This window comes from Anaerobium acetethylicum (genome assembly GCF_900096945.1).
Classification (GTDB): domain Bacteria; phylum Bacillota; class Clostridia; order Lachnospirales; family Lachnospiraceae; genus Anaerobium; species Anaerobium acetethylicum.
In genome coordinates this window covers 1-52862 of record NZ_FMKA01000026.1, presented here as the reverse complement: position 1 = coordinate 52862, position 52862 = coordinate 1, and the positions used below count along the sequence as shown (strand labels likewise).

General features: G+C 45.7%; 40 protein-coding genes, 1 pseudogene and 1 riboswitch. Of the genes and pseudogenes, 11 read left to right on the top strand and 30 right to left on the bottom strand.

The genetic code is table 11. The annotated features are described in order from the left end of the window. Positions 1–206 precede the first annotated feature (206 nt). Positions 207–1532, top strand: coding sequence for a uracil-xanthine permease family protein (locus tag BJR36_RS15375; RefSeq protein ID WP_091235991.1), 1326 nt, complete (start codon positions 207–209; stop codon positions 1530–1532). Positions 1533–1666: 134 nt separating this feature from the next. Here the strand turns inward: BJR36_RS15375 and BJR36_RS15370 are convergent, their stop codons facing one another. The 14 genes from BJR36_RS15370 to BJR36_RS15305 all read right to left on the bottom strand — a co-directional run bounded on the left by BJR36_RS15370 (position 1667) and on the right by BJR36_RS15305 (position 22082). After that, a complete protein-coding gene (locus tag BJR36_RS15370) occupies positions 1667–2686 on the bottom strand; it encodes a LacI family DNA-binding transcriptional regulator (protein ID WP_091235990.1) in 1020 nt (339 codons plus the stop codon). 169 nt (positions 2687–2855) lie between these two features. Continuing rightward, the gene (locus tag BJR36_RS15365) at positions 2856–4523 is read right to left on the bottom strand and encodes a glycoside hydrolase family 13 protein (RefSeq protein ID WP_091235989.1); all 1668 of its coding nucleotides are present in this window, start codon (positions 4521–4523) and stop codon (positions 2856–2858) included. 104 nt (positions 4524–4627) lie between these two features. Then, the gene (locus BJR36_RS15360) at positions 4628–6301 is read right to left on the bottom strand and encodes a glycoside hydrolase family 13 protein (protein ID WP_091236002.1); all 1674 of its coding nucleotides are present in this window, start codon (positions 6299–6301) and stop codon (positions 4628–4630) included. A gap of 61 nt (positions 6302–6362) precedes the next feature. Then, a complete protein-coding gene (locus BJR36_RS15355) occupies positions 6363–7220 on the bottom strand; it encodes a carbohydrate ABC transporter permease (protein WP_091235988.1) in 858 nt (285 codons plus the stop codon). Beyond that, positions 7220–8254: a carbohydrate ABC transporter permease gene (locus tag BJR36_RS15350; RefSeq protein WP_408605726.1), complete on the bottom strand. Its 1035-nt coding sequence runs from the start codon at positions 8252–8254 to the stop codon at positions 7220–7222. Before BJR36_RS15350 ends, BJR36_RS15355 begins: the two co-directional genes overlap by 1 nt. A gap of 216 nt (positions 8255–8470) precedes the next feature. After that, a complete protein-coding gene (locus BJR36_RS15345; protein WP_091235985.1) occupies positions 8471–9781 on the bottom strand; it encodes an ABC transporter substrate-binding protein in 1311 nt (436 codons plus the stop codon). Between the two features lie 231 nt (positions 9782–10012). Next, positions 10013–11719 (bottom strand): methyl-accepting chemotaxis protein, encoded by a 1707-nt coding sequence (locus BJR36_RS15340; protein ID WP_091235983.1) that lies wholly within the window; start codon positions 11717–11719, stop codon positions 10013–10015. A 284-nt stretch (positions 11720–12003) separates the two neighbouring features. Further along, the gene (locus BJR36_RS15335; protein WP_091235981.1) at positions 12004–12600 is read right to left on the bottom strand and encodes a maltose acetyltransferase domain-containing protein; all 597 of its coding nucleotides are present in this window, start codon (positions 12598–12600) and stop codon (positions 12004–12006) included. 2 nt (positions 12601–12602) lie between these two features. Continuing rightward, positions 12603–14639: a beta-galactosidase gene (locus BJR36_RS15330; RefSeq protein ID WP_091235978.1), complete on the bottom strand. Its 2037-nt coding sequence runs from the start codon at positions 14637–14639 to the stop codon at positions 12603–12605. Between the two features lie 34 nt (positions 14640–14673). Beyond that, complete coding sequence (locus BJR36_RS15325) at positions 14674–17703, bottom strand: beta-galactosidase, LacZ type (RefSeq protein WP_091235976.1); 3030 nt, start codon at positions 17701–17703, stop codon at positions 14674–14676. Positions 17704–17756: 53 nt separating this feature from the next. Continuing rightward, positions 17757–18563 carry a carbohydrate ABC transporter permease gene (locus BJR36_RS15320; RefSeq protein ID WP_242875606.1) on the bottom strand — a complete coding sequence of 269 codons (807 nt, stop codon included), beginning with the start codon at positions 18561–18563 and terminating at the stop codon, positions 17757–17759. Next, the gene (locus BJR36_RS15315) at positions 18556–19449 is read right to left on the bottom strand and encodes a carbohydrate ABC transporter permease (RefSeq protein ID WP_242875604.1); all 894 of its coding nucleotides are present in this window, start codon (positions 19447–19449) and stop codon (positions 18556–18558) included. The genes BJR36_RS15320 and BJR36_RS15315 overlap by 8 nt, the downstream gene beginning before the upstream one ends. Before the next feature lie 83 nt (positions 19450–19532). Continuing rightward, positions 19533–20858: an ABC transporter substrate-binding protein gene (locus BJR36_RS15310; RefSeq protein WP_091235974.1), complete on the bottom strand. Its 1326-nt coding sequence runs from the start codon at positions 20856–20858 to the stop codon at positions 19533–19535. Between the two features lie 297 nt (positions 20859–21155). Beyond that, a complete protein-coding gene (locus BJR36_RS15305; RefSeq protein ID WP_169823730.1) occupies positions 21156–22082 on the bottom strand; it encodes an AraC family transcriptional regulator in 927 nt (308 codons plus the stop codon). 220 nt (positions 22083–22302) lie between these two features. On the opposite strand from BJR36_RS15305, the gene BJR36_RS15300 reads away from it, so the two are divergent. After that, positions 22303–24099, top strand: a complete 1797-nt coding sequence (locus BJR36_RS15300; RefSeq protein WP_091235970.1) for a PrpR N-terminal domain-containing protein — start codon at positions 22303–22305, stop codon at positions 24097–24099. A 146-nt stretch (positions 24100–24245) separates the two neighbouring features. Here BJR36_RS15300 and BJR36_RS20095 read toward each other — a convergent pair whose 3' ends face one another. Both BJR36_RS20095 and BJR36_RS15295 read right to left on the bottom strand, forming a co-directional pair. Further along, positions 24246–24416, bottom strand: coding sequence for a DUF4177 domain-containing protein (locus BJR36_RS20095; protein ID WP_139133565.1), 171 nt, complete (start codon positions 24414–24416; stop codon positions 24246–24248). 242 nt (positions 24417–24658) lie between these two features. Then, the gene (locus BJR36_RS15295) at positions 24659–25177 is read right to left on the bottom strand and encodes a VanZ family protein (RefSeq protein WP_242875603.1); all 519 of its coding nucleotides are present in this window, start codon (positions 25175–25177) and stop codon (positions 24659–24661) included. A 477-nt stretch (positions 25178–25654) separates the two neighbouring features. On the opposite strand from BJR36_RS15295, the gene BJR36_RS15290 reads away from it, so the two are divergent. Then, the gene (locus tag BJR36_RS15290; protein WP_242875602.1) at positions 25655–26779 is read left to right on the top strand and encodes an aldo/keto reductase; all 1125 of its coding nucleotides are present in this window, start codon (positions 25655–25657) and stop codon (positions 26777–26779) included. A gap of 74 nt (positions 26780–26853) precedes the next feature. Continuing rightward, a riboswitch (cyclic di-GMP riboswitch) is annotated at positions 26854–26929 on the top strand. A gap of 171 nt (positions 26930–27100) precedes the next feature. Further along, complete coding sequence (locus BJR36_RS15285; protein ID WP_091235967.1) at positions 27101–27385, top strand: hypothetical protein; 285 nt, start codon at positions 27101–27103, stop codon at positions 27383–27385. Positions 27386–27578: 193 nt separating this feature from the next. Here BJR36_RS15285 and BJR36_RS15280 read toward each other — a convergent pair whose 3' ends face one another. The 7 genes from BJR36_RS15280 to BJR36_RS15250 form a co-directional block, all read right to left on the bottom strand. After that, positions 27579–28193, bottom strand: a complete 615-nt coding sequence (locus BJR36_RS15280; RefSeq protein WP_091235965.1) for an NUDIX hydrolase — start codon at positions 28191–28193, stop codon at positions 27579–27581. Between the two features lie 10 nt (positions 28194–28203). Then, the gene (glmM, locus tag BJR36_RS15275) at positions 28204–29544 is read right to left on the bottom strand and encodes a phosphoglucosamine mutase (protein WP_091235963.1); all 1341 of its coding nucleotides are present in this window, start codon (positions 29542–29544) and stop codon (positions 28204–28206) included. Positions 29545–29606: 62 nt separating this feature from the next. Next, positions 29607–29996: a DUF1284 domain-containing protein gene (locus BJR36_RS15270; RefSeq protein WP_091235961.1), complete on the bottom strand. Its 390-nt coding sequence runs from the start codon at positions 29994–29996 to the stop codon at positions 29607–29609. 95 nt (positions 29997–30091) lie between these two features. Beyond that, complete coding sequence (locus BJR36_RS15265) at positions 30092–30532, bottom strand: GNAT family N-acetyltransferase (RefSeq protein ID WP_091235959.1); 441 nt, start codon at positions 30530–30532, stop codon at positions 30092–30094. A 154-nt stretch (positions 30533–30686) separates the two neighbouring features. Further along, complete coding sequence (locus BJR36_RS15260; RefSeq protein ID WP_091235957.1) at positions 30687–31802, bottom strand: phosphotransferase enzyme family protein; 1116 nt, start codon at positions 31800–31802, stop codon at positions 30687–30689. A 33-nt stretch (positions 31803–31835) separates the two neighbouring features. Then, on the bottom strand, positions 31836–32762 hold the full coding sequence (locus BJR36_RS15255) for a nucleotidyltransferase family protein (RefSeq protein WP_091235956.1): 927 nt from the start codon (positions 32760–32762) through the stop codon (positions 31836–31838). Positions 32763–33065: 303 nt separating this feature from the next. Beyond that, positions 33066–34220 carry a GGDEF domain-containing protein gene (locus BJR36_RS15250; protein WP_091235954.1) on the bottom strand — a complete coding sequence of 385 codons (1155 nt, stop codon included), beginning with the start codon at positions 34218–34220 and terminating at the stop codon, positions 33066–33068. A gap of 492 nt (positions 34221–34712) precedes the next feature. Between BJR36_RS15250 and BJR36_RS15245 the strand changes: the two genes are divergently transcribed. From BJR36_RS15245 to BJR36_RS15235, 3 genes are all read left to right on the top strand, one after another. Continuing rightward, on the top strand, positions 34713–35825 hold the full coding sequence (locus BJR36_RS15245; protein WP_091235952.1) for a LysM peptidoglycan-binding domain-containing protein: 1113 nt from the start codon (positions 34713–34715) through the stop codon (positions 35823–35825). Positions 35826–36147: 322 nt separating this feature from the next. After that, positions 36148–37527, top strand: a complete 1380-nt coding sequence (locus tag BJR36_RS15240) for an amidohydrolase (RefSeq protein ID WP_091235950.1) — start codon at positions 36148–36150, stop codon at positions 37525–37527. Between the two features lie 207 nt (positions 37528–37734). Beyond that, positions 37735–38343 carry a trimeric intracellular cation channel family protein gene (locus BJR36_RS15235; RefSeq protein WP_091235948.1) on the top strand — a complete coding sequence of 203 codons (609 nt, stop codon included), beginning with the start codon at positions 37735–37737 and terminating at the stop codon, positions 38341–38343. Between the two features lie 145 nt (positions 38344–38488). Here BJR36_RS15235 and BJR36_RS15230 read toward each other — a convergent pair whose 3' ends face one another. The 7 genes and pseudogenes from BJR36_RS15230 to BJR36_RS15205 all read right to left on the bottom strand — a co-directional run. After that, positions 38489–39610, bottom strand: coding sequence for a DUF362 domain-containing protein (locus BJR36_RS15230; protein ID WP_091235946.1), 1122 nt, complete (start codon positions 39608–39610; stop codon positions 38489–38491). A 904-nt stretch (positions 39611–40514) separates the two neighbouring features. Continuing rightward, positions 40515–42854 carry a type I phosphomannose isomerase catalytic subunit gene (locus BJR36_RS15225; protein ID WP_091235943.1) on the bottom strand — a complete coding sequence of 780 codons (2340 nt, stop codon included), beginning with the start codon at positions 42852–42854 and terminating at the stop codon, positions 40515–40517. Between the two features lie 72 nt (positions 42855–42926). Further along, positions 42927–43502 (bottom strand): hypothetical protein, encoded by a 576-nt coding sequence (locus BJR36_RS15220; RefSeq protein ID WP_091235941.1) that lies wholly within the window; start codon positions 43500–43502, stop codon positions 42927–42929. A 34-nt stretch (positions 43503–43536) separates the two neighbouring features. Then, positions 43537–43911 (bottom strand): SdpI family protein, encoded by a 375-nt coding sequence (locus BJR36_RS15215; RefSeq protein WP_091235938.1) that lies wholly within the window; start codon positions 43909–43911, stop codon positions 43537–43539. A 209-nt stretch (positions 43912–44120) separates the two neighbouring features. Beyond that, positions 44121–44741 (bottom strand): hypothetical protein, encoded by a 621-nt coding sequence (locus BJR36_RS15210; protein ID WP_091235935.1) that lies wholly within the window; start codon positions 44739–44741, stop codon positions 44121–44123. Positions 44742–44956: 215 nt separating this feature from the next. Next, entirely contained in the window at positions 44957–45115 is a 159-nt protein-coding gene (locus BJR36_RS20370; RefSeq protein WP_169823729.1) for a PHP domain-containing protein, read from the bottom strand. A 158-nt stretch (positions 45116–45273) separates the two neighbouring features. Further along, positions 45274–46500 (bottom strand): annotated as a pseudogene (locus BJR36_RS15205) (RtcB family protein); the annotation flags it as partial. 145 nt (positions 46501–46645) lie between these two features. On the opposite strand from BJR36_RS15205, the gene BJR36_RS15200 reads away from it, so the two are divergent. Genes BJR36_RS15200 through BJR36_RS15185 form a run of 4 tightly spaced genes read left to right on the top strand, consistent with a single transcriptional unit; the run spans position 46646 to position 52676 of the window. Continuing rightward, positions 46646–48076, top strand: a complete 1431-nt coding sequence (locus tag BJR36_RS15200; RefSeq protein ID WP_091235930.1) for a tyrosine-type recombinase/integrase — start codon at positions 46646–46648, stop codon at positions 48074–48076. Next, entirely contained in the window at positions 48069–50357 is a 2289-nt protein-coding gene (locus BJR36_RS15195; RefSeq protein ID WP_169823727.1) for a site-specific integrase, read from the top strand. Before BJR36_RS15200 ends, BJR36_RS15195 begins: the two co-directional genes overlap by 8 nt. Next, entirely contained in the window at positions 50350–52167 is a 1818-nt protein-coding gene (locus BJR36_RS15190) for a site-specific integrase (protein ID WP_091235925.1), read from the top strand. The genes BJR36_RS15195 and BJR36_RS15190 overlap by 8 nt, the downstream gene beginning before the upstream one ends. After that, positions 52146–52676, top strand: a complete 531-nt coding sequence (locus BJR36_RS15185) for a hypothetical protein (RefSeq protein WP_091235922.1) — start codon at positions 52146–52148, stop codon at positions 52674–52676. The genes BJR36_RS15190 and BJR36_RS15185 overlap by 22 nt, the downstream gene beginning before the upstream one ends. Positions 52677–52862: the final 186 nt, after the last annotated feature.

Sequence of the window (52862 nt, the reverse complement as noted above, 5' to 3'; positions counted from 1 at the left end):
GTAGTAAAAAAGCAAATATTTTTTTCTATCATCAAAACAACAGTCTATCAGTAGAATTTACTTTTTCAAAGTGGAATTTACTTTTTCATTTCACCCAAAGATTTCATTTTGCATAATTACGCATTTTGTATTAGAATGAACAAGAACAGTAACGATTCAGGACTACTGAACAGTTACCAAGAACAAACATATTACGGAGGATCTAAATGAATAAAGATAAAACGAAACATTATGCGTCATTATTTGAACCGGACGGGAATCCAGGATTAAAAAAGGCTCTCCCAATGGCTCTCCAGCATGTGCTGGCCATGATTGTCGGATGCGTCACGCCGGCCATCATCATTGCAGGGGTCGGGGGACTGGATGCCGGAGACAAGGTCATTCTGGTTCAGGCAGCGCTTTTCATAGCTGCTGTTTCGACACTGATCCAGCTTTTCCCGATCGGTAAGCACATCGGTTCCGGCCTTCCCATGATTCTGGGCGTCGGGTTTGCTTACCTTCCGACAATCCAGGCGATTGCAGACAGCTACGATATCGCGACCATATTGGGCTCCCAGCTGATCGCAGGTGTATGTGCGGTTATTGTAGGTCTGTTTATCAAGAAGCTCAGGATCTTCTTTCCGCCGATGATAACAGGAATCGTCATATTCACGATCGGGCTTTCCCTGTATCCGACAGCAATCAATTATATGGCCGGCGGAGTAGCCAGCAAGACCTACGGCTCCTGGCAGAACTGGCTCGTAGCGCTGATTACACTTTCTGTCGTCATATTCTGCAACCACTATGCAAAGGGGACACTGAAGATTGCTTCGATTCTGGCAGGAATCATTGTCGGCTATATCATCTCGCTGTTTTTCGGCATGGTCAATTTCGATGCAGTTGGATCCGCCAGCGCACTCCAGCTTCCGAAGCCAATGTATTTCGGGATGAAATTCGAGCCGTCGGCAATCATATCCCTTTCCGTACTGTTTGTAATCAATTCCATCCAGGCAGTCGGAGATTTTACCGCAACGACGGTAGGCGGCATGGACCGGGAGCCTTCCGACAGGGAGCTCCAGGGAGGAATTGTGGCATACGGGCTTTCAAATATATTGGGATCGTTTGTCGGAGGCCTTCCGACTGCAACCTATAGCCAGAATGTGGGAATCGTAAGCATCACAAAAGTGGTCAACAGGATGGTTTTCGCACTTGCCGCCATCATCATTCTGATAGGAGGATTCGTGCCGAAGTTTTCAGCATTGCTTACCACGATTCCCCAGTGTGTTCTCGGAGGTGCGACGATTTCTGTTTTTGCGACGATCGCCATGACAGGGCTTAAGCTTATCTTCAAGGCACCAATGAATTTCCGCAACACTTCTGTTGTCGGACTGTCGGTTGCCATCGGAATGGGCATCACGCAGGCATCTGCGTCCCTTGCTCAGTTCCCACAATGGGTAACGGTCATCTTCGGAAAATCGCCGGTAGTCCTTGCCACAATCTCGGCAATTCTGCTCAACCATATTCTTCCTGATCCCGACCGGAACAAGAAGTAGCCAGAGGTAACTTAACAGGCACCCGGGGCCAGGAACTATGTTCCTGGCCCCGGGTGCCTGTTTTTCTATTCATGCAGCTGTCCAGGATGAAGTCCTTCCCGGTTCTGAATCGTTAGTGAATCGTTATTGTTTCTTTACTGATTCATCTTCTTTACGCTGTCTCTGACAACAAGTTTTACAGGAAGGATCATGTTCTCCTCTTCCAGTTCTTCTCCGTTCACCATCTTAAGCAGCTTTTCGACTGCAACCTCGCCTTTTTTCGTGACATCCTGGTGTATGGTGGTAAGGGCGGGCCTTACGATCGTGGCGCTGGCATTGTCATCGAAGCCGACCACCGATATGTCATCCGGTATGATTTTACCACGGTCGCTCAGGTAATTCATGACCATTACGGCATAGTAATCGGATGCGCAGCACAAAGCCGTATACTGTTCCGAGTAATGGTACAATTCATCCAGACAGGCCTCTATTTCATTCTCTGCCGGCATCATCACGAAAAAGTCCTCTTCCCTGCATCCGATGCCATATTCCTGAAGGGCCCTTTTATAGCCAATGAATCTTTCATGGTCGACGCCGACACAGTTGTCTGCCAGAAATGCGATCTTCCTGTGGCCACACTCCAGAAGGTACTTTGTGGCCTCATAAGTTCCTTTTGCATCCTCAAGACCCACGTTGTAATACCCCATTACATCCTGACAGAAGTAGCTGTCTACGAAAACCATGGGCTTTTTGAATTTTTTCTTGATCATGACGCTGTCATCGCCGGACATTCCCAGCAGGATCAGGCCGTCTACATTCCACGTCGACACGTTCTTCAGTATTTCACCGATGTCGTCCGATATGTAGATCATCAGAAAATATTCGCTTGTACGTACGCTTTTCTCGATTGCCCCGATCAGCTCGCCGACATAGGAATCCTTGATGGCATTTTCATACTTGTCTTTTCTGGCTTTCATGGCGACGGCGATGATCTTGGACCTGTTCTGGGCCAGGTTCCTGGCATTCATGTTGGGAACATATTCATATTTCGCAATCATTTTCTCGACCTTTTCAATTGTGGCCTTCGAAACCTCTTTTGTCTTCCCATGTATGACATTATTTACAGTTGTGGTGCTTATCCCCAGTTCATCTGCTATTTCTTTTATCGTTATCATAGTTCATCCCCGTTTTTTAACATATTCGTCTGCTGCATATCATGCTGAGCCTGGGTTTTCATGCAAAAGCGGCATGCAAACATCTCGCAGGACAGCATTTCTATACAGATACAAATATTTTAGCATGGTAAACTTTTTGTGTCCACCCTGCAAAGCCATACCCTTTATGCTACATCTCCAGAACCACCAGCTGATAGCCCTTCAGCGTGATATTTCTCCCATCTGAAATCAGATCCGGATAATTGTTTATGAGTATCTTTTTGCAGGTTTTTGGAAGCGTCAGCGGCTGCTCTTGATTCTGGAAGTTTGCAATCACAAGCAGCGTTTTCTCAGGCCCCTTCCGATAGAATGCCATGATACGGCTCCGGTCTTCAAATGCCGGCTCGCATGTTCCGTAAACCACGGTTTCCCTGTATGCCGGGCTTTTCCTCAGCGCAATCAGCTGTCTGTAGAACGCCAGCACGGAATCCTCGTCCTCTGCCTGGCTCTGTGCGTTGATTTCCTTATAGTTCGGGTTCACCTTCAGCCACGGGCTGCCTGCAGTGAATCCTGCATTAGGGCCGTCATCCCACTGAAAAGGTGTTCTCGCATTGTCGCGGCTGTATTCGCTGACGATCTTAAGGGCCTCCTCTGGTGTAAATCCGGCTTCCAGAGCCACGTGATATTCATCGATGGTAGAAATATCATCCACTTCATCTATGGAGGCAAAGGTGGTATTTTCCATGCCCAGCTCCTGTCCCTGATAGATGAAAGGCAGTCCCTTCAGCATGAAGCTGATGCCGCCAAGCATTTTCTTGCTGGTATCGTTACAGTCCCCTTGAGGGATATAATGGCTGACGCCGCGGGGTTCGTCATGGTTCTCGATGATGTTGGACAGAAATCCGATCCCTTCGGTTTTTCTCTGGCTTTTGAAGCAGCAGTCCCTGTATTCGTCCGGTCCGACATACCTGCAGTCGTACCATCCTCTGTCGCTTTTTCCTGCCAGGGTCTCTTCGAAATCGAACATGGAGGAAAAATAACCGTCATCGCCGATAAAGGCGGCAATCTCTTCCGGCTTCTCATCGAACACCTCGCCTACTGCAAATGCATCATACTTTTTGAAGGTCTCCTCTTTCATCTCAAACAGAAATTCCCCGACGCCTTCTGCCTCTGCCAGCATCTTCTTGATGCTGCACATGCCGTCCTCCCGGTCCGGCTCATAGTCCCTGAATGGCAGCTCCTTTTTGATGTTGATGATGGCATCGATGCGGAACCCTCCGAGGCCCTTGTCCAGCCACCAGTTTATCATTTTATAGATTTCCCTGCGGAGGGCCGGGTTCTCCCAGTTCAGATCCGGCTGCTTTTTATGGAAAGAATGGAGATAGAAGCGGTCAGTGCCGGGAATCTTTTCCCATGCGCTTTTGCCGAAGTAGGAGCGCCAGTTGCAGGGCGGTTCTCCGTTTCTGCCTTCCTCTATGTAGAAATACTTCCCGTACTCCCCGTCCGGATCTTTCATGGCTTTCTTGAACCACTCGTGTTCGTCGGAACAGTGGTTGACCACAAGATCCATCAGAACATACATGCCGCGTTTTTTCGCCTCTACGATCAGCTCGTCCATATCGTCCATTGTGCCGAAGCGTGGATCGATATTATAGTAATCGGAAATGTCATAGCCCTGGTCTGCAAGGGGTGAGCAGAAGATCGGCGAAAGCCAGAGGATGTCCACCCCCAGGTCTTTCAGATAATCCAATTTCCTGATAATTCCCTGCAGATCCCCGATTCCATCCCCGTTAGAATCGTAGAAGCTTTTCGGATAAATCTGATAGGCAACTTTTTCATGCCACCATTTTTTCTGCATTGTTTTCCTCCTGTATATGAACCCTTCTATATGTTAATCCCTTATCATTTTCAATCCCTTATTAAATTTAATTCCCTATTTCCTTCAAGAACAGCAATAATGCTCTACTTCTGCAGCACAATCGCCTCGTAGGGCCTCAGCTTACCGGATTTCCTGCAGTCATCCCCTTTATAATTCGCAATCATGCACAACGCCTCATCCCCGGCGAAGGCTTCAGGCACCCTGAATTCCTGCTCTTTGTCCGTGAAATTGCAGACTACCAGAAGCCGTTCCCCATCCAGCGTCCTTGTATAGGCAAAGATCTCTCCGCTGTCCGGAAGCAGCAGTTCGTAATCTCCGTAAACCATGATTTTATGCTGTTTTCTCAGGCCGATCAGCTTTTTGTAATAATGGAAGACCGATTCCTCATCCGCAATCTCCCTGCTGGCATTGACTTCCTGATAGTTGGGATTCACGGCAATCCACGGGATTCCTTTTGTGAACCCTGCATGCCCGGATGCATCCCACTGCATGGGCGTCCTTGCATTGTCACGGCTTTTCAGGCACAGGCAGCGCATCATCTCCTCATGGCTTACGCGCCCGCTCCCTACCCATTCTTTATAGGCATTGATGCTCTCAATATCCCGGAACTGGCTCATGTCGTTAAAAGGATAGTTCGTCATTCCCAGCTCCTCGCCCTGATAGACGTAAGGTGTACCCTGCATCATGTGAAGGCATGTCGCAAGCATTTTTGCGGAAAGATCACGGTACTGCGGCCTGTCGTCTCCGAACCTGGAAACCGACCTTGGCTGGTCATGGTTTTCCCAGTACAGGCTGTTCCAGGCTTCGCCCTTCAATTCTGTCTGCCATTTGGACATGGTCTTTTTCAGTTCGGTCAGGGGCACCCTTGTGTCCGACCACTTTCCATATTTTCCGCCAAGATCCACGTGTTCGAATTGGAACACCATGTTCAGCTCGTCCGTATGCTCTCCTGCATACTGCTTTGCCTGCTCAACTGTGACGCCCGCGGCCTCCCCTACCGTCATGATGTCATATCTGGACAGGACCTTTTCATTCATCTCTTTCAGGTATTTATGGACATTCGGTCCATGAACGGAATAGGGGGAAAAGTCTCCGTAAAGTCCGCCCCTGGTTTCCCCGTCGGGCAGTTCCTTTGTCTTCGAGATCATGCTGATCACGTCCATCCGGAATCCGTCGATTCCTTTGTCGCACCACCAGGTCATCATATCGAATACGGATTTACGGACTGCTTCATTGTCCCAGTTAAGGTCAGGCTGTTTCGGTGAAAAAAGGTGCAGGAAGTACATGTCTGTCGCTTCATCGTATTTCCACGCCGGACCGCTGAAGCAGGAGCCCCAGTTGTTGGGCTCGCTTCCGTCTTCTTTGCCCTTTCTCCATATATAGTAATCGCGGTAAGGATTGTCCAGGCTCTTTCTGCTCTCCACAAACCACTGATGTTCATCCGAGGTGTGGTTTACGACCAGATCCATCACGATTTTTATTCCACGTTTATGGGCTTCCCCAAGCATTTCGTCAAAATCTTCCATGGTTCCGAATTCATCCATGATTTCCTGATAATCGCTGATGTCGTACCCGTTGTCGTCGTTAGGCGACTTGTAGACGGGGGACAGCCAGATCACGTCGATCCCCAATAATTTTAAATAGTCAAGCTTGCTGGTAATCCCTTTGATATCGCCGATTCCATCCCCGTCGCTGTCCATAAAGCTTCTCGGGTAGATCTGGTAAACTACCGCTTCTTTCCACCAGGTTTCTTTTATCATTTATACTTATCCTCTCTTTTATCAAAATTGTATCCTTCTTATCCGCATACCTTGGCGTTTATTTGATCGCACCCTCTACCATGCCCTGGATAATCTGTTTCTGTGCGATCACGAACAGGATCACGATGGGTATCATGGCCAGCAGCGCCGCCGTCAGAATCAGATCCCACTGCTTCACATAGGAACCCACAAAACTGCTGACTGCCACCGGGAGCGTCTTGATCCTTCCGTTCAGGCCCAGCATCAGGGAAGGCAGAAGGTAATCGTTCCAGATCCAGATGCCGTTCAATATAATGACCGTCATGTGGATCGGTTTCAACAGCGGGAAAATGATGCGGAAAAATGTCCCTTCCGGACTGCATCCGTCAATCAGGGCCGCTTCTTCCAGTTCATAGGGTATCCCTTTGATAAATCCGTGGAGAATGAATACGGACATGGATCCGCCAAACCCGAGATAGGCAAAAATGATTCCCTTATAGCTGCTCAGCATGCTGATTCCCGTAAAGGAGGAAAAGCTTCTGAATGTTGACAGCAGCGGGAGCATGACCACCTGAAACGGGATGACCATTGCAGCCACGAACATCATGAATATGACGTTCGACCACTTCGTTCTGTTTCTGACCAGGACCCATGCGGCCATACTGGAAAACAGGGTGAGCAGCAGCAGGGCTGTACAGGTAATCAGCAGTGAACTTCCAAAGGATTTCCAATAGCTGAAATTCTGGTTGTTGATTACATTCTTCATGTTTTCCAGCACCTGCCCCAGGTCAGAAGGCAGGGCAATGGGACTGATGACGATATCTGCGCTTTTTTTCGCCGAGTTGATGACTACCAGAAAAAAAGGAAAAAGGAGCAATGCCGAAAGGATGATGCCTGTTATTTCCGTAATCAGCTTATAGGTTTTTGCTTTTTTCATTACATTTCTACCTCCTTCTTTTTACTGATGTACACCTGCGTCAGTGACACGATTGCCAGAATGACAAAGAACACGACTGCTTTGGTCTGTCCCAGCGCATACTCATTTTTCGCAATGGCTGTCTTGTAGATATTCAGCGCCATGAATTCTGTGGAGGAAACGGGCTTCAATCCCAGAATACGGCTTGGCGCACCGTTGGTAATCGCAAGGTTCAGGTCGAACTGCTTGAACGAATTGACAAGGGTCAGGAAAATGCATACCGTGAAGGTATTTGCCATCATCGGCATCTTGATTTTGAATAAGGTGATCCATCTGTTTGCGCCGTCTACTCCCGATGCTTCCAGGATATCTTTTGGAACGCTCTGCAGGCCGGTCACATAAATCATCATGATGTACCCGGCATACTGCCAGGTACTTACCATGAGGATCGCAAGCAGTGCCAGGTTCGGATCGGTCAGCATGGAAGCGCTGCCCGCAAAAATGCTTGTAAATACTTTGTTGAAAATGAACTGCCACACATAACCCAGTACAATTCCGCCGATCAGGTTTGGCAGGAAAAAGGCGGCGCGGTAAAAATTCTTTCCTCTGACATTTGAGGTGCATAGCAGTGCCAGGGAAAATGCCGCCAGGTTTACCAGGAACATATTAAATACTGTGAATATGAATGTAATTACAAACGAATACACATAATCCCGCGATCTGAACATCCTGATATAATTGTCAAGGCCCACAAACTCCGTAAACCGGATACCCGTCCAGTTAGTGAAGGAATAGAAGATACCCAATGCAAACGGCACCAGCACAGTAACCGCAAATGCAAAGACCAATGGAAACAGAAATAAAACATTAACAATTGCACGATGTTTTCTGGTCGGAATACAGTACACGCCCAGGATTACAAGCAAGGCACCTGCTGTCAGGATCGTTCCACGCATACTATGTTCACTGCCTGACACATCCAGATATAATGCGAAACATATAAGAATGAAGCCAACTGTGATTTCTAATATCGAAAGTGTTCTCTTTACATTTATATTCAACTTTTTTACCCCTTTCAACGAGGAGATCCTCCCCTGGATCCTATCGTTATTATTCACTTTGTGAATAATAACGTGCTTCGCGATGCACAGAAATGGTTGAAATACACCATTTCGCACTGCAAGCCCCGGGTTTTTCGTGATTTTCGCTTCGCTACAATCACAAAAAACACCTTGCGCCTGCTGGCATGCGAACAGTAACCTCTTGTCCTGCTACTGTGCTGTATAGTCTGCAATTGCAGCACTTAGCATTGCTACAAACTCATCTCTGTCAAGCTCGCCCCTTGCATAGAGTTCGAATACCGAACCTGTTGCATTCTGTGCGATTCCTTCCGGCATTTTTGTCCACTGCCATGCATAAGTATTTCCTGCGTCAACATAGCTCTTTAAAGCAACTGCCAGTGGTGTTTCCGGTTCTACTGTGCATGTGGTGTATGGAGAAATCATGCCGCACTCTTTTACAAGACAGTTCTGTCCTTCTTCTGAAGTTGCAAGGTCATTTAAGAAAGCTTTGCAGGCATCTATGTTTTTGCCTTCATTGTATACCGCCCACCATGACGGGCAGTCTGCCAGCACGCCTGCCGTATCTTCCTGAAGGAATGCCAGTGGAGCGATTCCGCATGCAAATTCCACATTGTAAGTAGGAAGAGACGGATCAATCCAGTTGCCCTGGGTAACAAATGCTGTTTTTCCCTGTGCCCACAATGCCAGCTGGTCGTCATAAGTTCCGGAAATCAGAACAGTAGGGTCTGCGTAGTCAAAAAGAAGTTTTGTAAAGTCGGCAAACTCGCCTAACCTTTTTTCATCAACTTTTCCTTCCTTGAGCATATCGATATAGGTCGTGTCATCTCTTTCAAGTCCTGCTGATAAATAGTATCCGAAGATATGATTTGCAGTAGACCAGTACATCTGTCCTGATTCTGCAGCTACGGAGCAGACCGCATCAATGCCCAGCTCTTCCTTCATGCCGTCGATTTTCTCAAATGCTGCCTTGTACGCATCGTAATTGGTCAGTCCGGCCGGATCGATTCCTGCCTGTTCCAGAATTGCCGCATTGTAGGTGATGCCGTACCCTTCAACAGCATATGGGAAACCTACCGTCTTTCCATCTTCCGCCTTAAATGCGAACTCTGTCTGGGAAGCCCATTCTTCCTCGCTCAGGTCTGTCATATAGTCGGCCCATGTTTTATAGTCGCCAGCCCCGCCGAACACGAACATGTCAGGCATGTTGTCTGCTGCCAGATATCCTTTCAGCGTTCCGTTGATGTCAACGCCGCCGCCAAGGGATTCGATGACTACTTCCTGTCCTGTCTTTTCCTCATAGGATTCTGCAAAAGCCTTCAGCTGTTTGTCAATCTCGATCTTTCCATTGACGATGCGGATCGCATCGCCGGATGCTTCTGATTCTGAAGCAGTATTCCCTTCTGTTGAGCTGCCAGTTGAATCCGCTTTGCTTCCACAGCCTGTCATTGTTGCTGCCATCATAGTGCACGCAAGTGCTACCGCTAAAAATCTCTTTTTCATAATCTCTCCTCCATACAATTCGACAATTATTACCAACTTTTTGTTACCTTTTGCGCATAAGGTGTTTCTGTTTCTATATACTATCACGGCTTTTGATGTATTGCAAGTATTTTTGTATGATTTTCTTAATTTTATTTATATTTTTGTCCACCTTTTGCACAAAAGGTGGACAAAAAAAGGTACCAGGTACCATATAAAAAAAGGGTACCTGGTACCCAAATAAGGGGACTCCTATAACTTGAATCTGTTCACTTTCTCCAGCATGCCGCCGGTCATGCTGCTCAGTTCCTGTGCTGTTGCAGCAACTTCTTCAGTGGATGCGCTCATTTCTTCCGAAGAAGCCGATATTTCCTGGGAGGAAGCTGACACCTGTTCAGATACGGAAGCTGCAGCTTCGATTTTTTCCACAATGGAATCCTTGCTCTCCCTGATGGATATGGATTCCGTATGTACTTCCTGCATCTTTGAAGTGATGCCGGCAATGGCCTCCAGGATGCCGTCAAAGGAGTCAGAGGCGATCTGGACGAGTTCGATTTCTTTCGTCAGTTCCTGATCCATTTCATCCGATGTGCGGATGACGGCACCGCTGTTTTCTATAATATCTTCCACGAGGGAATTGATGTTTTCAGAAGACTTCCTGCTCTCTTCTGCAAGCTTCCTGATCTCGTCCGCGACTACTGCGAATCCTCTTCCTGCCTCTCCTGCTCTTGCTGCCTCGATGGACGCATTCAGGGCAAGAAGGTTTGTCTGGCTTGCGATTCCGTTAATGACGCTGGAAATTTCATTGATTTTGTCGATTTTCTGCTGAAGTATGGAGAGAGTCTGCATATTGCTGCCGAATACGTCTTTGACCTCCCTGATGGATTTCGTAAGGTTGTCCATGTTTTCGCCGCTCTTCTTGGCCATGGTGCTTATTTCGGTTCCATTCCCGTTGACTTTTCCAATGGCGTCTACTATGTTTTCAAGAGCCGCGCTGAATTCTGCGGTTATATTTGTTATAACCTCCAATTCCATCGCCTGATGGCTGGCTCCCTGGGCGATGTCCTGTACCGCCATCGTCACGTTTTCGGAGGCGCCCATCATCTGCTGGGCGTTTACGCTTAGGATTTCTGCATGGCTGTCGATGCTGCCTGAGTTTTCACGGATTTCCATGATCATGTCCGCAAAGGAAGTCTGGGTCTTGTCCAGAGCCCTCGCAATTTCACCAAACTCGTCCCTCGCATCCAGAATGCTGGCCGGCACTTTCATGGTCAGGTCGCCCTCAGCGAGTGTGGCAAGGTGCTCGATGACGCCTTGTATCTTTCTGAGAATTTCACGATTGATGAGAACTGCCATAGCAAAGACGGCTATAAGCATCATCACCGCTGAAACGCCCAGGATCGTCAGTATGATCGGCATGGACTGCTCCATTATTTTTTTCTGGCTTATTCCGCCAAGGACCATCCCTATATTATCTCCGTCCTTATCCTTAACAGGCAGATAATAGACCTGATACTGTTCACCTGAAATTGTTTTTTCGCCGGTATAGGTTTCCCCTTTTTCCAGAACCTTTTTTACCAGTGCTGCTTCAGCCTTGATTCCGGTGGCTCGTGCATCTCCATCCTTAATCGTCGTTGCGATTACGGTATCCCCCAGATAGATAGCGAATTCGATGCCGGCAGATTCCTTGACAGAATCCATCATGTCGTTGTTGTCGTTGATCAGCTTGTTTCCCTTGTACAGCTTGTCTCCCACTATATACCACTGCCCCAGGCTCTTGACATCCAGCAGGGTGAGGCTGAGGTCTCCGCTTGTCTTCAGGGTATTCGTTGTAATGTAGTTTGTCAGCTGGCTCTGTATGGCTATCATGATAACCCCGCCGAACATCAGCATGATCAATACTACCAGAAGCATGATTTTTGTACCAAGTTTCAGTTTTAAATTCAGTTTCTTCAGCATTTTCAAGTCTCTCCTTCATGTCGGTTCCTTATCTGCCCTGTATGATGCGCTTCCTTTTAAGTTTCCCTCCGAGGCTCAATTACCAGGATGAATGATCACCGTTTCTCATCTGTATTTCGGCTGTATTCTCTGTTTTATTAATAGTACAAAGCGACTTCCTTTGACAAAAAATATCTGGTACCAAAAAAAGATGAAAGACATCTTATTTTGGTACCAGATATAAACGTTACTCCTAAACTTCCATTCACAAAACTGCATTCTGCAGGTCTCCCAAACACAGCTTTCTAAACATGCAGATCCCTGTAATAATACTCCCTGTCCCTCTCCGTAATCGCCCGCAGCACACGGCATGGATTCCCCACTGCCACCACATATTCAGGCACATCACGGGTTACGACGCTTCCTGCTCCGATTACGGATCCCTTGCCGATTCGGATACCCGGCAGAATAATAGCTCCCGCTCCGATCCAGACATCATCCTCAATATAGACCGGAAAGGAGAACTGGGACCCATCCCTGCGCAGGTCCGCGCAGACAGGGTGGCCTGTTGCGGAGATTGTCACATTGGGGGCAAACATGACATTGTTCCCGATATAGACGTCCGTATCGTCCACGACCACAAGATTGAAGTTTGCATAGACGTTGCTGCCAATATGGGTATGCTTCCCATAAGCCATGCGAAGGGGCGGTTCGATCCATACGCCCTCGCCCATGTCTCCCAACAGGCTTTTCAGGATGCTGCTTCGTTTTTCCGTTTCGGATGGACGGGTATTATTGAAATCATAGAGCAGTTCTTTGCAGCTGCTGAGTTCTTTCTGCAGGCTTTCTTCGCCTGCGTCCGTATAGAGCATGCCTGTTTTCATTTTTTCACGAATGTCCATTCTTATGCCCTCCCGCTCTTTCTTCTCATGAACACTACGGTTCCAAAAGGCGGGATTGCGGTTCCCTTCTTTCCATGAACCACTTCATAATCCTCATCTTTAAGATCCATCTCCACAGCTTCCCGGTTGTAGTTCTGCACAAATACATACTCCGCCTCTTCCGTCTGGCGTGCGTTTACTTCCACGCCCTCCGGTATGCGGCAGTCCAGTATGCGTTCTACCTGGGCTTCATCCACCACATGCCTGTACAGATCGTCATAAAATGCCTGCTCCGCATCCGCCGCTATGTAATAGGCGCTGCCTTCTCCGAACCGGTTGAAGGCGGCCGCCGGCATTCCCTGATAAAAATCCTCTCCGTACACCGCCAGAGGCACCGCGGTGGTCAGTTCCACAAGTTCGCACAGCCGCTGGCAGCTGTAGCGTTCCCGGGACGCAAATACGGCTGCGGCCCGGTCGGTCGGCAGCATGGCGTTGGTCTCCCCGTCATACAGCCCGTCTATCTCTTTTCTCCTGAACCCCATCACATCCGCAAGGCCGTGGGGCGTTGCACCCAGGAAGCAGCGGTCCGTGTCGTCGACGATTCCTGACCAGTAGGTCAGCACGAAGGTTCCGCCCTGCTCCACGAAGGCTTTTACTTTCTTTTCAAAATCGCTGCGGAACATGTACGCCATGGGTGCGGCAACGATCCGGTAGCCTTCCAGGGACTGCTCCATATCGATCAAGTCCACATTCAGCCCCTGCTTCCGGAATGCCCGGTAGGATTTTTCCACAGTCTCTTTATAACAGACGCCTTTGTTTCTAGGCCCCATTGCATCTTCTACAGCCCATCTGTTTTCCCAGTCGTAGATGACTGCAACTTCCGACTCTGTGGATGCGCCCAGGAGTCCTCCCATATTTCCCAGTAGTCTTCCAGTTTCTTTCACTTCTTGAAAGACTCTCGTCTCCCGGCTTCCCGTATGGTCGATGACGGCACCGTGGAATTTTTCACTGGCGCCGCGGCTCTGGCGGATCTGGAAATACAGGACGCTGTCAGAACCGTGGGCGACGGCCTGGAGCCCCTGGGCCTCCACAATTCCGGGGCGTTTCAGCTTGCTTACGCCCTGCCAGTTGGTGGAGGACGGACAGGATTCCATGAGCAGATAAGGCTTCTTTTTGATGCTGCGCATGATATCGTGCTGCATGCCGTTATCCACGGCTGTCAGGTATTCCTCTCCTTTGTGCCAGGTCGGGTAGGAATCCCAGGAGACGACATCTATGAGGTCTGCAAATTTATGATAGTTCAGGCCTTCATAGTTGTACATCAGATTGATGGTGGCAGGCTTGTCCGAGCCTGCCTCCCTGATGGCAGCGATTTCTTCCCTGATGAAATCCGCTGTCTGATCCGTTACAAATCTTTTCCAGTCCAGGGTGAGGCCGTGAAGCATGGATTCCCCCCTGCTGGAGGGACTTTCAATCTGTTCAAAGGACTGGTAGGTATGGCTCCAGAAGGTCGTGCACCAGCGTTCATTCAGCTCTTCGATCGTCCTGTATTTCGCTTCCAGCCACTTCCGGAAAGCCTGCTGGCAAAGGGGGCAGTGGCATTCTCCGCCGTATTCGTTGGATATATGCCAGAGGATCACTGCCGGGTGGCTGCCGAAGCGTTTCGACAGCTCTCCGTTTATGATCCTGACCTTTTCCCTGTATACCGGAGAGGTGTAGCAGTGGTTGTGCCTTCCTCCGAACAGTTCCCTGTTTCTTGCCTCGTCGACCCTTAGGACTTCCGGATACCGGTCCGCCAGCCATTTGGGCCGTGCTCCCGATGGGGTCGCCAGAATGACTGAGATCCCATTTTCATAGAGATCGTCGATGATCTGCTCCAGCCATCCAAACTGAAAATCTCCTTCTTCCGGTTCCAGCACGGACCAGGAAAACACGCCAAGGGTCACCGTATTGATATGCGCCTGCTTCATGCATTCTATATCTTCTTTTAAGATCTCAGGGTACGCCAGCCACTGCTCCGGATTGTAGTCTCCCCCGTATAATAGTTTTGTTAAATCCATTTCCTGCCACCTCAATTTCTAATCATACAAACTGTCAGATTCCTTTAAACGCAAACTCGAATTCCATTTTACTGCTGACATCCAGGAGGTATTCCTTGTGGGTCTGGGCTCCCCAGCTATCATCTCCTGCAACTCCCATCTGCTGTTTTGCCGCCCTGATCACCGTATAATGGACCTGTGGCAGTTCATAAGGATGCATTGCATTTTCCAGCTCATGCGGCGTATAAGGGAGGGCCGAAAAGCTCATGTCTTTTCCGGTAAACATCAATCCCCTGCCCTTTTTGTCCGTCACTTTTGCATAGCGGACTCCGATCTTGTTCCCGGACTCCTGTGGAACCAGGTATTTGGCCATGTTGTCGCTTATGCTGTTTTTCCAGATTCCCAGCTTTGCGCCTCTGTATCTGTCCACGTAGGTGGATTCAGGCCCCATGCCGAACCACTCCAGCTGGTCATAATCGGCATCCATCTTCAGCATTACCCCGAATTCAGGCATATCTCCCAGTCCCGGCACCGGATCATAGCTCAGGCGGGTTCTTATAGTTCCGTCGCCGTATACGGTGTAGGCCAGCTGGCAGTCTGCCTTCGGTGACGTGGGAAGGTGGTAGGTGTATGTGATGACCGCATAATTGTCGTGTTCTTCCAGAGCAGGTGCTATTCCGTCCACTCCGTTTTCGTTTTTATAGGAGCTGTACAGGCTTGCCAGCTTCCACTGTCCGTAGCGCGCAGGCATGTTGTTTCCCTGGTCATTGTCTGTTACTGCTCTCCAGAAATTCGGTTTCGGAATTGATTTCAACATCTCTTTTCCGCCATAGCGGTAGGAAACCAGTCCTCCGTGCACAATAGAGAAGAGCGCCTCAAAGTTTTCGCCTTTCACGCCGATGTTCAGCCTTCCGCGGATGACTGTGACCGGAAGCTGGCATTCCTGCTTTTCCGACTCTGTATAAAAGAGCTTTTGTCCGAAAGCCATCTCATGTCCCCTGGCTCCCCAGATCGTGTCTTCCTTTAACCGGAAGGATACGGTAACCGCATAATCCCCCTCGCCTGATGGCAGGGTAACCGGAAGTTTTACTTCCATCTCGCTTAACGGAGGCACGTTTGTCTTCATTTCCTCCTGCTGCAGCAGCTGTCCGTCTTTTTCCAGAGTCACCACGCAGCGGTAATGGCTGGTATTGGTAAACAGATTCTTATTTCTGATGACTGCTTTGTTTCCCCTGATTTCCACGCTGATATTCTGGTAGTCGTATTTCACTTCCTGCATTTTCGGGGATGGCTCCCTGTTTCCGCCGTATACGATTCCGTTTCCGCTGAAATTGTAATCGCAGGGACGGTCATCGAAATCCCCGCCGTATGCCTGGAATTCATTGCCGTAGCGGTCCTTTTTCGTAATGGACTGGTCAATATAGTCCCAGATGAAGCCTCCCTGATACAACGGTTCTTCGTCTGTGAGATCCGTATATTTGTGGAGGGCGCCGCAGGAATTTCCCATTGCATGGGCGTATTCGCAGCAGATGAACGGCTTGCTCCTGTTCACGGAAAGGAATTCCTTTATTTTTTCTGCCGGCGTGTACATCTGGCTCTCTATGTCGCTCGATTCATTGTAGCTGCGGTCCCAGAATATGCCCTCGTAATGCACGAGTCTTGTCGGATCCCATTTGCGGAAGGCCTGGGCCATTTCAAAAATATTTTTCCCGCCGAAGGATTCGTTCCCGCATGACCAGATCAGTATGCACGCATGGTTCTTATCCCTCTGGTACATGGAACCGGCCCTGTCCAGAACCAGGTTCAGCCAGTCAGGCCTGTTTCCCGGAAGCACATCCTCTATATCCGCCGCTCCCCTTGGAATCCCCTCCCACAGGCCGTGGGTCTCGAGATTCGTCTCGTCGATCACATACAGGCCATACCTGTCGCACAGTTCATACAGCTTTGACGAATTCGGGTAATGGGATGTCCTGATTGCGTTGATGTTGTTCTGCTTCATGGTGACAAGGTCTTTGATCATTTCCTCTTCCGACACGACCCGTCCGCTTACGGAACTGAATTCATGACGGTTGACCCCTTTGAACACGATTCGTTTTCCGTTCAGGCACATGACGGAATCCTTGATTTCAAACCGTCTGAATCCCACCTTCTGGGAAACCGCTTCGGAAACATTGCCTGCCGCATCCTTCACTTCCAGGCGAAGCTCGTATAAATACGGTGTTTCCGCACTCCACAGGAAAGGCTTCTCGATTTTGAAATTGTACTGGGACAGCTCGAACAGCTCTTCGTCCGCCTGATGCACAAGCTTTGCCTCTTCATCAAATAACGAAGCGACGATCCTACCCACGGATGTGGATTTCACCTGAACAGTCAGCAGCGCATTTTCATAATCATCCTCCAGCAGGGTCTGGACCTTCAGGTCCGAGATATGGATCTCCGGCACTGCGTAGAGCCAGACATCGCGGAAAATTCCCGAAAACCGGAAAAAGTCCTGGTCTTCGCACCAGCTGCCTGCCGTCCATTTGAACACCTGAACAGCCAGTTTGTTTTCGCCTTCTTTCAGATGGGCAGTCAGTTCAAACTCTGACGGCGTAAAGCTGTCTTCGCTGTATCCCAGATAAGTGCCGTTTAACCAGAGGGCCATGCCGCTCTCTACTCCCTGGAAGGAGACATAGATCCTTTTCCCAGCCATCCCTTCCGGGACTGTAAAATATTTCACATAGCTTGCTGTCGGATTAAAGGCCACAGGCACTTCACCAGGATTGATCTCTTCCCTGCCATCCCACGGATACTGGACGTTGGCATACTGGGGCCCGTCATAGCCCTCCATCTGTATATGGGCCGGGACACGGATTTCGTCCCATGAATGGCAGGAATACGCTGTAGTTTCAAAACCTTTTATGGTGCTTTCATAGTTTTTTGCATAGGAAAATTTCCACAGCCCGTTCAGGCTCTGGTAAAATCCACTTTCTCCTGCTGCCATCTCTTCAAACGATGCGAAGTGCCTATGGTCTGAATGTGCAGGAATGCACCCTTCTGAAAAACGTTCCGGATCAGCTATCATTTTATAATCAAATTTCTTCATCTTATCACCTATAAAGAAGCGGATAGAGAATATCCGCTTCTTTCTTTCATTTTTTATTTAACTGCGCCTGTAATACCCTCGGCAAAACTCTTCTGCAGCAGGAAGAAGATCACGATCGTAGGAATTGTACAGAACACGACTGAAAGCATCAGCATTCCGTAATCCGTGACATACCCTTCTGTCAGGTTCGCAACAAGCATCGGCATTGTCGCGCTTTTCGTATCGGACATGATTACCTTTGGCCACAGGTAGCTGTTCCATGCGTTCATGAATGTAATCGTCATGGCCGCCGCATAAGTGGAACGCATTGTGGGGAAAAACATCTTATAGAAAATCTGGAATTCGTTCAGCCCGTCCATCCTTGCCGCTTCGATGATGTCATGGGGAAAGGATCTTGCGCTCTGCCTGAAAAGCATGATCAGAAACGGGGTGGATATCATTGGCAGTATGAAACCTGCCGTGCTGTTCAGCAGATGGGCTTTTGAAAACAGCTGGTATAAGGGAATCATGGTTGCTGCAAAAGGAACCATCATGGCCAGCAGGATGACTGACATCACCATGTCTTTTCCCCTGTCATGGAAGATTTCAAATCCGTATCCTGCAAGGGAACAGATTGCCAGGGAAAGGACTGTCATCGCGATTGCGTATTTAAATGAATTCGTCATCGCATTGAGGACATTCTGGGACGCCACCAGATTTTTAAAATTGTTGATCAGTTCCATTCCGGGCAGCATGGTTCCCCTTGACACATCCACACTCTTATTCGTAGCTGCAATGACCATCCAGTAAAGCGGAAAAATCGAAAGCAGCGATACGATACTCAAAAACGTATATGATATAATCTTCTTGCCTTTAGTCACGCTTATCACCTGCTTTCATCTGTAAAAATGCCAGAACGGCAACCAAAATAAGGATCAGATAGGACATCGCCGCAGCGTATCCGAAATTCGGTACGTATTTAAAGGACATATTGTAAATATAGTGAGACATGGTTATGGTCGCATTTGCCGGCCCGCCGTTCGTCAGGTTCACTGACTCATCAAAGAGCTGAAGGGTACCGTTCGTCGACATGATTGCCGTCAGGAGGATGGTCGGCCTTAAAAGCGGCACGGTCATCTTCCAGAACACCTGCCAGGGCGATGCTCCGTCAATCTTAGCTGCCTCATATATGGAGTATTCGATATTCTGTAATCCCGATAAATAAAACACCATGTTGTAGCCTGTCCATCTCCAGATCAGCGCCAGAATAATGATGATTCTTGCACTGGTTGCATGGCCCAGGAAATTATATCCGGTCGATAGTAAACCGGTATTGATCAATACGGTATTGATCAGTCCGTCTACTGCAAACAGCGATCTGAATATGACCGCATAGGATACCAGCGACGTTGCGCATGGAAGGAAAATCGCCGTACGGAAAAAACCTTTGAACCTTAGATCTTTGTTGTTCAGCAGAGATGCCAGCACCAGCGCCAGAACCAGCATGATCGGCACCTGGAAGATCAGGTATATGAAGTTATTTTTCAATGCCTGCATAAATACAGCATCCTGGAACATTCTTACATAGTTATATGTGCCTGCCCATTTCATGTTTAAACCGACACCCGTTTTAAAGGACAATATGAGAGCCCTGAACATCGGATAAAAGCTCATTGCCGCTATCAATATAGCTGCAGGTGTCAGGAACGCCCATCCTGAAAGGTTTTGCTTGCGACTCAGAGTCAATTTTTTATTAGGCCCACTCACCGAAATGCCTCCTTTACATCAATCAATTATTATGGGGAACAGCCTGTTGCCGGCGGCTCCCCATATTGCATAACAGGGACTTATTATTTACCCATTGCAAAATTAACGGTATCTTCTGCGGCTGCGATTTCAGTTTCGACATCAGCTCCTGCCACGATATTGGTAACTGCCGTTGCCACCGCGTCACGGGCTTCATAGTAATATACTCCCGTATTGTTGGATGGCACTTTTGATGCAAATTCGGAGATCTGTGCATATACCGGCGCTCCTCCAAAGAATTCCTGTGGTTCGCTGTATACGTCGCTCTTTGCTGCCGGTGAATAGGTCGCGATTGCACCTGAAGCCGGAAGAATCGTTTCATAGAAAGCTACGCTTCCTGCAAAGGTCTTCGCCAGAAAATCTTCTGCCAGTTCCATGTTTTTGCAGTTCGTAGTCACTGCCCAGCTTGATCCGCCATTGTTGGAATAGTTTGTTGCATCTGCCGCTTTATCCAGTTTCGGCATATTGGTGATTGCCCATTTTCCTGACTGGTCTTCTGCTGTCTGTATGCTTGCCATGATCCAGCATCCGTTGATTGTTCCGGCTACTGTGCTGTTTGTCATAGTTCCGATATACTGATCCCAGTCATTCACTTCTACAAGTACGCCGCTTTTTACTAATTCAGCATAGGTGTCCATAACTTCTTTTAAAGCAGCATTGTCGACCATGCTTGGATTTCCTTCTTCGTCAAACAAACTTGCGCCTGCAGACTGGAGCATCATCACAATCAGGTCTGATTCGCCAGACAGACAGGACAGTAACGGTTTTCCTGTTTTTTCCAGAACATCTTTTCCGATCTTTATGTATTCCGACCAGGAGATGTCCGTGAAGTCATCCACCGTGTAGCCCGCCTGTTCCAGGATGTCCGTTCTGTAGCATGCGATTACCGCGCCGTTGTCGAACGGTACCCCGTAATTCTTGCCTTCTACTACGGAATAAGCTGTTTTCGCTCCTGCAAATGACGCAAAATCGATCCCTGATCCTGTCAGATCTGCGAATGCGTCCGGATAGCTGATTACGTTTTTCTGGAATGCATTGTCCTGCATCAGTAAAATATCCGGCAGGGAAGACAGGTCTCCTGAGCTGGCTGCCGTTGTCAGTTTTGTCTGGACATCAGCCCACGGGGTTTCAACGATATTTAATTTAAAATCAGGATTTTCTTTCTGATATTCCTTTTCCGCCTCTTCCATGGCATACATATTGAATGCCGGATCCCAGCACCATACTGTCAGTTCGTTTTCTCCTCCTGCAGCTTCCGTTTCTGTTTTTCCTTCTGTATTATTGGAAGATGAGTCACCGGAACCTCCGCAAGCTGTTAATGAAAGCACCATACTCGCTGCTACTAAAACTGCCATTACTTTTTTTCTCATTTTTCATATCCTCCTTAAAATTTGACGCCTATCTTCAGAAGAGATTACCAGATTAGGACGAGCTTTTCTGTAAATCAGAAAAAGCTTTGGTAATTGTGCACATTCTCCAGTCCGTTAGGAACTTGTTTATATGCATATTATACCAAAGCTTTATCAATATAGTTTTTATATTCAATTAAAAAATGCGCAAATTCGACCATGTAATAACAAAGAGTTTCGCTTGCGAAACTCTCGCGCTGATGCGCAGTCGCTTCTGCGACATATTCTTCTTGCGCGTCATGCGCCTCCTCGCGGACTCTACCAGCCCTTCTGCGCACTGATTTTATAATTCAGCAGCTTCCCTTCAAAATTATCTGCCGACCGTTTCCACTGATAGGGCGACAGACCCGTCAGTTTTTTGAAATTGCGGTTAAATGTAGATACCGTTTCGAATCCGACCCTGTACGCCACATCCTCCATGGAAACATTCGTCTTCTTGATGATTTCACACGCATTCTGCACGCGGACCAGATTCAGATAATCTCCCGGCTTCATATTCATGGTTTCCAAAAAGATCCGGCGGAAATGGCTTTCGCTCATATTGCAGGATTCCGCCAGCTGCAGGATTTTGATTTCCTCCCGGTAATGGTCTGCAACGAACTGAAGCGCATCCGCAATCTGCCCCATTTTCTGTTTTGTCCTCCTCTTGCTTTCCTCATGGTCATCCAGCCTCAGGATTTCCACAATCAACGCATGCAGATAGCCTTTCGCGCTTTCCTGGTAATATTTCTTCTTGTTCTTCATTTCCATGATAATCGACCTCAGAATGCCTGCCAGGGCAGGATGCTCCTCAGCGCGAAGTATATACGGTTCCCGGTAGATTCTTTCCAGCAGCTTCTGCACGAACTGGGGATCCTCTTTATATATGCTATTCAGGTATTTTTCCATATCAAAATACATCCATTCCCAGAAGCTTTCCGTTCCCTGATCGCTGTTCGTCGTATGGGGCAGATTCGGGGGAACAATTTCAATCATATTCTCCTCAAAGCGGTAGCTCTGCTCCCCAATAACGAGTTCCCCTGTCCCCCAGTGGCAGTATCCGATCTCCAGAAAATTATGGAAATGCAGAAAGTCAGCGCCCATCCCATATGGCCGGATCCAGCTATCCCCCAACAAAGCCAGTATCATTTCATCCGGTGGAATTTCATAATATCGGAACTCTACTTTTGTTTTTTTCTTTGCCATCCTGCCACCTCCTGATTCGGTACCTGCGGATTTGGTACCTGGTACCATTTTGGGTACCATTTTGTTCATGATTTGTTCATGGTACCTGGTACCATTTTTTCTGTTTATGGTACCAGGTACCATTTTTTGTTTTATTTTGAAACACTTTAATGCCGTTCTATGGAAAACATTGTTTCAATATGATATGCTATAGGAAACCAAAACGAAAGGAGCGCAAGCTATGAAAAACAGACCCATACATCTTCTTGGAATCGCTCCCTATGATTCCATGAAGACCGCACTGAAAAAAGCTGCTGCTGACAGGGCAGATATCGAAATTGATGTCTATACAGGCAATCTTGAAGAAGGAGTCGCCATTGCCAGGGACAATCTTCAGACGAATTATGATGCCATCATTTCCCGTGGAGGAACTGCCGAATTGATCGGGCGCATTACCCATATTCCGGTTATCGAGATTTCCCTGTCCGTTTATGACATTCTCCGGGCCATGAAGCTTGCCCAGAACTATACGGACCGCTATGCCATCGTTGGATTTCCCAGCATTACCGAAAACGCCCATCTTCTCTGTTCGCTGCTGCGCTATCAGATCGACATCGTAACGATCCATAACGAAAACGAAGTACTAGACACCCTTACGCGGCTCAAGGAAAACGGATATTCCATGATCGTATGCGACGTAATTACCAACAACGCCGCAAGACACCTGGGACTGAACTCCATCCTGATCACTTCCGGGCAGGAAAGCATAGAGAGCGCTCTGGACCAGGCTGTTAAAATATGCAGCAGCTATGTGGATCTGAAGGAGGAAAACTCTCTTCTCCACAATATCATCGACGGCAGCACCTCCGACATCATCGTCTTTGACAGCAACGAAAACCTCTACATGTCCACCTGGAAAAACCCGGATGCCGATGGGTTCTACGAGTTATTGAAAAAGGATATTCCAAAGGTATTAAATGAAGATTATCACAAAACCTTTAAGAACGTCAACGATACCCTCTACTCCATCACTGGAAAAATCTATCCCTATCTCTCCAGCCGTTACACCGCATTCTACTGCGTCTCTTCCGGAATCCCCATGCTTTCAGGCAAATACGGAATCCAGTTTACAAATAGAAAAGACGCTGAGAAGAAATTTTCGAACAGTTTTTACAACATCCAGGGAAGCATGGGCGATATTCAGGATTCCATCCTCCAGATCAGCCAGAGCGACTTTCCGGTCATGATCACCGGCGAGCAGGGGACAGGAAAAGAACAGATAGCCCGGGTCATCTACACCCAGAGCAAACTGAACAAAAACCCGCTTGTGACCATAGACTGCGGGCTCATGAACGACAAGAGCTGGGGCTATCTGACAAACCACTACAACTCTCCTCTCAACGACAATCAGAATACGTTGTATTTCCAAGGCATTGAGGAGCTTTCCAGCGAAAGGCAGAAACATCTGTTATCCATCATACTCGATATGGACCTGTGCCGCAGGAACAAAGTGATTATTTCCTGCGTATGCGATAAAAATGAAACAATGCCAGCTGCAGGCATCGTATTCCTCAACCGCCTGTCCTGTCTGAGCATCCACCTTCCTCCCCTGCGGGACAGGCTGGAAGAGCTTCCGGCCTTCTCAAGCCTTTACCTTGCCGACCTGAATGTGGAGCTGGGCAAACAGATCATCGGGTTCGAACCGAACGCCATGGATCTTCTGCAGCATTATGACTGGCCATACAATTATACCCAGTTCAAGCAGATACTGACCGAGCTGGTGGTCCTGACAGACACTCCCTATATACAGACATCAACCGTTCGTTCCACTTTGGAACAGGCGAAGGCTACGTTAACTTCTGAAATGAAAAATACAGCGAACGGCCTCCAGCTGGATCTTAACAGATCTCTGGAAGAAATCAACAATGATATCATTCAGCATGTGCTGAAGGAATCCGGCGGCAACCAGACCCTTGCAGCCCAGAAGCTACAGATCAGCAGAACGACGCTTTGGCGGTATCTGAACCGGAAGGAATAAGCGAAAAGGGGATATGACAGCGGAGCATTTATATCTCACAGGACGAACTTTCCCTTAAAATATGAACATACAGAAGCCCGATACCACGGAGGTCCTGCGAACGGAGTTCACAGCATCCAGGGTATCGGGCTTTTGCGCCTGCCCGCTTATTCGATTGCGCGCTTCAAAACAAACATATGCACGTTGAAAGTTGCGTGTCCGACAAGCTCCCAGCCTTCCTGGCCAAGACCGTTCAACAGCTTCACGATTTCCCCATCCGCATTTGCAGCATAGAACACCTTTTCAAAATCCAGAATTTTGTACTCCCACTTTTGCATGGTTTTGTACCCCCTATTTGATATTTTGCAGGTAACTGCTCAGAACCCCTGTCTCGCGAGGTGTTTTTATGCTGAATTTGCATAAAAACCCGAGACATGCGTGCGCCAAATTGCTGGTTTTGCTATTCGTGCACTCTTTCACAGAGTTACGTATTTCAACCATTATATCAATAAATTATATGCAATTCAATCTATTTATCACATAATCGCACAACACTTCCCATTATATCTAATTTTTCAGCTTATCTTCGAATTATCTTTCTAAAACATGACTTATCTCCAGAATTGACTGCATTTTTCTCCCTTCGCTTTCTCCACACAGAAATCCCAACAAACAAAAGTACACCTGCGGCAGCACCGGCGCTGTCGATGAGCACATCCCGGATCTGTCCGCTCCTTCCCGGAACGAAACGCTGGTGGAACTCATCGCTGGCGGCGTAGAGAACAGTGCACAAAAAGGAAACCAGAGGCCTCCACCTCACCCAGCTGTTTCCAAGCGCAAACATGAACAGGATGCCCAGGACTGCATATTCTGCAGCATGCGCCGTCTTACGCACGACAAAATCAATATCCTCCGCATAGGCAGTCTGCCGGGCAGCCGATAGCTGTTCAAAATCCCTGATCAATACCTTGCCGACTGCTTTCCCGACACCCAGGCTGATTTCCGTCGATTGATCTGCCGGCTGTGCCGAAAAGGCGAATATGAGTACCATCCAAAGGATCACCAGGATCCGGAAAATCTGTCTTCTTCTATTTTTCACAACGTTATCCCCCGTTTTTCTGTGCAGCTCCTGATTTATCCACACTTTGGCATAACCATCAACAGAGCTGCAGTTTTTATGATTTGCATGCCTGATCCAGGAAATTCAAACGACTTCATTATATCATTTTCATGCATCCTTTGGCTTTCCTATTTGTAAAATCGTTAATTTCCCTCATCGTGGCAGGTTTTTTATTCTTGTATTCGTCATGTTTTTTTATTTTTTTCTTGACTTAGAGCCATCTCTAAGCTGTATGATAGAAGTAACTGTTCAGAATTCCTGTTCCGCGAGATGTTTTTATGCTGGTTTTGCATGAAAACTCGAGTTCTGCATGCGCAAAATTGCTGGTTCTGCAATTTTTGTGCATCATATGTGACTATGAAGGACATAGTACTGAATAGTTACTGCTAGAATGATAAAGAACGCGACTGTTACCTTACACGCAGCCATATTCGCACAGACAAAGGAGAAACCGATATGAACAACAACAATTTGCTTCAAATGCCAAAACTGGGATTTGGATTAATGAGACTTCCCGAAAATGAAAACGGAATCGATCTGGAGCAGGTCTGCCAGATGGTCGATTTATGCCTGGAAAAAGGGTTCAATTACTTTGATACGGCCTATATCTATCACAGCGGCAAGTCCGAATCCATAGTCAGGGAGGCGCTGACAAGCCGCCATCCAAGAGAATCTTTTTTTCTGGCCACAAAGCTTCCTGCCTGGGAATTGAACACGGAAGCTGATATCCAGCGTGTATTTGACGAACAGCTGGAGCGTACCGGCGCGGGATATTTTGATTTTTACCTGCTCCACAGCATTGAGGAAGGACACTTGAAGAAATATGACGGCTTCCATTGCTGGGAATGGGCGATGAAAATGAAGGAAAAAGGGCTGATCAAACATTTCGGCTTTTCCTTCCACGATACCCCCGAACTGCTTGACCAGGTGCTGACGGCCCACCCTGAAGCAGAATTCGTCCAGCTGCAGATCAATTATGCGGACTGGGAAAACAAGCTGGTTCAATCCGGAAAATGCTACGAAGTGGCCAGAAAACATAACAAGCCGATCATCGTAATGGAGCCGGTGAAAGGCGGCACCCTGGCAAGCCTTCCCCCGGAACTTGAAGCCATGCTGAAGGAGCTCCGCCCCGACGACTCCATCGCCTCCTGGGCCCTCCGTTATGTGGCATCTTTAGACGGCATCATGACCATACTGAGCGGCATGTCTAATCTGGAACAGATGCAGGACAACCTGAAGACCATGGGCGATTTCAGTCCCCTGTCTGAAAAAGAGAGGGAACACCTAAACCTGATGACCGAAAAGCTCCTGGCCGCAGATACCATTCCATGCACAGGCTGCCGCTACTGCGTGGACGGATGCCCGCAGCAGATCCTGATCCCGGACATGATCCGCGCTTTCAATACCGTAAAAACGTACAAGGGAGACCAGCGTCCATTCTTCTTCTACGACTCCCTTACCAAAGACGGGCACAGGGCTTCTGCCTGCGTACAGTGCGGCGTATGCGAATCCGTATGCCCGCAGCATCTGCAGGTCATTGATATCGTCAGGGAAATATCAGAGGTATTTGACAAAAAATAGAATTTGTTACTGACATTCTGGAAATATCTTTTATATTCATTGATTTATTATTTAAAAAAGTATACAATGGTATTAATCAAATATGGCAAAGCAAGCGAAAGCTTGTGACGCAAAACTATAGGGCCTTTAAACTGGTAGCCAGCTGCAATTTTCCAACATTGCCAGGGGCTTCTGGCAATGTTTTTTTAATTTATAGGATATTCTTCTGATTTCCCATAATTTTAAAATTCTATGCGAGGAGCCGCATGACGTAAAACTCCAGCCTGACAGACAATCCGGTTTATACGACCCAATCAACATGAAAGATCAAGGGGGACATCTATGGGTATTTCAAAAAGGAACTTCTGGGTAGCTGCAGCTTTTTATGGTGTTATTGGTTTTTGTATGATCTGCTTTTTCACCTTCGCAACGGCAATCGTCATGCTGGGAATGGAAAACAGGTATGTTTGGAACATTTTTATTCTTATCATCCTGGATATCATATTAGGTCTTCTGGCTTATCGGATTTTTCAGAAATCAAACGTCAAGATCGGAAATTTAGTATCGGCAAAGGAAAGCAGGAAACCGGCTGAGCTTGCTGAAAGCTGTCAGGAAGAACTGAATTAGACAAAAGAAAGAGTCTGCCTTGGCAGACTCTTTCTTCGCGTGTGGGCGCTTTTGCGATGCGATTCACAACGCACGAGCGCGCTGCGAATCAACATGTTTTGTATGACGTCCTCATTCTAGAAAGCTGTGCAAATTGACGAATATTATTTTGTAAATGGGCTTTTGACATTCCACTCCTATGAAACAAAAAGGATCAAAGCCCGTACCGGTCGATCAGCTCCACCGCCGATTTCGCGATCCGCGCAGTCATCCCCCATATGACATGTTCCCCGTACCGGTAAAACAGGATATCGTATTTCCCCTGTGCCCAGGGATACTTCTCCCCACCGGGAATCCATTCATAGGGAAAATCCTGAGGCGGTTCATTGACTAGTCTGCTTTCGTATTTCTCAGGATTGTGGTTCCGAAAAAACGCTAGCGGAACCCGGATGATTTCGGCCACCTCATCGGTACTGAAGGTATCCGGATACGCTCTGAGGATTCCTATGAATGGATGCAGCATCAGATTAAAGGGGGAAACGAAGATATCTCCCGGCCCAAGGATTTCAATCTGTTCCCGCCCGACGAGAAGCTCCTCCATGGTTTCACGCACTGCACACTCCTCCATGGATTCGCCCGGTTCCAGCTTGCCGCCAGGAAAACAGATTTCCCCCGGCTGGCGCTTCAGCGCGCTGGACCGCTTCTCGAACAGCAGCGATATCCCCTCCGAATCCTCAACCAGAGGGATCAGCACCGCGTACTGTCTGAACTGCTCTTCTCCTATGATGCCCGGCCTCCGGGCTGAAAACTCTTCTCTATTCCGAATCATGATATCTCCTTTAGCAGTGCCCCTTCATCTTCAGAACATCTATGACTTCATATACATATTTCCTGCAGATCTCCTCTGTTGCCGCTTCCACCATGACTCTCAGGACCGGCTCCGTTCCGCTTTCCCGCACGATGATCCTGCCGTCCCTGCCAAGGATTTCAGCTACCTGCCCGATTTTTGCCGCAACTTCCTCATCTGCCCTTGCCTCTTTCTTGTTCTTCACTTTCACGTTGATCTGCAGCTGCGGGAAGAGCTCAACCTCCTCCACCAGCTTTGAAAGCGGCATCTTCTTTTCCAGCATGGCCTCCATGATCTTCAGGGAGGTGAGGACTCCGTCGCCCGTGGTTGCATGCTTTGCGAATATGGTGTGTCCGGTCTGTTCCCCTCCCAGGGAATGCCCGTTGTTTACCATGTTTTCATATACGTACTTGTCGCCGACAGCCGTTTTTTCGCAGGCAATCCCCTTTTTCTCCAGTGCCTTGAAAAGGCCCAGGTTGGACATGATGGTGGTGACGATGGTGCTGTTGTTCAGCTCCCCTCTCTCGCTCATATATACGCCGCAGAGGTAGAGGATCAGATCTCCGTCAATGATATTTCCTTTTTCGTCGACTGCAAGACATCTGTCTGCATCCCCGTCGTATGCGAATCCCACATCAAGGCCGTTGTCCAGCACGAATTCCTGCAGGTTTTCCATATGAGTGGACCCGCAGTTCGTATTGATGTTGATTCCGTCAGGCTCATTGCTGATTACATAGGTCTGTGCGCCCAGGGCATCGAAAACTGCCTTGGCAATCTGGGAAGAAGAACCGTTTGCGCAGTCGAGCCCGACCTTGATGTTCTTAAAGGACCTTGTGGCAAGGGAAATGAGGTATCCGATGTACCTGTGGCGGCCCATGGCAAAATCGGTCGTCTTTCCGATGTTTTCCATGGTCGCAAGAGGAATCCCGTCGGCTTCACTGTCGATATAGGCCTCTATCAGGTCTTCCACTTCCGCTTCCAGCTTCTGTCCGGCTCCGTTGATTACTTTTATTCCATTGTCGTAATAAGGGTTATGGCTTGCTGAAATCATGATGCCGCAGTCAAAGCCTTCGCTTCTCACGACATAGGACACGCTTGGCGTGGAGGTCACATGGAGAAGGTACACGTCGGCACCGCTGGCTGTCAGGCCTGCAACGAGCGCATACTCGAACATGTAGCTGGAGCGCCTTGTATCTTTTCCGATCACGATCCTGGCCTTATGGTCCTGCCCGTAATAGTGCCCCAGAAATCTTCCTACCTTAAATGCATGATTCACAGTCAGATCCACATTTGCTTCTCCCCTGAATCCGTCTGTTCCAAAATATTTACCCATTGCTTTATTCTCCTTGTTATTTTATTCAGCTATTCGGCGCTGCCCTTCCCTGCCGCCTGTTTTCAGTAGTTAATCCCCATATTCTGAAGGCATGTGTCAATCCACTGGCAGCCCCCGCATACTTCCTTCAGTTTTCCCGTCTCCAAAATGGACGCCCTGACCTTGTCCTTGAAATCACGCCAGCTGATCTCTTCATTTTCCCTGATTCCGCAAATGGTCAGGCAGGCCGCATCATAATTCATGACCTTCTGTCCGGAGCGGCAGATGCCTTCGTGGTTGTGGGGACAGCTGCCGCATATGTCGTCCACATGGCATACAAGCTTAATGTTCTGCGTGTCGCAGGCCTCCAGCCTCTCTATAATGCGCTGCATGTTCGCAGTAAATTCATCGCTATATCCACTCCCGACAAACTGCCCGATGCACATCCCATGGTGCGGCCTTAAATTAATCATTCCTTGCTCTCCTTTGATCTGCCCGCTGTTTCAGCTTTTTCCGGTTTTCCGGTTTTTCCTGTTTCAGGTTTTTCCTGTTTCAGGTTTATCCTTCATCAGCATATTTCAATGGTATTCATGCTGTCGATGACTTTTTCATAATAATTGACATCGTCTCTTTTTTTCCACCCGATGGTCTGCCAGAATATGTTTCCACCTGTATTCTCGGTAAATGCAATCAGATTTACCGTATGGATATGCTCCTTCTTCAGGGACTCCAGAACCGCCTCAATCATGGCTTCTCCCAATCCCCTGCGCCGGAAATCATCCGCTATGCATACATGATACAAAGTGCCTGTTCTGCCGTCATGTCCACACAGAACGCTCCCGGCAATCTTTCCTTCCACAAAAACAACCTTGCTGATTCCCGGATTCCGGGCCAGGAAACGCCTGATCCCTTCTTCGGAGTCATCTATAGAGCGGATCCGGAATCCGGAAATGCTCCTCCACAATTTTATGATCTGTGGATAATCATCTATTAACATATCGCGTATCATTTTTCTATTCCTCCGTCGGATCTGTCCTGGTTCCATCAATTTGTTTATAATTTGTTTATAATTTATTTATAATTTATTTATGGTGTCAGGTACCATTATGGTACCATTATAACAAAAAAACCACTGTTTTTCAAAAAACAGTGGTTTTTTAATCTTAGCGGTATTTGTCAACGACAGTTTTCATTGCATCCCAGTTCTTTTCCATATCGGAAACCAGCTTGAACTGGGTCCTGCATCTGTCAAGATTGTGTGTTTCCCTGTGGATTCTGAAATAAGTATCTCCCTGCAGGTAGTCCGTCAGGAATCTCATTCCGCATTCCAGGGTCATCATTTTTGCTCCTGTCGGAAACAGGTATATTTCCTTCTCAGTCAGCCTTCCCTTGCAGCCTTCTAAGAATCCCTTCGTATAGATGTCGAAGAGTTCCAGGCTGAAGTTTACCTTGGAAAGGTCCGGTTCATCCTCGTCTCCGGTGCTTGCCCCGAAACGTATGGAATCGCCGAAGTCGTTTACGGAAAATCCAGGCATTACCGTATCAAGATCGATGACGCAGATGCCCTTTCCTGATTGATTGTCAATCATGACATTGTTCAGCTTCGTGTCATTATGGGTTACCCTTAAAGGCAGGCTTCCTTCTTTATAGGCATCCATCAGCGTGTACATAAATGCATCCCGCTCCATTACAAAGGCAATTTCTGCTTCTACTTCTGCCCTGCGTCCTTTTATGTCTGCTTCTACTGCTTTTTTGAAATTCTCAAATCTTGCAGGCGTGTTGTGGAAATCAGGAATCGTTTCATGAAGAGTCTCTGCCGGGTAATCGGACAGCAGATACTGGAAGTTGCCGAATGCCGTTGCGCTGTTATAGAAATCCTCCGGTGATTCTACCTTGTCGAAGCAGACTGCATCCTCGATGAATACATAGCTTCTCCAGTAGGAGCCTATGCTGTCTTTGAAATAATCCTTTCCATCCTTTGTCCTGACGATATTGAGCGTTTCACGGCTGGAATCGCCGTTGTTTTCCTCTATTTTTTTCTTCAGAAACTCCGTCACCCCTGAAATGTTCTCCATAAGTCCGGCAGGATTTTTGAATGTGTCATGATTCATTCTCTGCAGGATGTATCTGCGGTCAGAGCCGTCCTCCTGCTGGAAATTCACTACAAAAGTATCGTTGATATGGCCGTTCCCATACGGCTTGTATCCAATGAATTTTCCTTCAAATGCAATCTGCCCGATTGCTTCTTCGATTCTGGAACAATATTCTTCTCTTGTCATTGCTTTACCTGTCTCCTTGTCTTTGATCTTCGCTTATGCCTGTTTCCATAAATACTTCGTATAGATGCCTTTGTTCTTCAGTTCTGCGATCGCTTTTACCACGGTCTCTTTGTCCTCTTTGTAGGTAACCCCGTACCATTTGTCAGCCGAAGAGAGGACCTTAACGGTCGCCTTGTTTTCCTGAAGCAGGTTGCCAACGACGGTCGGAAGGAAATATTCCGATTTCAATGGATTTGTCACTGCGTCTTTTTCAAGGAATTCCCTGAATCCCTTTTCCAGTTCCTGGAATATGCTGTTGCCGAATCCCCACATATTCATGGACACTGTGCTATTCCTGTCGATTTCCGTCCAGGTTGCCCCGTCGTCTTCCGTATAGCGGGCGCCGTTCTCTGTCTTTTCTATTCTTGTGCGTTCCTGGATTCCGCTCAGGTATCCTTCGCCATCGATTTCGCAGACGCCTCTTGCCACATGGCCGTTTTCCGTCAGGGTATTGTCAAGGATATAGCCGACCATTCCATAGCGGTATTTGTCGTTATCCCGAGTATTGCTTAAGAAGTCGTAGATTGCCTTGAATGCGCCGGCTCCGTAATAGTCATCCGCATTGATGACCGCGAATGGGCCATCCACCTTCGGCGCGCAGCTCAAAATCGCATGGCCCGTGCCCCATGGTTTGACACGTCCCTCAGGGACAGAATAGCCCTCCGAAATACTGTCCAGTTCCTGATACACATAGTCCACTTCGATTTCTTTTGAAATCCTGTCTCCGATTACCTCTTTGAAATCCTCTTCGATTTCATGTTTGATTACAAAAACGATTTTTTTGAATCCTGCCTTTATTGCGTCATATATCGAAAAATCGATAATCAGATGCCCCTCTTCATCAACTGGATCAATCTGCTTCAATCCCCCATATCTGCTTCCCATGCCTGCTGCCATAATCACTAATACTGGTTCGAACATGCTGCTGCCTCCTCTTACTTTTTTATTGCGGCCGTTCAGTTCCCGTTTTTCCCCAGCCCGTGTAATGCCTGGTCACTGAGCAGTCAGCCGCTTTTTTGCTTACTCTCATTATAAAAAAAGCAGGGGGCTTTTTCTCTATAAAATATGATGATAATTAGTAAAATAGCAAAGTTTCATAAAATTTGCTAATGGCATGCCGAACTGGCGTGTTAAATTGATTTAGCTTCCTAGTGCACTGACACATTGTCCAGTTCTATTGAACTAAAAAAAGTCTGCCCCCCGGCAGACTTTTTTATAATCCATTCATGACATCAGACACTCTGGCATCAGCCGGGCTCTGTAGCTCTGCTTGTCTTCATACATCAATACATCCAGCTGTTTTTGGAATTCCCCGCTTTTCATTCCAGACTGGTGATCATAGATGTCATAGCCTATGCTCATGCTCAGTTCATAAGGATGTTTCCCTGATTTATTGTAATTTTCAAAGCATTGATTGATTCTGTCCACAATCGCTCTCAGTTCCTCTTCCCGGGATATGTCAAGGACAATGCAGAATTCGTCTCCGCCAAACCTGGCAATGAAATCCTCCATACGCAGACAGCTTCTGAGCAGTTTCGAAGTGACTTTAAGGGCATTGTCCCCCTCGTCATGTCCGAATTTATCATTAATCGTTTTAAAATGATTCATATCCAGCATAATGGCCGCAAACGTCTGATGCGAGGTACTCGTGCTAATCTTCTTCTCCAAATACATGTCCAGCTGTTTACGGTTGTTCAACCCCGTAAGATAATCCGTGTGTATGATATGGCTCTGAATGCGGAAGAAGATGATCAGAAGGGATATGACGCTGCTGTTTAGAGAGAAAGATACACCACCGATACAAATCTGCAGGGCAATCCCAATACATGGCGGAATTGCATAGCAGGAAAGGGCATAATAATATTCTTCTACGATTTTATCCCTGTTTTTTACAATCAGGACGTAGGTTCCTGCCATCATGACGAAAGTGACTGCGATTGGAATGAAAAAAAAAGGTCCTCTGTGATAGATATTTTTCAGATCTATGGAATAAAGCCACCCGTGAGCCAAGGAAACGATTACTGCAGCAGCGTTCACGCAATTCAACGCGGCTAACTGATAAAAAAGCCGCATCGTCTTCTTTTCATCCCTGCAGATCTGATTATAAACATATAACAGCCACCATGACGGCATCACGAGATTCATGCAGAAAAGCAGGAAATTTCCCGCCTGGTTCAGCAGCGGGTATAGCGTATCCGGTCTCCCATCAAACCTTCCTGCTATGTCCAGCAGCAATAACAGCATCGTTGTCTTTACCATCATCGCATAGATCTTATACTGCAAAAATCCTTTTTCATTTTGCCTTTGTAAATGAAAACAGATAATTGCTAAAAGTGCTATAGAATACAAATTAATGACCGTGTTCCCCAGTAACCCCATATGCGCCCACTCCTATGAATGCTTTTTCTCATTTCATGTTGATTTGTAATTATTATAACAATTAATTAAATTTATAACAATCTTAATATTAGATACCCGGGGCAAAAGGTCATGTTTTTCATGCTTGCATGAAACGACATGATTTTGGGACCCCCGCATCATATTATTTGCTTTATCATTGTGTTTCAGCCGGTTCTTCATACATAGCTACGCTGAACACTCCTCTTATCAGTATTATTCCTATATTATCACTAACTTTCAATTTATTTCTCATATTGTAATAAATAGCAGGTTTTATGTCATAACCAGACAAAACTTTACGAAAAATGCTCGATTGCAATCCGAGTTTCCCGTTTTGTGTTTATGGTGTCAGGTACCGTTTACTTATGTTTATGGTGTCAGGTACCAATTTACTTCGATTGTAATTTCATCTCCGCAGCAGTACAATAACTATATAAACAATCCCTTGTTTTCAATGAGAGGTGGTGTCCCATGAAAAGAGCAGACGTACTTAGTAAACTCATTGCAATCCTTTTATGCACAACAATTTTTGCAGGATGCAGCTACGTAACGACACCGGAAAAGACACAAACCGAAGAGGAGACCGAGGAACAGACTAAAGAACAGACCGAAAAAATGACTGAAGAACAGACCGAAGAAATAACCGAAGAACAGACCGAAGAAATAACCGAAGAGCAGACCGAAGAAATAACCGAAGAGCAGACCGAAGAAATAACCGAAGAGCAGACCGAGACAGAGAAACAGCTGACACTGGATAAAAAAACGGCTGCCGCTCTGGATACAAGGATTGCCGCTTTAGGCGAAATCACTTTGGACAAATCCGAAACGGTAGCCTCTCTTATGGCAGATTATAATGCATTGACCCCTTCACAAAAAATCTTTGTGACAAACTATGCGCTATTGATGTCGGCTTCGGAAACGCTGGCCGAACTCAATTCAACACCGCAAAAGCCAGCTTCTTATACAGTGAAACCAGGCGATTCGTTGGGCAAAATTGCGGCTTTCTACGGCGCAACCCTGCTGCAGGTCGTTTCTGCGAACAATATCGAGAATCCTGACCTGATCTACTCCGGACAGGTGTTGGCAATTCCCCTGGGGGCCGGCAATCCCCTTCCCTCCACAGTGAAATATACCGTGAAGTCCGGCGACACGCTGAGCAAAATCGCAGCTCAGTATGGGATCGATTTTCAGGAGATTGCCTTTGTCAACAGCATCGATGACCCGGGACTGATCTACAAAGGCCAGGCGCTTACGATACCGGTCTATGCTTCAGAAAAGATTTCAGATCCGATCCTGGTTTCCGTCACCGGCATCGACAGGGCTTTAAAGATACTGAGTTATGACAAATTAGGCGAAATCTACGAAACGGAAGACGGATACGCGATCCGGAACGAATCAGCAAAAATAAGATCCATGCTGGTAGCCGACAATGCCTCTATTTATATTCTCGACGGAGGGAGCACCCATCTGGTTCCGACAGATTTTGCAGGACTGTATGCGCATCTTGAAAGCAATCCCCATTTATATAAGTTGGAAATAAATGGAGATTATATCATCAGCATCGTTCAGCAGTACATGCCTTAGCATCAATTCTCTGATGGAGCTTCAGCATCACCATTCTTGCTATCGGCTGCGCAACCAGGGCTTCTACCGCAAATGACCCCCCCTACTTTACTTCCTCATTTCATTTTATTATAAAATTTCAGGCAAAAAAAATAAGCGCGAGATCAAATACATGATCTCGCGCTGAACCGTTATACGCGCTGAAATTTCTACAAGCACATAATACCCTGTTTTACTTTGCTGCCATCCTTGTGTTATTATTTAGAAAATACCTTTGCATAATTGCATAGCAAGGGAGAAAACGGGCTTTTTATAAAGCCGGCAAGTAAAGGAGAATTCTGATATGAAGAAACAGGATTTAGCCGGGTACCTGGACCTGCATGCAGAGGAAATATTCGCGGCTTCCCGGTATCTGTATGACAATCCTGAACTTTCAAAGGAAGAGGAGAACTCTTCCTCGATGTTCAAGAGGCTTCTGAAAAAGAACGGGTTCACGATACACGAATTTGGCCAGGATGAGCTGAAATATGCCTTTTACGCGGAATATGGAAATGGCCATCCAGTAGTTGCCATGTTGGGCGAGTACGACGCACTTCCCGGACTTTCTCAGGAAGGCGGCTATTCGGAGATGAAGCCGGTCGAAAATGGGGGGGCAGGGCACGGATGCGGGCATAACCTGATTGGAGCCTGTGCCTTCGGAGGCGCGCTTTCAGCGAAAAAATACCTGGAGGAGAGCGGCCATTCCGGAACCGTCAGGTTCTACGGCTGTCCCCAGGAAGAAATGCTGGATGGGAAGGTGCTGATGGCAAAATATCATGCCTTCGACGGCTGCGACATGGCCTTCGCATACCATCCGTGGAATGCAAACATTCCGGTTTCCCAGGGCTTCCTGGCAATGAACAATATGAAGTTCCATTTCACGGGAATCACTGCTCATGCAGGCCAGGCCCCGGAACAAGGGCGCAGCGCCCTGGATGCGGTGGAACTTTCCAATATGGGAGTCAATGTGATGCGCGAGCATGTCATCAGTTCCGCAAGGATCCACTATGTCATAACGAACGGCGGCGAAGCGCCGAACATCGTGCCAAAGGAAGCGGCATCCTGGTATTATGTCAGGGCGCCACACCGGAAGGACGTGGTCGATATCACCAGACGTGTCATCAACTGCCAGAAAGGCGGGGCTCTGATGACGGATACGTTCCTGGATTACGAAATTGCCGGGGGCTGCTACGAGCTGCTTCCAAACGACGTATTATGCGCTCTGGCGCGAAAGAATTTTGAAGAGATGGAAATGTGCCCCTATACGGAAGAAGAGAATGCGCTGGCCAGGGCCCTTTCAGAATCCCTGCCTCCGGAACAGGTACAGACAGAACGGGAACATATCGGATTTTATGACGCAGATTCCTTTATCCACAGCGGAATCGTGGCAAAAGAGGCTGCAAGCCGCTATCCCATCACCGGGTCTTCCGATATCGGAGACGTCAGCTGGCTGATGCCATTCAGCACCATTTTTACAGCGGCCTGGCCAGTCGGGGTAAATGCCCACACCTGGCAGTCCGCTTCAGCCTCCGGATGCACCCTCGGACAAAAAGGCATGCTCTATGCCGCCAAAATCATGACCGGCATGTTCTATGATGTGATAAATGATTCCGAAATCCTGGAAACAGCGGCTGCCGAGCACCGGAAACGCACCGAAGGAAACCCTTATGACTGCCCGATGTAACTATTCAGGACTACGTCCTTCATAGTCACATATGAGGCACACAAATTGCAAAATCAGCAATTTGGCGCACGAATGTCTCGGGTTTTTATGCAAAATCAGCATAAAAACACCTCGCGAGACAGGGGTTCTGAACAGTTACTGCCCGATCAAATAGAAAAGAGAGAAAGGAAACGCATAATCCGTCAGGTTTATGCAAGGTAATATGAAATGGAATTCATTTCGGTTGTTGAAATCATCGGCACGGTCGCTTTTGCCATGTCAGGGGCACTGACTGCGATTCAAAAAGAACTGGACTATTATGGAATCATTATTTTTGCATTCATCACCGCGGTGGGGGGAGGCATCGTCAGAGACACCCTGATCAACAGGAGGCTTCCGGCCTCCCTGGACAACCCGGTCTATGCGGTCATCAGCATCCTGGCCGCCCTTTTTGTCATCCTTTTCTACAAGAGGATCCACCACCTGTCCAGGGTCCTGCCGTTATTTGATGCTTTCGGGCTCGGTGCCTTCACCGCTATCGGGGCCGAAGTTGCGGTGAAAAACGGACACTCCGAACCCTTCGTCATCATCACCCTGGCGGTTCTCACTGGAACCGGGGGCGGCGTGCTCAGGGATATATGCGCCCAGGAAATCCCCTATGTATTCCGAAAAGAGATTTATGCCGTAGCCTCCGTTTTCGGAGCTGTCCTGTTCATCATACTGAACGAGACCATAGGAAATGATGCGGCATTATACGGATGTTTCGCCATTACCCTGCTGATCCGGATATTCTGCATGAGGAAGAATATCCACCTGAAGAAAGTGGAAAACCGGTAGTACGTGAAAAGCCTGTGTTGATTTTTTTATTCAACACAGGCTTTTCCTATTTACTGTTTTAAATCCACAACATAATTTGGGCTGCTTTATCCGATCCTGGCGGTCTTGATCCTGGCGGTCTTAATCATTCCAGCCCGAAACTGTCCTAAACCACTACCAGCTCATACTCCCGGGTTCCGACGCCGATCTTTTCGGCATGCTCCAGGGTCTCTTTCCACCTTACGTTCGGGTTGCTGTCCTTAAAATGGTCATGGTGGCAGTGCCAGCCTGCCTGTGCCAGATTATCAGCCAGCTGGCTGTTCGGCATCGGAGCCTGCCTCTGGCATGCGTCCACGCAGGCCTGGTCTAGTGCGACCGGATCAAATGAGGCAAACATCCCTACGTCAGGCAGGATTGGAGCGTCATTTTCTCCATGGCAGTCGCAGTTAGGCGAGATATCCATGGCCAGGCTGATATGAAAGCAGGGGCGTCCGGCACATACGGCCTGGGTATATTCCGCCATTTTCCTGCCCAGCACTTCTCCGGCATCCCACTGTGGTACACCAATGGCATCAAAGGCGCATGCGCCGATGCAGCGTCCGCATCCTTTGCAGAGCTCCTGGTCGATGATCGCTTTGTTATTCTGGAACAGGATCGCATCGGATCCGCATTCCCTTGCACATCGTCTGCAGCCGCGGCACAGCTCCGGATCGACCAGAGGCTTTCCTGAAGAATGCTGGTCCATCTTTCCTGCCCTGCTTCCGCAGCCCATGCCGATATTCTTGATTGCGCCGCCGAATCCCGTCATCTCGTGGCCCTTAAAATGGCTGACACTGATAAACACGTCTGCGTCCATGACTGCGCGTCCGATCATCGCTTCCTTGACATATTCGCCATTTGCGACCGGTACGCTGATATCATCTGTTCCACGCAGGCCGTCCCCGATAATAATCTGGCAGCCTGTCGTAATCGTATTGAACCCATTGAGATTTGCACAATCCAGGTGCTCCAGGGCATTCTTCCTGCTTCCCGGATAGAGGGTATTGCAGTCTGTCAGGAACGGCATCCCCCCCTGTTCCTTCACCATATCTGCAATCGCTTTTATATAATTCGGCCTTATAAAAGCTAAATTTCCAAGCTCCCCAAAATGCATTTTTATCGCCACGAACTTCCCATCCATGTCAATATCCTGGATTCCTGCAGCCTTGCATAATTTCTGCAGCTTGATTAATAAATTCGATCCCGGTCCTACGCGAAAATCCGAAAAATATACATTTGATTTTTCCATTGTCTTCCTCCCTGTCATTCATAAATCATGTTGTCCGAACCACTCTTAGCCGTACTTACAGCAGCAGGTTTTTCATTTGCAGCGCTTCTTCTCAGAAATAAAAATCAAAGAAACGCACATTGCCAAAACATTATACTTGTTAAAGTTAACTTTAGGTCAAGTGTTTTTTTAGGCGGAGTTGTAGGCGGAGTTGTTTTTAACCAAAGGTCGTGTTAACCGGAGGTTTATTTGGATGTTTATTTGGATTTTTTTCCAATTATGACCAGCATTTCAAAAGCCCTCTTATAACGTCCGGCTTCGTCAATTTTCACATTCGCCATCCAACACGCAGTGATGCAAAACATGATTCAATGAGCAGCTTTATGAAGACGTCGGCACTTGGGCCGCGTATTTTGCGGCCTTACGTACCGCTACGTCTTCATCTAAGCGAGAGCGCGCTGCGAATGAACATGTTTTGCATCACGTCCTCCTGTAACGTCCGGCTTCGTCAATTTGCATATTCGCCATCCAACACGCAGTGATGCAAAACATGATTCAATGAGCAGCTTTATGAAGACGTCGGCACTTGGGCCGCGTATTTTGCGGCCTTACGTACCGCTACGTCTTCATCTAAGCGAGAGCGCGCTGCGAATGAACATGTTTTGCATCACGTCCTCCTGTAACGTCCGGCTTCGTCAATTTGCATATTCGCCATCCAACACGCAGTGATGCAAAACATGATTCAATGAGCAGCTTTATGAAGACGTCGGCACTTGGGCCGCGTATTTTGCGGCCTTACGTACCGCTACGTCTTCATCTAAGCGAGAGCGCGCTGCGAATGAACATGTTTTGCATCACGTCCTCATTGTCGAAAACTGTGCAAATTGACGACTACTATTATATAAATAGGCTTTTGACACTCCACTCAAATATGGGTAATGATAATCTCGCATTTTCCCGTCACAGTCAGGACCCTGTTTCCCATAGTTACAAATATGCTGTCTCCAGTCTTGAATTCCGTCCTTACCTGATTTTCACAAAGATATCCCGACCCGTCAACGCAGACGATGGACATAAAGGAATCTTCTTTTATTTCTATTTCCATTCCTTCTTTGATCTTGTAGCTCATGCACTCAAAATACTTGCACTGGCTGAGTATCCTGGATGTGTATGCGGGCGTATCGACAATGCTGTCTTCGAATTCCTGGATTTCATATTTCTCGTACGTCAGGACATCCAGTGCTTTTTTCAGATGCAGCTCCCTCGCATTCCCGAACTTGTCCCTTCTGTCATAGTCATAGAGCCTGTAGGTGCTGTTGGAGCTCTGCTGGATCTCGCAGATCAGGTTGCCTCTGCCGATGGCATGGACCGTGCCCGCCGGAATGAAGAATACGTCACCCTTTTTTGTAGGGATCCAGTTCAGGACTTCGATGAACGTGTTGTTCCTGATCCGTTCCCTTGCCTCTTCTTTTGTGATGTCTCTGTTGAATCCGCAGTAGATGCCGGCTCCCTCTTCGCTTTCCACGACATACCACATTTCGCTCTTGCCATATTCGTTCTCGACCTCCAGTGCATAGTCGTCATCAGGATGGACCTGTATGGACAGGTCGTCTTTCGCATCGATGAATTTGACGAGTACCGGGAAGCTTGCCATCGGCTTGCATTTCCAGCCCAGATATTCCTTGCCGATCGTGTCCAGGTAGTCTCCGAACAGCATGCCTTTGTGGCGGCCGCTTTCGACGATGCTCTGTCCTGCCGGATGGGCCGACAGCTCCCAGCTTTCTGCTATAATATCGTAGTCGCAGTTTTTGTCAAAGGCATCCCTGAGCTTCGTCCCTCCCCAAAGATAATCCTTGAATGCAGGAGACAGCTTTACGAAAGGCGGAGCTTTGAACCCAAGTTCCGATTCTGTCAGGTCCGGCGTCTGGATGGAGACCATATCTTCTTCGCTGACATGTTCGCCTGTGGCCACCTCGATAATGATCAGGGGATCCAGGCCGATATTGGAAACCTGATGGTAGATATCCGCTCCCACATCCACATTGTCCCTGGCGAAATACTCTGCGGTAATGTCATTCATGGTGATCCTTGCGGTTCCCTGGACGATTGACCAGTGTTCGCTGCGGTACAGATGCTTGTGGTTGTAGATTGTGTTCCCGGGATTGATGATCACCTTTTTCACCCGGTAATTCGGCTCATCGATCAGGAGTTCATACTTTCCCCACGGCCTGTATGTGATGCGCCCTTTTTCAAAAAAAGGCTGGAGCTTCGGATTTTCCTGCAGGATTTTCTTCAGGTTGCCGGAGTGTCCGTTTTTTCCCACATATACGGCGTCCTTTGTATTGACGATGAAAACGTCTTCCAGACCGTTGGCTACCACTGCCCTCCTGCTGCACTGATTCACAATGGTCGTGTTCGTGCAGCCCGAGGCAACCTGGAGGCCGGGGGTTCCGGTCCTGATTTCCGTGGACGTCAGGTCTTCAAGCCTGTCTATGTCCTTCCAGTAAAAATCGCTCTGGAGCACTTTCGCTATCCTGGTCTTTTCAAAAACCGCCTTCTCGATGGCAATGGCCGGAATGCACAGAAGCTGCTCCCTGTCAAAGAAGCTGTGCCCTTTCCTGATCTTCCTGTTCTTATATACCTCTTTGCAGGCTTCATAAAGCTCCGGCGCATATGCCCGTACTTCATTCAGGAAATTTCCAATCCGGAACAGGAACATTCCGCTGTTAATCAGATAATCGTCCCGCAGCGCAAATCCGGCTGCTGTCTCCCTGTCCGGTTTTTCCACAAATGCCAGCACCCTGTCCTCTTTGTGGTGGATATATCCGAATCTGGTTTCCGGCTCCGTGATCTGCATGCCGAATGTGCAGAGATATCCGTTCTCTGCCTGTTTTTTTCCATTGAGGATATGGTCCTTGTAGGTGTCACCCTCCACAATCTGGTCCGCGGCAGTGACAAAAACAAGTTCTGACAAAGGAAACTGCAGGCATGCCAGCACAATGGCCGCCGCCGTCTTCCTTCCGATTTCCTCAAATATGCATCTGTAGGTGATCCCCTGAAACACCTGCATCTGATTTTCCACAATGAATTCATAATCCCTGTTTGTCACTATGATAAACTCATCACAAAAAGGAATATTCCGGGCAATGGTCTCCTGAAAAACGGAGTGGTTCTTCTGTATCTGTATAAACTGCTTGGGGTAATTCTTTCTCGACAACGGCCATATGCGGTCACCCTTACCGCCGGCCAATACTAAACATTTCATTTTTGAATATTCTTCCTCCCAATAACTAGTAATTGCTGTGCTGTCTCTACTGTAACATAATGGCTGTTGGATTTAAAGTGCGGTGACATTCACGGATGCCAGTTCTGCTTTTATTTCATTCTTTGCAGCAATTTTATTGATTGCGGAAACCAGGTCATCCTTATAAATGTCAAAAATCCGGGTTACCATCTCGTTTTTCTGTTCCTGTGAAAGGGTTCCAAATGCTGCCTCAATCATCTGATAGGGCACCTTCTCCAGACCGGCCACGTATCTTGCCAGCTCTCCTGATTTTCCATCCTTTTCCTCCATGTTCGCCAATGTCTTCTTTAACAACTGGCTCACCAGATTTTCATAATCAATTTCTTCCAGCAGAAAATCGAATTTCAGCATGTCAGATCTCCTCCCCTTTCCTTTTCGCAATTCCATGTCCAGAATTTTAATTGCCACATGATTCCCGGCGATATACGCATTTGTTTTGACGATGATCCTCTCCTTGAATTTCGAAACAAACCAGACCAGCGCTTCTCCTTTAGAGGGGAGTTTTTTGATCGCCTTTCTGAATACGGACAGGTACCACCTGCCGTCGGGAATCTTTTTGATTATGCTGTCATATTCAATGTTTTTGACGATTATCTTCACTTTCAGCATACGCGCGCCTCTCAGCCTTCTCTCTGGCAGATTCTTATATCTTTGGCCGTCCCTGTTCGTCAAATTTGTCTTTCAATGCCTTCTCGACCGGAATAATGGTTACTACGATAGCGATCGTCTGAACAGTACATAAGATCACCATGATCATAGCCTGTATATCTTCGCTTTTATTCCGGAATATTACCATGATAGCGGCAGATATGATCAACAGCATAATTCCGCAAATTAGCATAAGCCTGGCGGAATATCTGTTGGCAAAATCCCAGGCTTCCCTGCTTTTCATTGATCTGGCTGTCCGATAGCCGGCAATAAAGTTGATTTCTTTGGGCGGGTGTTTTAGGAATATAATTCCTATCGCTGTTAATATAGCCGGAACCATGATGCCCAGAAGCAGATTGATCCAAAACATACAAATACCTTCTTTCGCTGATAATCCATTTTGTTTATACTTTATTTATGGTGTCAGGTACCTATTTATGGTGTCAGGTACCAAACCTTTTTATTCTTAATATAACGGATTTTTTGATGTCTGTCATCATCTGGTTTATTCATTATTTGTTCATTTTTCGTTCATTATCTGTTCATCGTACCAGGTACCAAAAAATAAAAAAAGAACATCTAGGATGCTCTCTTCACTTTTTGCTGGATCAGCGCTTCAAATATGTCTTCCGTTCCCTCGTATTTTGGATGGATCCGCATCAATCCTTCATACGTATGATATCCCTTTACCCTGAGCACCTTGCCCGAATCTATTCTGTGCTTATTGATAGCCCCATTCGGCTTATGGTTATATTTGTAATAAAGCCATTCACCGATGATAATTCCTGCAACCTCTTCTCTGCCGATTACCTTCATGCCAGATTTTGATTTTCCAAATATCCTTAGCTGCATGACGCCATAGCGGAAACTGTTTTTCAGCTTCTCCGTTTCCCTGGCCTTTCTTTTCTTATACTCCTGAAAATCTGTTTCCAGCAAATCCCTGATGGCAAGCAGCTCCTCCGCGATATCGAAAAGACTATGATACAGGATCCCCTCATCATGGACGATCCTTTCTTCTGCTACATATCTCCATTTTGGCAATGCCGTATTCTCTAAAAATCCAAGTTCTCCCAGGCTGTAACGATCCTGATTCTCTTCCAGGAATTCCTCGATGATCCGCCTCTTTATCATCGTTAATGGAATCTGATAATTCGCAATCGCCTCCTGGCTCAATATACTTCTTCCATTACTGTTATACATGAAAAATCCGCTCCTTTCTCATATGATAATCCTGCTTTCCGTATTTTCGCATCCTGATTTCTGCTGATTTCAACTGCTTTTTGCTGATTTCAGGCTGATTCAGGCTGAATTTCTGACCGGCAGACAGACAGAGGGTCTCTCAGTAATCCTGACCATATACGGCTTTCTGTCTTCGTATAAAGTCACATAAGAAAAACCGGCTCTTTCTATCAGCTTCACCGCATCGCTGATACCCTTCCCGACGTCGGCTCGTAGTGATCGGATACCGCTATTTCTCTGAGACCTTTTCCTGCTGCCGCATATGCCAGACTGGAAATCGAATCCCGCCCATCTCTGGAATGATTCGAGTGCATATGATAATCATATAAAAACATCGTTTACCTCCTTCAGATAAATCTGCCGTTCTGTTTCTAACTCCTGCTCCCTGTGACGTAGATTATGATATCACTGCAAGGTTAAAAACTGATTAACGCAAACAAAAGTGAAGGTAAATTTTTGTTTATACTTTTTTTATGGTGTCAGGTACCAATTTTTATCCCTTTATAGCTACCACCGGCTTCAGGCGGGCAACCTTTTTCGCAATACCTGACCTATGGATGACATCGACTATCTCATTTACATCCTTATAAGCCTCCGGCGCTTCTTCGGCCAGCTCTTTTATGGAGCCGATGTATGGATAGATGCCTCTGTCCCGGAGTTCCATCATCAGCTTTTTCCCATCGATCCGTCTGGTTGCCTCGCTTCTTGACATCTTCCTTCCGGCGCCGTGGCAGGAGGAGCCAAAAGACATCTGCATGCCGACATCGGTTCCGGCCAGCACATACGAGAAGGTTCCCATGCTTCCGGGTATGATGACGGGCTGTCCGACTGCCCTGTATGGCTCCGGAACGTCCGGATGATGTGGCCCGAATGCCCTCGTCGCGCCCTTTCTGTGGACGATCACCTTTTTGGATTTTCCGTCGATTTCGTGGCTTTCGATTTTTGCAATATTATGGGCCACGTCATAAAGAAGGGTAAGTCTGGCATCCCTGCCCAGAACCCTTCCCCAGGCTTCTCTTACCTTGTGGGTTATGACCTGCCTGTTTGCCCAGGCGAAATTTGCTGCCGCAGCCATTGCGGCATAATAGCGCTGCCCTTCAGGCGAGTCGAAAGGGGCGCAGGCAAGTTCCCTGTCGGGGACGGTTATCCCGTATTTTTCCATGGCAGACATCATGATCTTCACGTAATCGGTTGCCACCTGGTGTCCCAGGCCCCTTGAGCCTGTATGGATCAGGACCACCGCCTGACCCTTAAAAAGGCCATAGGCCGCTGCACATTCTGCATCGTAAATCTCATCCACAATGTCGATTTCTATAAAGTGATTTCCGGATCCCAGGGTTCCCAGCTGGTCGATCCCTCTTTTCTTTGCTTTTTCGGATACTGCATCCGGGCAGGCATGTTCCAGACATCCGGAAGATTCCGTCCTTTCCAGATCCTGTTCATTTCCATATCCGTTCCTGACTGCCCACTTCGAACCATGCTCAAGCACACTGTCCAGTTCTTTGCCTGAAAGCCTGATATCTCCGCCCTTTCCGACTCCGGAAGGAATACTCGTGTAAATTTCATGGCCCAGCTGCTCAATATACTGTTCAATCTGGGAAAACCTGAAATCCGATTTCAGAAGCCTGACACCGCAGTTGATGTCGTATCCGATTCCCCCCGGGGATATGGCTCCATATGGCCATAAAGTAGCTGCAACTCCGCCGATGGGAAATCCATATCCCTCGTGTACAAATGATTATTTCTAAAACTGTGTAAAACGAACGAAACCTTGATTCTGTCTGTGCTTCAAACTATATTTTTATTCTTTTTAACTTTACACATGCTTCTACATAATATTATTTGCTTTTTTACTTATTTATGTTATGATTATTTTACAAAGTGTGTATATTTCCCAATATGACGTGGTTGGTGAGAAAGGTGGTCTTTACATGATTATATTAAACGAAATAAAAAAAGACAACACAAATATCTTTGAAAGAATACACGCAGATGATAATGGAAAAATCATATTCCGCGAAGAAATACACTATAGATTATACAAAATCAAAAAGAAGAATACGAATACTTTTGTTTTGTATAATGATAATATGGAAGTGGTTTCTCCTGTGTACCGGTTTATAAACATCAAAATGGCAAAACAACCTTATAATTCCAGAGAAAAATCCATCTATGCTCTTCGCTTTTTGCATTGCTTTTTAAGTTTAACAAAAACCAAACTAACCGACTTGAACCATGATAATATTGAAAAATTAAAATATTTTCTCTTGGGTTATTCTCCGAGTCAAGGATCATACTCTATGAATCTGCAAACCGTAAGAAGCAACGCTACTGTTAACGAATATCTACAGGTTTATCGTTCTTTTTTTTCTTATTTAGGCATAAAATGTGACAGTTTATTTGAAACTCGTGAATTCATAACATTTAACATAAATCCTATAACTGAAAAGGCCGAAAATGTCACTTCCTATAAATCTAACCTCAAGACAGGGACACCTGTCAAAAGAGTGCCTAGGTATATATCTGTAGATAATTTTAAAACAATTATTAGTATCATCCGAAATGACAGAAATTTACTTGCAGAATGTATAGTTCGTCTAATGTATCAATTTGGACTTAGATTAGGAGAGGTGCTAGGTTTGACATTTGAAGATTTGGCAGAAATAGAAATTAACGGGAAGCTATGTCCCGTTTTATATCTCAGAGACAGATTATCTGACGATTTCTTTCAGCATGCCAAAACCTGTATGCATATAACTAATGCGAAACAATATAAAAGCAAGGACTATCAAACCGAAGGAGTGGGCTATCAGCAAATAATTATAACCTATGATATTTATGAATTATTAAACGAATACATAGAGCGAGCTCATGCTAAAGCACGTGCGCATAATCACAGCAGATATTGCAAAAAAGTTTCTGCTGACACAACTTCAACTATAAACTATTCTGAAGATAATTATTATGTTTTCTTGAACTCAATCGGGACCGTATTGTCTGCACAAACATGGAACAAATACATCAAATCTGTATTTGTAAGAGCTGACATTCCAATTGATACAGGCTCCAAAACGACAAATCTTAGTCATCGTTTCCGCCATGGATTTGCAATGTTCCAAGTTCAATATCTGAAGACTCATGTTTTAGAACTTCAAAAACTAATGCGGCATAAGTCTCTAGCCTCTACCATGAAATATTATAACCCAACAGAAGAAGATGAGTACAAAATCAAAAACACCTTTGTTAATGAGTTATACGATCTTATCCCAGGATTAAAGGAGAATGCATATGAATGACCGTCCTAGATATGAGATTGAGAAGTTAGGAAACTCTGAATTAGCTTATGAATTTATAAATCATATTAATCTCATTCAAGATGACATATTGAAAAACTTCGTATTTAACCTTGTAGATGAAAGAATCACAAAATCATCTTTCAAAATAGGCATAGCTCTAAAAAAGACAATCCGCGGCTCACTATTATCCTTTATAGATAGCCTAAAACCCAAAGCATCACATGATATCACATGGGCGTTTTTGTGTGACATAGTGACGTCAAACAACCAAGCTGCAATTTTCTGCTCGCCATTGCTTTTATTTTTATTAAATAATGATTTGTATAAAGGCTTATATAAAGACAAATTGTTATCAATCAGCAATCTTTTTGATTTGAACCATTGGTCTTCTTCTCTTCGTTGGGCATCGTTACCATATGTAAACGATGATATTAAATATTTTTTTGTAAGCTGGCGTTATTTAGAAAGCAGTTCTCCGAGAGTCGATTACCATATAATACGAGTCGATAATTCGAACCTCCGGAAAATCGTTGAGGCTTTTTGCTCCAATGATTCTGCTAAATATAATCCGACGACAGCTCTTTTTTATAATGAGTTTGATTATAGCTTAAACAAATATGCAACTGCAATAAGTACATATTCGGATTTTAATTTTACTATATACAAATCGCAATTCGAATACTATAAACAGTTTCCAAACACTGCGGTGCTAATTGGTATCTTAAATAGGTTTTATATATATTTAATCGAACATCCTTCTGGAGAAGGAAAGAATATTTTTAAAGACTATGACAATATTGACATTAACTTTTTAAAAAGATCCGATTTCACCAAATGCCAATTGGATGGTTTTTCCTTTTTGTATTATAATCCACTGGCACCGGTTCCAACATCTGAAAAATGGATATTACACATAAATGGATACGAAAGAACTTCTACCAAATGTATTTCGACAACAACTCAAAAATTTGATTTTTCCCAGATCAAATCTTCGGTTTATAAAACTTGCTTAATGCAATTTGTTTGGAATAACCTTAAAGTCAACTTCACTTCAAAATATGAGCAGTATAGAATTTTAAGCCAAATACTGAATTACATATATGACACAAAATCAAGGCAAGATTACCCTAATCCCAGCCTAACTCATTTTAATATATGGGAAGCACATTTGATTCGCAATTATATTGATGAAAGCCAAAACACCGCAAGTTCAAAAGAAGAATATTTATGTGCAATACGGATTTTTTTGACGTTTTTAGACACAAAACAAATAGCAACTTTTGAATTAATGTTTTTTAAATATTTACAAAAATTCAAAGTTGTTCCAACAAATCATGCACTCGCCATTCCAAAGGATGAGCTTTGCAAAATAAACAAGGTATTAATAGCACACAAGAACGAATCCTATTTCAACGAATTATGTTACACAATATTTCACGTGTGTCTTCAAACAGAATTTCGTATATCTTCCATCTGCCACTTGCACATAGATTGTATAACCGAAACAATGAAAGATAATCAATTTTTGATAAAAACAACGAGCAAAACTTCAAATGGTCAAAAATATATAGCTGTGGTTTCGGACTTAACCAAGCTGCATTTAGAAAATATCCTCAAATTATCAGCTACAGTTAGAAATGAGTGCCCTGAAAATTCATTAAAGAAATACCTATTTGTATACAGAACAACCATGAATAATTTTCGTCCAATAAGCGCTCATGATTTTCGAAATTATTTTTCCAAATGTTGTAAAGAGGCAGGAACTCCTATTTATAGCGCAAGTAATTTAAGAGATACTCACATGACTAAAGCTTTAGAATATAAAATGCGTCATGCTGAAAGTGACGTAACCTTAGCCGTTTTGTCAGGTCATAAAAACATCAATACGACACAAAACCATTATATCGAAATCGAATTAACCAAAATGCTAGAGTCAACTTACGGTATTATAATAGGCGATGTAACTATTACTGGGGAAATAGTTGATATAATTGAAAACAAGCATATTGAAAATGCGGCGCATTCTGTCGAACACAATTGTGGCTATTGCAAGCAAGATAGATGTTCGATATTAAATTCGTTATCTTGTTTAATGTGTTGTTCTTTTATTACCACCGTCAATCACGCACAGTATTTTCGTGATTCTATCTCCCAAATTGACATAATGATTCCAAACGCATTAACACAACACGATAAAGATGATTTAGTAAACATCAAAAGACTCTATTGTGCATATCTAATGGAAATCCTAAAAAAGAAAGGAGCCCATAATAATGAATAGCATCACAGTCAAACCATGTCCCGTCTCAGGAATTGATTGGACAATAGACAACCATTTTCAATATGGAATTGAAAACGCAAAGTATCTTCAAGTTTTGTTGGATGATATCAAATATCTTCCATTTAAAGACAGTGACATAAAATTCAACGACAGTAAATGGGATTTTAGACCTTATCAAAGCATGAAAAAATTCCAAGATTCGGTATTTGTTTTCTCTGGCCTACCCGAATACTTTATAAACACAACAAAATTCTTCGTTTTATTTTGCTTACTTAATTTACCAGCAAAGATTTCAACAGTGCATAGACGATTTTCTGATATCAAAAATTTCTTAATATATTTAGACTCGAAAAATGTGACTTCTTTAGAAATGGTTTTCCCAAACACAATTGAACAGTATTTCGAGACAAAATCACACTGTTCCGCCACAACACAATCAATGTTTTATACAGCGTTAAATCACTTTTTTGAGTTTGTTAGTGCCAATTACACTTATAAATTGAACTTCGATTTATCAATTTTTGATAGCCGATTCACCTATAATCAAATTGCCACAAATTTAATAGAAATCAATAAAACACCTGATATTCCAAAAGAATATTTCAACAAATTACTCTCTTTTTTAATTAACTCAATGCGAAATGAAAGCTTGAATTATATATATAGAAGCATAGCTTGTATTTATGTAATTTTAAGTCAAACCGGATTGCGTATTTCAGCCATTATATCATTAGAAACAGACTCTTTGTCAAGTACAAACCTGGAAAACATTGACAGCATTGCTTATTTTTTGAAAGCAAAAGAATTCAAACCAGGCAGTCAGGAACAAGAATACATCGAGGTGACAATATTCGCAAACCAGCTTACAAAGGAAGCTTTTGACACTTTGGTTGGTTTAAGAACCAGTCAACCCAATTACAAGAAGACAAAATTAATCTATTTACCAAATTCCAAAACGCTTCCACCTTCAAACGCTTATTGTACTTCAACATTTCATGCTTTTTTATACAGATATTCAGATTTTTCAAAAGGTTCAAGATCCCCTTTTCCAGAGTTATCTGTTGCGAAGAATAGAGGCCTCTCCGTATTTTCACCTACTACAAAGCAGTTCAGAGTCCATGTTTGTACAGAACTTTATCAGCGCAATGTACCATTACTTTATATACAAAAATATATGGGACACTTAAGCGATGATATGATCGGTTATTATGTTAGACCCAAAACTCCGAAACAAGAAGATATCGAATACTCTAACAAACTTCTCAAAGAATTAGTTGCTAGCGAAGTTGAACTTCTTGGTAATGACGCAGTACAGATAAAAAACAATATTGACAAGTTTATTCGCGATAATAATTTTAACGTAGAAAGCGATTTGGATACAATTATCAGTTCACTGAACAACCAATTTGTTATCAGAGCAAAAAGAGGCGGAGTATGTATAAAGACTTCAATAAGAGAATGTTCTAAAGATGCCAGGACTAATGAAATGTTCTGTGCTTTTAATATTTGTCCAAATTTGTTCCATGTATACTATATGACCGATACTTCGTATGACGATTTTAAAACAACAAAAAAAACTTTTGAATACAACGAGCGGAATGGATTTAAATTACAAGCGTCAAAAGAATTAAACAAACTTCATAACCTATGTCGAAAAAGATTGCTCCCTGAACTTGATGATTTAAAACAGAGGATCCAATTAAAAGGAATAGACGAAATTATTGCACTTTATCCTAACCTATTAGATGTCATAATGAATTTCGATTCAATAAAGGAGGAAATCGACTTATGGATGAAAAAGAAATTTTAGATACACTTCATGCCCGATTAATCAAACTTGGATATGAATACACTGCGCTTACTGCTTTACAACAGAAGCACCTTTTTAAAATTGAAGTAGAACTTTCCAGACGTCTATCAGAACAAGAGACCGCTTTGACCTGGCTGAAGAACACTAAAATCAACATTGCATCTGTATCTGACATGATTGATGTAAGTAGAAAAACCATTTATAATAACGAAGTATTGAAAGATTACATTGAACATGTAGAAGATGTTTACAATTCAAATTCTCCGCTAATAGAAATAACCGAACTGAGAGAACAATTAGACGAAGCTGTCACAAACATAAAAAAAATGGTTCACAGAGATATTCTTTTAGAGGATTTAAAGAATGAAGTAGATGAATTGAGAAAAGAAATCATTTCGTATAAAGAACGACTCCAATTTCTCCAAGAAGAAAACTTCGATTTATCTAGCAGGGTCCAAGCGTTTGAAAAAAAGAAGAAAATCAAGTCATCACTCAATGTAATAAAGTAACTGTAAGTGGTAAACTATAACCAGCAGATGGAAAATAAAATCCAGCAACTATTATAGAACACCTTCGAATGATATCCATTATTATTACAACGTAAACGTCAAACCACTCGCCTAGGCAAAAATTCTTTTTTAGTGCATACTTAAAAAAATCAATAGAGTTTTTCAAGGAGGTACTAATCAAACATG

Excerpts from the sequence above, each read along its gene's own strand:
- BJR36_RS20370 (WP_169823729.1), bottom strand. The coding sequence starts at position 45,115 with ATGTTTTTATATGATTATCATATGCACTCGAATCATTCCAGAGATGGG.
- BJR36_RS15245 (WP_091235952.1), top strand. The coding sequence starts at position 34,713 with ATGAAAAGAGCAGACGTACTTAGTAAACTCATTGCAATCCTTTTATGC.
- BJR36_RS15290 (WP_242875602.1), top strand. The coding sequence starts at position 25,655 with ATGAACAACAACAATTTGCTTCAAATGCCAAAACTGGGATTTGGATTA.
- BJR36_RS15185 (WP_091235922.1), top strand. The coding sequence starts at position 52,146 with ATGGATGAAAAAGAAATTTTAGATACACTTCATGCCCGATTAATCAAA.
- BJR36_RS15235 (WP_091235948.1), top strand. The coding sequence starts at position 37,735 with ATGGAATTCATTTCGGTTGTTGAAATCATCGGCACGGTCGCTTTTGCC.
- BJR36_RS15340 (WP_091235983.1), bottom strand. The coding sequence starts at position 11,719 with ATGCTGAAGAAACTGAATTTAAAACTGAAACTTGGTACAAAAATCATG.
- BJR36_RS15365 (WP_091235989.1), bottom strand. The coding sequence starts at position 4,523 with ATGCAGAAAAAATGGTGGCATGAAAAAGTTGCCTATCAGATTTATCCG.
- BJR36_RS15225 (WP_091235943.1), bottom strand. The coding sequence starts at position 42,854 with ATGAAATGTTTAGTATTGGCCGGCGGTAAGGGTGACCGCATATGGCCG.
- BJR36_RS15260 (WP_091235957.1), bottom strand. The coding sequence starts at position 31,802 with ATGACAAGAGAAGAATATTGTTCCAGAATCGAAGAAGCAATCGGGCAG.
- BJR36_RS15285 (WP_091235967.1), top strand. The coding sequence starts at position 27,101 with ATGGGTATTTCAAAAAGGAACTTCTGGGTAGCTGCAGCTTTTTATGGT.
- BJR36_RS15335 (WP_091235981.1), bottom strand. The coding sequence starts at position 12,600 with ATGGACATTCGTGAAAAAATGAAAACAGGCATGCTCTATACGGACGCA.
- BJR36_RS15310 (WP_091235974.1), bottom strand. The coding sequence starts at position 20,858 with ATGAGAAAAAAAGTAATGGCAGTTTTAGTAGCAGCGAGTATGGTGCTT.
- BJR36_RS15195 (WP_169823727.1), top strand. The coding sequence starts at position 48,069 with ATGAATGACCGTCCTAGATATGAGATTGAGAAGTTAGGAAACTCTGAA.
- BJR36_RS15220 (WP_091235941.1), bottom strand. The coding sequence starts at position 43,502 with ATGCTGAAAGTGAAGATAATCGTCAAAAACATTGAATATGACAGCATA.
- BJR36_RS15230 (WP_091235946.1), bottom strand. The coding sequence starts at position 39,610 with ATGGAAAAATCAAATGTATATTTTTCGGATTTTCGCGTAGGACCGGGA.
- BJR36_RS15370 (WP_091235990.1), bottom strand. The coding sequence starts at position 2,686 with ATGATAACGATAAAAGAAATAGCAGATGAACTGGGGATAAGCACCACA.
- BJR36_RS15325 (WP_091235976.1), bottom strand. The coding sequence starts at position 17,703 with ATGAAGAAATTTGATTATAAAATGATAGCTGATCCGGAACGTTTTTCA.
- BJR36_RS15265 (WP_091235959.1), bottom strand. The coding sequence starts at position 30,532 with ATGATACGCGATATGTTAATAGATGATTATCCACAGATCATAAAATTG.
- BJR36_RS15280 (WP_091235965.1), bottom strand. The coding sequence starts at position 28,193 with ATGATTCGGAATAGAGAAGAGTTTTCAGCCCGGAGGCCGGGCATCATA.
- glmM (WP_091235963.1), bottom strand. The coding sequence starts at position 29,544 with ATGGGTAAATATTTTGGAACAGACGGATTCAGGGGAGAAGCAAATGTG.
- BJR36_RS15345 (WP_091235985.1), bottom strand. The coding sequence starts at position 9,781 with ATGAAAAAGAGATTTTTAGCGGTAGCACTTGCGTGCACTATGATGGCA.
- BJR36_RS15190 (WP_091235925.1), top strand. The coding sequence starts at position 50,350 with ATGAATAGCATCACAGTCAAACCATGTCCCGTCTCAGGAATTGATTGG.
- BJR36_RS15240 (WP_091235950.1), top strand. The coding sequence starts at position 36,148 with ATGAAGAAACAGGATTTAGCCGGGTACCTGGACCTGCATGCAGAGGAA.
- BJR36_RS20095 (WP_139133565.1), bottom strand. The coding sequence starts at position 24,416 with ATGCAAAAGTGGGAGTACAAAATTCTGGATTTTGAAAAGGTGTTCTAT.
- BJR36_RS15200 (WP_091235930.1), top strand. The coding sequence starts at position 46,646 with ATGATTATTTTACAAAGTGTGTATATTTCCCAATATGACGTGGTTGGT.
- BJR36_RS15375 (WP_091235991.1), top strand. The coding sequence starts at position 207 with ATGAATAAAGATAAAACGAAACATTATGCGTCATTATTTGAACCGGAC.
- BJR36_RS15210 (WP_091235935.1), bottom strand. The coding sequence starts at position 44,741 with ATGTATAACAGTAATGGAAGAAGTATATTGAGCCAGGAGGCGATTGCG.
- BJR36_RS15215 (WP_091235938.1), bottom strand. The coding sequence starts at position 43,911 with ATGTTTTGGATCAATCTGCTTCTGGGCATCATGGTTCCGGCTATATTA.
- BJR36_RS15255 (WP_091235956.1), bottom strand. The coding sequence starts at position 32,762 with ATGTTCGAACCAGTATTAGTGATTATGGCAGCAGGCATGGGAAGCAGA.
- BJR36_RS15270 (WP_091235961.1), bottom strand. The coding sequence starts at position 29,996 with ATGATTAATTTAAGGCCGCACCATGGGATGTGCATCGGGCAGTTTGTC.
- BJR36_RS15330 (WP_091235978.1), bottom strand. The coding sequence starts at position 14,639 with ATGGATTTAACAAAACTATTATACGGGGGAGACTACAATCCGGAGCAG.
- BJR36_RS15355 (WP_091235988.1), bottom strand. The coding sequence starts at position 7,220 with ATGAAAAAAGCAAAAACCTATAAGCTGATTACGGAAATAACAGGCATC.
- BJR36_RS15250 (WP_091235954.1), bottom strand. The coding sequence starts at position 34,220 with ATGGGGTTACTGGGGAACACGGTCATTAATTTGTATTCTATAGCACTT.
- BJR36_RS15305 (WP_169823730.1), bottom strand. The coding sequence starts at position 22,082 with ATGGCAAAGAAAAAAACAAAAGTAGAGTTCCGATATTATGAAATTCCA.
- BJR36_RS15300 (WP_091235970.1), top strand. The coding sequence starts at position 22,303 with ATGAAAAACAGACCCATACATCTTCTTGGAATCGCTCCCTATGATTCC.